Origin of the sequence: Rahnella ecdela (assembly GCF_019049625.1) — a bacterium.
GTDB lineage: Bacteria > Pseudomonadota > Gammaproteobacteria > Enterobacterales > Enterobacteriaceae > Rahnella > Rahnella ecdela.
This window is the reverse complement of record NZ_JAFMOY010000133.1, coordinates 171,600-229,270: the sequence shown is the minus strand read 5'-3', so window position 1 is coordinate 229,270 and position 57,671 is coordinate 171,600. Positions and strand designations below refer to the sequence as shown.

Sequence of the window (57,671 nt, the reverse complement as noted above, 5' to 3'; positions counted from 1 at the left end):
ACGGGAAGGCGTCAGGGAAATCAGCTGACCGTCACGGTTAACTTTCGCCAGTGCCTGATCCTGACGCTGGTCAGCACCGTTGATGCTGATGGTGATGCCCTGAAGGGTAGGATCCTGTGAAGGCAGAACAATTTTCGGAGAAACGTCCAGCGTGTTAGTGCTGGTGGCGCAACCGGCCAGCATCAGCATCGCTAGAACAGGGAAAATAATTTTCTTTAGCATGTGTATTTTCTCAATATTAATAAGGGAATAGTGCTCAAAATTTTGCCGACATCATAACATTGCCATTTTCCGGGGGAAGTCCCAAAAATCCGGAAAACGTGTTTTTTGCGCTTTTTTTAAGCAAAGTCGCAGTAAAGCCGCGGATGGGTGTTATCACCCGTGGCGAAGTACCACATTCTTTGACAGAATCAGCTTTGACAGGCTGAGCGGCGTTTTTATCAATTGCAGCAGAAATTTATTGTTCTTGCATGCATAGAGTCCTGAAAGCAGCCTATCATTATAGAGAGACCGATGTACCAGACAGACGCAGTTCTCAGCTGATGCGGTGTAAGGAGATTGCTATGATTCGTGAGCAAATAGAAGCAAAATTAGTTGAAGCATTCGAACCTGCGTTTCTGGAAGTGACTGACGAAAGTTATCGTCATAATGTCCCGGCAGGCTCCGAGAGCCATTTTAAAGTCGTGATGGTGTCCGATAAGTTTATCGGCGAGCGTTTCCTGGCGCGTCATCGTGCAATCTATGGAAGATTAACGGAAGAGCTGGCCGGCAGTGTTCATGCACTGGCACTCCATACCTACACCTTGAAAGAATGGGAAGGTTTGCAGGATACAGTTCCTGCTTCTCCACCTTGTCGCGGTGCGGGCACAATGGCGTGATCGTCACGATTTGATTCACAAAAGGCATAAATATCGGTGTTTGAGACGGTAAGACTGGAACTTTCCTTATCAGATGCGGTATTAGTAGATACGAATTTCAAGAAACGGCCCGCGGGCCGTTTTTGTTTTTCTTCTGACGGACAGACGGCAAGGCGAACTGCCTTTGCAAAGACCGCTTTTTTCGAAGGATCGATTCCCGTGTGAGTTTCCTCCCGCGTAACAGATACCGTCCTCGACTCAATGCGTCTGCGTCGCTATAATGTCGCGTCTAATTTTTCCGGAATGGTTTCGGACGCTCTCGAATACAGGGCTACGTTCTGATACAGAACTGTCCCGGTTCTTAGAAGTCGTTTTCAAGGTAAGTTCGCGCACTCGATGCTGCTTCTCATCTTGAGAACGACTTCTGGAGTTGACCGAGCACTGTGATTTTTTTTTGAGGTAACAAGATGCAAGTTTCTGTTGAAACCACTCAAGGCCTTGGGCGCCGCGTAACGATTACTGTTCCTGCTGAAAGCATTGAAAAAGCAGTGAGCAGTGAACTGATCAACGTCTCTAAAAAAGTACGAATTGACGGCTTCCGTAAAGGCAAAGTACCAAGCCACATCATCGAACAGCGTTACGGCGCATCAGTACGTCAGGACGTGCTGGGTGATCTGATGCAACGCAATTTCGTTGATGCGATCATCAAAGAAAAAATCAATCCGGCTGGCGCACCTAACTATATCCCAGGTGAGTACAAGCAAGGTGAAGACTTCAATTTCTCCGTAGAATTCGAAGTGTACCCGGAAGTTGAGCTGAAAGATCTGGAAAACATCGAAGTTGAAAAACCTGTTGTTGAAGTTAACGACGCTGATGTTGATACCATGCTGGAAACTCTGCGTAAGCAACAGGCTGACTGGAAAGAAACTGACGCTGCAGTCACTGCTGAAGATCGCGTAACTGTTGATTTCTCCGGTTCTATCGACGGTGAAGATTTCGAAGGCGGCAAAGCCTCTGATTTCGTACTGGCTATGGGCCAGGGCCGCATGATCCCAGGCTTCGAAGAAGGTCTGGTCGGTCACAAAGCCGGTGAAGAATTCACTATCGACGTGAACTTCCCGGAAGATTACCACGCTGAAAACCTGAAAGGTAAAGCAGCTAAGTTCGTGATCACTCTGAAGAAAGTTGAAGAGCGCGAACTGCCAGAACTGACGCCAGAATTCATCAAACGTTTCGGCGTGGCTGATGGTTCTGTTGAAGGTCTGCGTGCTGAAGTGCGTAAAAACATGGAACGCGAGCTGAAAGGTGCTGTTCGTAACCGCATCAAAACTCAGGCAATCGACGGTCTGGTCAGCGCTAACGAAATCGACGTGCCAGCTGCACTGATCGACGGCGAAGTAGACGTTCTGCGTCGTCAGGCTGCACAACGTTTCGGCGGCAACGAAAAACAAGCGCTGGAACTGCCACGTGAGTTGTTCGAAGAGCAAGCTAAACGTCGCGTAGTTGTCGGTCTGCTGCTGGGCGAAGTCATCAGCCAGCACGAACTGAAAGCTGACGAAGATCGCGTTAAAGCGCTGATCGAAGAAATGGCTTCTGCGTACGAAGATCCACAAGAAGTTGTTGAGTTCTACAGCAAAAACAAAGAGCTGATGAACAACATGCGTAACGTCGCGCTGGAAGAACAAGCGGTCGAAACTTTGTTGTCTAAAGCGAAAGTGACTGAAAAAGCCACTACCTTTACTGAGCTGATGAACCAGACTCAACCTGCATAAGTCTATTGCACGTTGCTGAACCTGTTAGCAGGTTCGCTTCTTAAGCCCGCAGTTTTTACTGCGGGCTTTTTATTTGTTTAAAATCGGATATTGTTGTTTTTGACTGTTGTTTTTGCACTATATTTATCACTATAAGGCACAGCCCACGTAGAAACCTCACTCAGACCTCATCCAGAATGGCTTTTGCAGGGTTTTGGACGGCGTGAGAAAAAGAAATATTCCTGCAGGCTTGAAAAAAGGGGCTAAATCCCCCAATTGATAAGAACGAACCCAGGTAAATTTGTAGTTAAAATCTGACTGATAACGACCGTCAGGCGTGTAAATGGCGACTTGTCCGCTTGAGCATAGTCATGTGTGCCTATCTCAAGTAGAATCGGTTTAAAGAGCGCCAAACAGAATCTATTAGGAGACGGTTATGTCATACAGTGGTGAAAGAGAGCAATTTGCACCAAACATGGCGTTGGTACCCATGGTGGTTGAGCAAACTTCACGGGGCGAACGTTCATACGACATCTTCTCCCGTCTGCTTAAGGAACGCATCATCTTCCTGACCGGTCAGGTGGAAGACCATATGGCTAACCTGATTGTTGCCCAGATGCTGTTCCTGGAAGCAGAAAGTCCGGAAAAGGACATCTACCTTTATATTAACTCGCCGGGTGGCGTGATCACTGCCGGTATGTCGATTTATGACACCATGCAGTTCATCAAACCGGACGTCAGCACCATTTGTATGGGGCAGGCGTGTTCAATGGGGGCATTCCTGTTGACCGCTGGCGCAGAAGGCAAACGCTTCTGTCTGCCAAACTCACGCGTAATGATCCACCAGCCACTGGGCGGTTTCCAGGGCCAGGCGACGGACATTGAGATCCACGCGAAAGAAATTCTGAAAGTAAAATCACGTATGAATGAGCTGATGGCGAAACATACGGGCAAAACTCTTGAAGAAATAGAGCGTGACACTGAGCGTGACCGTTTCCTGTCTGCTGATGAGGCTGTACAGTACGGATTAGTGGATTCCGTATTTACCCATCGCGCCTGACGGCTTATTTCTGCCGGGCTGATGGTCTATAGTTATACTCATACGGACGTCTCAAAGGCAGATTTTGTATCAAGCAAAATCTGCCTGTAATGAGTCATAACAGGAATGAACAGACATCAGCCAATCATGCGGCTGTTGTGTAATATGGTCGTGTCGTGGTGTTCTTGTTACGCTGCGGGACTGATACTAGAGAAGAGGTTTACTGATGACAGATAAGCGCAAAGACGGTTCAGGAAAGCTGCTGTACTGCTCTTTTTGCGGCAAAAGCCAGCATGAAGTGCGTAAGCTGATTGCCGGGCCGTCAGTGTATATCTGCGATGAATGTGTCGATTTATGTAATGACATTATTCGCGAAGAGATCAAAGAAGTCGCGCCACACCGTGAACGCAGTGCATTACCGACGCCGCATGAAATTCGTCAGCATCTTGATGATTATGTTATCGGTCAGGAACCTGCGAAAAAAGTGCTGGCTGTGGCTGTATACAACCACTACAAGCGCCTGCGTAATGGCGATACCAGCAACGGTATCGAATTAGGCAAGAGCAACATTCTGCTGATCGGGCCGACCGGTAGCGGTAAAACGCTGCTGGCTGAAACCCTGGCACGCTTCCTGGATGTGCCATTTACTATGGCCGATGCCACCACGCTGACCGAAGCCGGTTACGTAGGTGAAGACGTCGAAAATATTATCCAGAAATTGCTGCAGAAATGTGACTACGACGTACAGAAAGCGCAACGCGGTATTGTTTACATTGATGAAATCGATAAGATTTCCCGCAAATCTGATAACCCGTCCATCACGCGTGACGTGTCAGGCGAAGGTGTTCAGCAGGCGCTGCTGAAACTGATTGAAGGCACCGTGGCTGCCGTTCCACCGCAAGGCGGACGTAAGCATCCACAGCAGGAATTCCTGCAGGTTGATACCTCGAAAATCCTCTTTATCTGTGGCGGCGCCTTTGCCGGTCTGGATAAAGTGATTGGTCAGCGTATCAACACCAACACCGGTATCGGTTTTGGGGCAGAAGTGAAAGGCAAAGAACAGAAAGCAACCGAAGGTCAGTTGCTGGCACAGGCAGAACCAGAAGATTTGATCAAATTTGGTCTGATTCCTGAGTTCATTGGCCGTCTGCCAGTGGTAGCGACCCTGAGCGAGCTGAACGAAGAGGCCCTGATTCAGATTCTGAAAGAGCCGAAAAATGCCCTGACTAAGCAATACCAGGCATTGTTCAATCTGGAAGGCGTTGAACTGGAATTCCGTGATGAAGCGCTGGTTGCGATTGCGAAAAAAGCCATGGTCCGTAAAACCGGTGCCCGTGGTCTGCGTTCAATCGTAGAAGCCGCCTTGCTGGATACTATGTATGATCTGCCGTCTCTCGAAGATGTCGAGAAAGTGGTGATTGATGAGTCCGTGATTGCGGGCCAGTCAGAACCTCTGATGATTTATGGCAAACCAGAAGCGCAACAGGCATCTGGCGAATAATTAGCCAATCTATCCAGAGAGTTAGCCATGAAATGGGGGATTTTGTCCCCCATTTTTTTTTCGCACATTCTTATCGTTGAATGTCGGACATTCATCCCCATATACTCAGTTAACGACTTGCTGAAACCCGTCTGACTCGTGTTTCACGAGATTTCCTTAACCTGGCGGAAGCTAAACTAAGAGAGAGCTCTATGAACCCTGAGCGTTCTGAACGCATAGAAATCCCCGTATTGCCTTTGCGCGATGTGGTGGTTTATCCGCACATGGTGATCCCGTTGTTTGTTGGCAGGGAAAAATCGATTCGGTGCCTCGAAGCCGCGATGGATCACGACAAAAAAATCATGCTGGTGGCGCAGAAAGAAGCCTCAACAGATGAGCCGGGCGTTAATGATCTCTTCTCCGTGGGTACGGTTGCCTCAATATTACAAATGCTGAAGCTCCCGGACGGCACGGTTAAAGTGCTGGTGGAAGGGTTACAACGCGCGCGTATTACGACACTTTCTGACAGTGGCGAGCATTTTGCTGCCCAGGCGGAATATCTGGAATCTCCGGCCGTGGATGAACGCGAGCAGGAAGTTCTGGTGCGCACCGCGATCAATCAGTTTGAAGGTTACATCAAGCTGAACAAAAAGATCCCGCCGGAAGTGCTGACGTCATTGAACAGCATTGAAGATGCTGCACGTCTGGCTGACACCATCGCCGCACATATGCCATTGAAACTCGCTGACAAACAATCCGTGCTGGAAATGTTTGATATCACCGAGCGTCTGGAATATCTGATGGCGATGATGGAATCGGAAATCGACCTGTTACAGGTTGAGAAACGTATCCGTAATCGTGTCAAAAAACAGATGGAAAAAAGCCAGCGCGAGTACTATCTGAACGAGCAAATGAAAGCGATTCAGAAAGAACTTGGCGAAATGGACGACACGCCTGACGAGCATGAGGCGCTGAAACGCAAAATCGAAGCGGCCAAAATGCCGAAAGATGCGCGTGAAAAAACTGAAGCTGAGCTGCAAAAGCTGAAAATGATGTCACCGATGTCCGCCGAAGCCACGGTTGTCCGTGGATATATCGACTGGATGCTTCAGGTGCCGTGGAATGCCCGCAGCAAAGTGAAAAAAGACCTGCGCAAAGCACAGGAAGTTCTGGATACCGATCACTTTGGCCTCGAGCGGGTTAAAGATCGCATCCTTGAGTATCTTGCAGTGCAGACGCGCGTCAGCAAAATCAAAGGGCCAATCCTTTGCCTGGTCGGGCCTCCGGGTGTGGGTAAAACCTCACTGGGCCAGTCCATTGCGCGTGCTACAGGACGTGAGTATGTCCGTATGGCGCTGGGTGGGGTACGTGATGAAGCGGAAATCCGTGGTCACCGTCGTACCTATATCGGTTCTATGCCGGGTAAACTGATCCAGAAAATGGCGAAAGTCGGGGTAAAAAACCCGCTGTTCCTGCTCGATGAAATCGACAAGATGTCATCGGACATGCGCGGTGATCCGGCTTCTGCTCTGCTGGAAGTGTTGGATCCGGAACAGAACGTGGCGTTTAACGATCATTATCTGGAAGTCGATTACGACCTGTCAGATGTGATGTTCGTAGCGACCTCGAACTCGATGAACATCCCGGCTCCGCTGCTTGACCGTATGGAAGTGATCCGTCTTTCCGGTTATACCGAAGATGAAAAACTGAACATCGCCAAACAGCATTTACTGCCCAAGCAACTTGAACGTAACGCGCTTAAGAAGAACGAACTGACTGTTGATGACAGCGCGATTATCGGCATTATCCGTTTCTATACCCGTGAAGCGGGTGTGCGTAGTTTAGAACGTGAGTTGTCTAAACTTTGCCGAAAAGCGGTTAAACAATTGCTGATGGATAAATCCATCAAGCACATTGAGATCAACGGCGATAACCTGAAAGATTTCCTCGGCGTGCAGAAGGTCGATTATGGCCGTGCGGACACTGAAAACCGTGTGGGCCAGGTAACGGGTCTGGCGTGGACCGAAGTGGGCGGCGAACTGCTGACCATCGAAACGGCCTGCGTACCGGGCAAAGGTAAGCTGACTTACACCGGTTCTCTGGGTGAAGTGATGCAGGAATCCATTCAGGCGGCGCTGACCGTTGTCCGTGCGCGTGCTGACAAACTGGGTATCAACCCTGACTTCTACGAAAAACGTGATATTCACGTTCACGTCCCAGAAGGGGCTACGCCGAAAGATGGTCCGAGTGCCGGTATCGCAATGTGTACCGCGCTGGTGTCTTGTCTGACCGGTAACCCGGTTCGTGCGGATGTGGCGATGACAGGCGAAATCACTCTGCGTGGTCTGGTTCTGCCCATTGGTGGTCTGAAAGAAAAACTGCTGGCAGCCCATCGTGGTGGCATCAAAGTGGTTCTGATCCCGGACGACAACAAACGTGATCTGGAAGAAATTCCGGCAAACGTGCTGGCAGATCTTGAGATCCACCCGGTAAAACGCATTGATGATGTTCTGAACATTGCACTGCAAAATCCGGCTTACGGCGCATTGCCGGTGGCAGCAAAATAGTGACATCAGCTTACACAGTTGAATAAAACTCAGGCTGGCAGGTGAAATCTCACTTGCCAGCTTTTTTTTGTGCCGTTAAGTTAGTCAACGGTCAGAAGGATTCAGGCTGCTTTCAGTCGCTTGCATCGCTCTGACAAGATTGATATAACAGCAGCGCGGTCACGTCTGCAGGGAAAATGCGGCGTGATGAACGAAATTTAAGAGGGGATGATAAGAGTGAATAAGTCACAATTGATCGACAAAATTGCTGCCGGTGCTGATATTTCTAAAGCCGCAGCGGGACGTGTTTTAGATGCTGTTCTTGCATCTGTCACTGACACCCTGAAAGCTGGGGATGAAGTAGCTCTGGTAGGTTTCGGTACTTTCTCCGTGCGTGAACGTTCAGCACGTACTGGTCGTAACCCACAGACCGGTAAAGAAATCAGCATTGCAGCAGCTAAAGTACCTGGCTTCCGTGCAGGTAAAGCGCTGAAAGATGCCGTTAACGGCTAATTACCTGCAAGCTGACGTTACAACCGCGTGAGGCGCATCACTGATGCTTTTTCACACAGGTCTGGTTGTTAAACAATAACCTGACGTCATCGGGCTGGTAAGGTAAGATACAAGGCGCATCGAAAACGGTGCGCTTTTTTTATTACAGCGGAGTGTTGCCTCACTATGATGGACAATTTACGCGCGGCTTCTAATAACGTCGTGCTCAAAATCATTCTGGCCCTGATTATTCTGTCCTTTATTTTGACAGGGGTGGGCAACTACCTGGTCGGCGGTTCAGGCGACTATGCAGCGAAAGTGAATGGTCAGGAAATCGGTCGGGCTCAGTTAGAGCAGGCAGTGCAGAACCAGCGTAACAGGTTGCAGCAGCAACTTGGCGATCAGTTCTCTCAGCTGGCGGGCAGTGATGGTTACATGCAGCAACTGCGTCAGGAATCCCTGAGCAATCTCATTGACGTCACTTTACTGGATCAGTATTCCAAAAAATTGGGTATTACCGTCAGCGATCAGCAGATCAAAGACGCGATTTTTGCGACCCCACAATTCCAGACTGATGGCCGTTTCGATAACGCCAAATATCTGCAAAGCATCCAGAGCATGGGATACAGCGCGGATAACTTTGCGCAGCTGATGAAACAGCAGCTCATCAGTCAGCAGCTTGAGCAGGCTTACGGTCAATCTGATTTTGTTTTGCCGGTAGAAAGCAAATCAATGGCTGAACTGCTTCTGCAGGTTCGTGATGTACAAACCGCCACTCTGGATACTGATGCACTGGCTGCTAAACAGCAGATTACAGACGCAGAGTTGCAAGCCTTCTACGACCAGAATAAAAACAGCTTTATCTCCCCTGAGCAGGTAAAAGTCAGCTACATCGAGATGGATGCAGCGGCAATGCAGGGCAAAACTGACGTGACAGATGCTGATATCAGCGCCTATTACGACCAGCACAAAAGTGAGTTTGGTCAGCCTGAACGCCGCCGTTACAGCGTCATTGTCCTGAAATCACAGGCTGATGCCGATGCGGTTGCCGCAGAGCTTAAGAAAGGCACTGACTTTGCCGAACTGGCTAAGACTAAATCTACCGATGCCCTGAGCGCTAAACAGGGTGGTGATTTGGGCTGGATGGAACCAGAAACGACATTGCCAGAATTTAAGAACGCGAAACTAACGACCAAAGGTCAGGTGTCCGGCGTGATTAAATCTGACAGCGGTTTCTTCATCCTGCGTCTTGATGACGTAACGCCTGAACAGGTTAAACCGTTAGCGACTGTCCGCAACACCATCACTGACAAGCTTAAGCAGGAAAAATCACTGGATGCTTACTACGCGCTGCAACAGAAAGTCAGCGAAGCAGCAACCAATGACAATGAATCTCTGGCTTCAGCCGAAGAAGTTGCAGGGACTAAAGCGGTACATACCGACTGGTTTACCCAAAACCAAATCCCTGCTGGCATCAATTTCAAACCTGTCGTACAGGCGATTTTTGATGGCGGTCTGATTGGTCAGGACGGTTCTCCGGGCAGTAACTCCGATATCATTACTGTGGATGGTGATCGCGCCTTTGTAGTTCGTGTTGAAGCGCATAAAGCCGAAGGCGTAAAACCTTTTGCTGAAGTGAAAGATCAGGTGACGACGCTGGTTAAACGCCAGAAAGCACAAGATCAGGCACGGATGGATGGCGAGAAACTGCTGACCGCTCTGAAAGACGGCAAAGGCGATGACGCGATGAAAGCGGCAGGTCTGAGCTTTGGTGCTTCTCAGAAAGTCCAGCGCAGCCAGCAGCCTTCTGCGTTTGAATCTAACGTCTACGCATTGCCACAGCCTCAGAAAGGCCAGCCGGTTTATGGTCTGACTCAGGACAATAAGGGCAACAGCGTACTGGTTAAACTAAATTCTGTGACGCCGGGTGTCGTTCCTGAAACGGATACCGCACGTTTCAATCAGGAGATGCAACAAACCTCCTCGAACGTGACCTTTGATGCCTTGCTGACTAACCTGCGTCAGGAAGCGAAAATCAAATACGGTTCAGCTGCACAAAACCAGTAAACGCCGCAAAGATTTGCAACGCGTTGCAACAAACAAAGGCCGCTTTCGCGGCCTTTTCCATATTTGAAACTTGCCCGTTGTTCGCTTTTTCTTCCTGATGCAATCTCTCCGTGCTGTCAAACACATGGAGGATACAGCATGAAAAAATTAGGCACTACATCACTTTCCTTAGCTCTGGCACTGGGACTTTCTACTCTGCCCGTTATGCTACACGCGGCACCGAATGCCACCAGCCCTGTGGCAACCACCACGGCTGCACCGGTCACCGCTGCGGGTAAAGTCTCAGGCCCGCAAGTGAAAAAGGAGCAGGTTGCGGTTACAGATGAAAGTACCGTCAACATCAACACTGCGACAGCAGAGGAGTTTGCCAAAGTGATGAACGGGGTAGGGATGAAGAAGGCGCAGGCCATCATCAGCTATCGCGAAGAATTGGGGCAATTTACCGATGTGGAACAACTGCGCGAAGTACCGGGAATTGGTGCTGCATTGTTTGAACGTAACAAGGACCGTCTGAAATTGTGACGGATGTCTCGGCGGTAAACCCTTAACGGTTGCCGCCGTTTTCTTCTGCTAATCTCTAAAGACATCTGACCAGTTTGGTTGTATGCCTCAGACGATTATCAGGAGTTTTTTAACCACTATGCATACCTTTATTAAAGTTCGCGGTTTTCATATCGACGTCTATCAGCACGTCAACAATGCGCGCTATCTGGAATTCCTGGAGACTGCCCGCTGGGAATGGCTCGATAATCAGTCGGGTTTCCAGTGGATGAGCGAGAACAAAATTGCGTTCATCGTGGTGAATATCAATATCAATTATCGCAAACCGGCAGTGCTCGGCGATGTGTTGCGCATTGACAGCAGTTTGCAGCAATTAAACGGACGCAGCGGTGTGCTGGAACAGGTGGTGACCTGTGAGGGCGAAGTGGTTGCCGATGCGACGCTGACGTTTGTCTGTATCGATTTGCGAACGCAAAAAGCGTTGCCGCTGGAAGGTGAGTTACTGGAGCGATTGCGAGAGCTGGAACTGGAAAACGACTGATCTGGCTACGTACTGATATAAATGCTGATTATACATATTGATAAATCAGAAACGGGTGGTCTGATATCCACCCGCTTTGCCTCGGACTTCGCTGAATTAACGCAGACCGGTTTTCTGCTTCAGGCTGTTCATCACGCCCGCTTTATCCTGCTGGAATTGCTGCAAACCGTTGGCGCGCAAATGGCAGGCTGCACATTCGCCACAACCATCACCGGCAATGCCGTTGTAGCAGGTCAGCGTTTTATGGCGAACCAGATCCAGTTGCTGATAATAATCTGCCAGCGCCCAGGTTTCCGCTTTGTTCAGCCACATCAGCGGCGTTTCAAAACGGACATCCCGCGCAAGACCCAGTGAAACAGCCGTGTTCAGTGATTTCACAAACTCATCGCGGCAATCCGGATAACCGGAGAAGTCCGTTTCACAGACTCCGGTGATCACCGCTTCTGCCTGGATCTGATAAGCGTAAATCGCCGCCAGCGTCAGGAATAAGATATTACGACCGGGAACAAAAGTGCTTGGCAGTCCGCCGTCATTTTCATCACCGAAGTTAGGCACCGGAATGTTATCGCGGGTCAGGCTGCTGACGGCCAGTTCGTTTAACAAGCCAACGTCAAGAACCTTGTGCGCACGGGCACCCAGTTCTACGGATAATTTCTGCGCGATTTCAATTTCAGCACGATGGCGCTGACCATAATCGAATGTGACGCAGTGGACTTCGTCATATTGCTTCAGAGCCTGAATCAGACAGGTTGTTGAGTCTTGTCCGCCGCTAAAAACCACCACTGCTCTTTTCATTCTGATTACCTGTTGTTTGAAACCGTTAACTGAAATTCACTGCACCGGGCAGTAAAATTGCCCTAATGTTACTTTCCTTTAGTGTCAGAGTGTAGTGAAACAGCTCCATCAGGCATTTTCTGCAGGCAGTGGCGGAGGAACCCAGGCCTGACAAAAATCAAACCAGCCCCAGGCCGTAAGCTGAACTCCGCTGATACGCGGTGGCGCGCTAACCTGATATTGATAGTTAAACAGGGGCGTCACGATGCCAGATTGCATCCATTGAAAGAAATGCTCGCGCAATTCATCCGAACGGCGGTTTTCCTGAGGGATTTGCTGGATCTCTGTCAGGCGCCGTTGCTGACGTGTGTAATCTTCATCACGCAGGATCCCAGGCCACAGCGGATCCTGCTGTAACCAGTTCTCCAGCGATGCTTCGGGAGACTCGCCAATCAGGCGGTCACCGAGTAAAAGATCGGCTGAGCGGAGCAACGCATCGTCTTCCCAGAGCCTGCCAGCATGATAAGCAATCTCAAGTCCGCAACCTTCTTCTGCCAGCCTTTCCTTAAGTGCCTGCGCCACCAGTTCAAATTCAACCGGCGGGTGAAACAGCAATGTCAGCTTTTCCGGCAGCGAAACATCCGCATCGTCATGTAAAGGGATGGGCCAGCCCGGCAGCATTTCTTTGCTGGATTTCACCAGGTCATGATCGATAGGTAAATTATTCAGCATGCCGCTGCGCTGGATAAGACGGACAATTTTTCGCGCCTGCGCTTCATTTAACACGTTGCGCTTAAGATTAGCGGCGATATAGCAAAATCCCAGACTGGTACTGCGCCTGACCGGTTTTACTCGCGCTAATTCTTCCTGTTCGCCCAGAATGATCCTGACCGGATGCTGACAGCTGACATTGTTTTTCTGTGCAAACAGTTGCGGCGTGATCCAAAACTCAATTGCTGCCAGATAAGGATGCTGCAACGTATATAACGTGTGTTGCTCCAGCCTGACCAGCTCAGGGGAAAACGTGGTTAGCCGGAAAGGTCCGGCACCAATATGCGGATCTTCAGGGTGCGAGAGCAGACAATTGAGATCCGCAAAACGATGTGCCAGCCAGTAATCGGGTTTATCGAGATCAAATTGCAGGCATAACGCGTGTGGCTGAGAAAGTCTGGCCACTGACGCCAGATGATGTTTTCCGCGTGACGAATTCTTCAGTTGCTGAAACCGCGTCATAAGTTGTGCTGTTTTCAGCGGTTCGCCGTTATGCCAGAACAACTGGCTGCGCAGGAAAAACTGCCAGGTCTTGCCGTTATTACTGACTTGCCAGTGATGCGCCAGATCAGGCTGTGGCGCAGAGTTTCCCGGAATATAGCGCGTCAGTCCGGCATGAATGGTGTGGGCAAGATGCTGTTCCGCCCGACCGGTCAGGGTCAGCGGATCCAACGGCTGGAGAGGGCGGTAATAAGGAATACGCAGCGTAGGGGCATCTTCCTGCCATTGTCCGCCCAGATGGGGCGCCAGCAGTGCGTTGAGGTGAGTCGGATCCAGCTGGCTTAATTGCAGCGCCGCAGAATGTTCACCGTTGATCAGTAATTCCTGTAAATAGGTGCCGCGCAAATCTTCGGGTGTTCTCAGGCAGCAGAGCGAGGCGCGTTTTCCGCGGCCCGCCTGCGACTTCCACTCAATCCAGCCCGCATTCTGAAAATGAGCGAGTAAAGTCCGCGTGTGGCGTTCGCTACAGCAAAAGATTTCAGCCAGTTCTGCCACGGTAAGCTGAACGGGAAACGATCCGGTTTTGAGATGCAGACGCTGGAATTGATTAAGTCGGTTTTGCAGACGCATGATAAATACGGAACCTAATTTTTCAGGTTAACTTATCTGTTCAGCATATCGCACGCGCGACGCGCTGGCTTGCTGCTGAAAGGGAAAGTGTGAGCTAAAACCGGAACAGTATTCATAAACTGTTCACTATTAGTTCCGCAAATCCGGGTACATACTTTGAATGTAAAAATTATCCCCGCTCAGAGAGGAAACATGTTCCATTTAGCTGCTTTTGATATGGATGGCACGCTGCTTTTACCCGATCACACCCTGGGCGAAAACACGCTGGCAACGCTGCGTCAGCTGGCTGAAAAACCGGTAAAACTGACGTTTGCTACCGGACGTCATTATCTGGAAATGAAAGATATTCTGGCGAATATCGGGCTGGATGGTTTTCTCATCACCGGTAACGGCACGCGCATTCATGACTTAGCCGGGCACCGTTTGCACGCGAGCGATTTGACCGAAGATTGTGCGCATGAACTTCTGCACACGCAATGGGATACCCCGGCCAGTCTGCACGTATTCCGCGATGACGGCTGGTTTACGTCGCTCGATGACCCTGACCTGCTGATCCCGCACCAGTTCAGCGGTTTCCGCTATCAGTTGCAGGATTTGCGTCTGTTGCCTGATTCAGGAAACAGCAAAGTCTGTTTCTGCGCGCCTCACGAAACCCTGCTGGCGCTGGTTCCTCAGCTGAAAGCGCATTTCGGACCGCGTCTGGATTTGTGTTTCTCAGCGGCAGATTGTCTGGATGTGCAGCCTGCGGGCAGCAATAAAGGCAGCGCACTGGCGCTATTGACGGCAGGACTGGGGATTGAAATGTCTCAATGCATGGCCTTTGGCGATGCTATGAACGACAAAGAAATGCTGGAAAGCGTCGGGATGGGGCTGATTATGGGCAACGCATTACCGGTACTGAAAGAGCAATCACCTCACTTACAAATCATCGGGCATTGCCGCAATCAGGCTGTGTCTCACTTTTTGCAACACTGGCTGCACACTCCACACCTCACCTATTCCCCCGAATAAAAGGTATTGCAGCAAGCCGGGCTATTCTGTCCCGGCTTTTTTCCGTCATTTTTTGGAAAAATATCAGTTAAGTCCTTCTAACTGCGCCGCGTAAACGGAAATATCGCCGATATTTTTCGCCACCCAGTTGTCGTCAAAATAAGTATTCAGATAACGTTCGCCGCTGTCGCAAAGCAGGGTGACAATCGAGCCGGTTTCGTCTTTCTCACGCATTTGTTTTGCCAGCTGTAAAGCGCCCCACATATTGGTACCTGTTGAGCCACCGACTTTGCGTCCCAGAACCTGCTCAAGCCAGCGAACGGTCGCGACGCTTGCAGCATCGGGTACCTGCATCATGCTATCGATGACGTCCGGGATAAATGACGGTTCAGCACGCGGGCGGCCAATGCCTTCAATGCGGCTGCTGCACTGCGCGGTGACGCTGACGTCACGTTGCTGATAATAATCGTAAAATACTGAGTTTTCAGGATCTACAACCATCAATTCAGTGTCGTGCCCCTGATAGCGAATATAGCGGCCGAGCGTTGCGGATGTGCCGCCGGTACCGGCACTCATCACCAGATAGCGCGGCACCGGATGCGGTTCGCGGGACATCTGACGGAAAATACTGTCGGCAATATTGTTGTTACCGCGCCAGTCAGTCGCTCGCTCCGCATAGGTAAATTGATCCATATAATGGCCGTTCAGTTCTCTGGCGAGCTGCTCGGAAGCGGCATAAATCTGGCCGGAATTTTCGACGAAATGACAGCGACCGCCGTAAAATTCAATTTGCTGAATTTTACGCGGTGCGGTGCAGGAAGGCATGACGGCAATAAAAGGCAGCCCAAGCAGTCGTGCGAAATAGGCTTCGGAGATAGCGGTGCTCCCTGAGGAGGCTTCAATGATGGGCGTATTCTCGCGGATCCAGCCGTTGCACAGGCCATATAAAAATAGCGAGCGTGCCAGGCGATGTTTCAGGCTGCTGGAAGGATGCGTACTTTCATCTTTCAGATAGAGCGAAATTCCCGGGAAGTCGTTTAGTGCGAGACGAATTAAATGTGTGTCGGCAGAACGTTGAAAATCGGCGTCGATTTCTTTAATAGCGTGAGTGACCCAGGAATTACGCATGTTGCAGGCTCATGAAAGTGATTTGATGGAATAAGAATAACGTAATCATCAGAGAAATAAGTTACTCTTTGACCCATGAGTTGTCGTATTTGTAGAAAAATATTCTCCCGGAGCGTCTCATGGTAGATAAAATTGACCTCAAGCTGTTATCGCTGCTGCAAAAAGATTGCACCCTTTCTCTGAACCAACTGGCGGATGCCGTCAATCTCACTACCACACCCTGCTGGAAAAGAATCAAGCGCCTTGAAGATGACGGGATTATTTGCGGCAAAGTGGCGCTGCTTGATGGCGATAAGCTGGGGCTGAGCCTGACGGCATTTGTGCTGATCAAAACCCAGCATCACAACAGCGAGTGGTATCAGCGATTCGTGCAACAGGTTGAGGCTTTTCCGGAAGTACTGAGTTTCTACCGGATGGCCGGAGAATATGATTATTTGTTGCAGGTGCAGGTTTCCGATATGAAAAGCTACGACAACTTTTACAAGAGACTTGTGAATGGCATTCCAGGACTGAACGATGTGACCTCAAGTTTTGCGATGGAGCGCATAAAATCGACCACCGCATTGCCAATTTAATGCAAAAGTTGCAGTAAAAAGTTTCATCAGAAACGCCCGTTAACTCTGGTATCCTTGTCAGCCTGAAGAGCAAACAGGTATTGGGAATATCTGTTAACTCAATAAAATCATTATTATTTGTATGGAAAACTCTGCGTGAGACTGTTTGCACAATTAGGCTGGTATTTCCGTCGCGAATGGCGCCGGTATCTGGGTGCCGTTGCCTTGCTGATCATTATTGCTGTTCTGCAATTACTGCCACCAAAACTGGTCGGCGTAATTATTGATGGCGTAACGTCAAAACAGATGTCTTACAACGTGCTTTTCGCGTGGCTGGGTCTGATGCTCGGCACGGCGGTAGTCGTTTACCTGCTGCGCTACGTCTGGCGCGTGCTGTTATTCGGTGCTTCATATCAACTGGCAGTGGAGCTGCGACAAGATTATTTCCGCCAGCTTAGCCGCCAGCATCCGGCTTTCTATTTGCGTCACCGCACCGGCGACTTAATTGCCCGTGCGACCAACGACGTCGATCGCGTGGTCTTTGCCGCAGGCGAGGGCGTTTTGACGCTGGTGGATTCAATGGTCATGGGGCTTGCCGTACTGATCGTGATGGCAACACAGATCAGCTGGGAACTGACGCTACTTTCGCTGGTGCCGATGCCGGTAATGGCGATCATCATCAAACGCTACGGTGATCAGCTGCATTCCCGCTTTAAAACCGCACAGGCGGCGTTTTCCTCCCTTAACGATCAGGCGCAGGAAAGTCTGACCAGCATCCGTATGATCAAAGCTTTTGGTCTGGAAAATCATCAGTCATCGCAATTTGCTGACGTTGCGGCGGATACCGGTGCTAAAAACCTGCGCGTTGCCCGGGTCGATGCGCGTTTTGATCCGACAATTTACGTCTCCATTGGCATGGCAAATCTTCTGGCCATCGGTGGCGGCAGCTGGATGGTGGTTAACGGTCATCTTACACTCGGTGAACTGACCAGTTTCGTCATGTACCTTGGGCTGATGATCTGGCCAATGCTGGCGCTGGCGTGGATGTTCAATATTGTAGAACGCGGAAGTGCAGCTTACAGCCGCATCCGCAGCCTGTTGCAGGAAGCGCCGTCAGTGGCTGATGGTACAACCTCTTTACCGGCGGGGCGCGCGGTACTGGAAGCCCGGATCAACAATTTTCATTATCCCGAAAACCAATACGCCGCATTAACGTCCGTGGCGTTTTCCCTGCAACCGGGGCAAATGCTGGGTTTATGTGGTCCTACGGGATCGGGGAAAAGTACATTGCTCTGTCTGCTTCAGCGCCAGTTCGATGTGACGGACGGTGACGTGCGTTATCACGGCTTATCACTCAAAGAGATCCGCCTTGATGACTGGCGCGCACGGCTTGCCGTTGTCAGCCAGACACCTTTCCTGTTCTCAGATACCGTGGCACAAAATATTGCACTGGGTTGCCCGGACGCCACGCAGGAAGAAATTGAAGAAGCGGCACGACTTGCCAGCGTTCACGATGACATTCTGCGTTTGCCGCAGGGGTACGAAACAGAAGTCGGTGAGCGTGGCGTTATGCTTTCAGGCGGTCAGAAACAACGTATTTCAATTGCAAGAGCGCTGCTGCTGAAAGCCGAAATCCTGATCCTGGATGATGCCTTATCCGCTGTCGATGGCCGCACTGAGCATCAGATCCTGCAAAATCTGCGTCAGTGGGGAAGTGACAGAACGGTGATTATCAGTGCTCACAGGCTTTCTGCGCTGACCGAGGCCAGTGAGATTCTGGTATTCAGTCACGGAAGCATTTCCCAGCACGGCAGTCATGATGAACTGGCTACGAAGTCGGGCTGGTATCGCGATATGTTCCGCTATCAGCAGCTTGAAGCTGCCCTGGATGATGTGCCGGAAAAGGAGGCGGAATAACATGGCTGAGCAAAAAGTAAGTAAAATCCAGAAGCTATGGCCAACGCTCAAACGTCTTTTGGGTTACGGCAAACCGTACCGTAAGCCTCTGTCTTACGCTGTTCTGATGTTGTGGATTGCTGCCGCAGCAGAAGTCACCGGCCCGATCCTCATCAGTTTCTTTATCGATCACTATGTGGCGAAGGGCGAAATGCCGTGGGGAAAAGTCAGTTTGCTGGCGCTGAGTTTCATCTTCCTGCAATTTCTGGCTGCAAGCCTGCACTATTTTCAGGCACTCCTGTTTAACCGTGCCGCGGTCGGCGTCGTTCAGCGTTTGCGCACCGACGTCATGGATGCGGCACTGCGTCAGCCTTTGAGCGCCTTTGATACTCAGCCGGTAGGTCAGCTAATTTCGCGTGTTACTAATGACACAGAAGTGATCCGCGACCTTTATGTGACTGTCGTGTCGACAGTGTTGCGCAGCATTGCGCTGATCGGCGCGATGCTGGTGGCGATGTTCAGCCTCGACTGGCGGCTGGCCTCGGTGGCTATCTGCATCTTCCCGGCCGTTTTTGTGGTGATGGGGCTGTACCAGATTTACAGCACGCCGGTCGTTCGTAAAGTGCGTGCCTATCTGGCGGACATCAATGATGGCTTCAACGAAATCATCAACGGGATGAACGTCATTCAGCAATTCCGTCAGCAAAAACGCTTTGGTGAACGCCTGTCCCGCGCCAGTCAGTCGCATTATATGGCCCGTATGCAGACGCTGCGGCTGGAAGGATTTCTGCTTCGCCCGCTGCTGAGCTTATTTTCTTCACTGATTTTATGCGGCCTGTTAATCCTCTTCGGTTTCAGCGCAGAAGGTTCGATCGGGGTGGGGGTTTTGTATGCTTTCATCAACTACCTCGGGCGTCTCAACGAGCCTCTTATTGAGCTGACCTCGCAGCAATCCATTCTCCAGCAGGCTGTCGTGGCGGGTGAACGCATCTTTGATTTAATGGACCGTACTCAGCAGCAATACGGACCGGACGATAAATTGCTGACCAGCGGTGAGATTGATATTCGTGATGTCAGCTTTGCCTATCGCCCGGACAAGTGGGTGCTGGAAAATATTTCCCTACATGTTCCTTCGCGTGGATTTGTCGCACTGGTGGGGCACACCGGCAGTGGCAAAAGTACACTGGCGAATCTCCTGATGGGTTATTACCCGCTGAACAAAGGTGAAATTCGCGTCGATGGCCGTAACCTTGCTGACCTCTCGCACACCAGTCTGCGAAAGGGAATTGCCATGGTTCAGCAAGATCCGGTGGTGCTGGCTGAGTCGGTATTCGCTAACATCACATTAGGTCGCGATATTGATGAAGCGCAGGTCTGGCACGCCCTGGATATTGTGCAGCTTTCTCCGTTAGTGCGGGAAATGCCCGAAGGGCTGAACACGCGTCTGGGGGAGCAGGGCAATAACCTCTCTGTCGGACAGAAGCAATTGTTAGCGATGGCGCGTGTTTTGGTGCAGGCACCGGAAATTCTGATCCTTGACGAGGCAACGGCCAATATCGACTCCGGAACCGAGCAGGCAATTCAGCGCGCTTTACGTGCCATCCGTCAGCAAACGACTCTGGTTGTTATCGCACACCGTCTGTCGACGATTGTGGATGCGGATAATATTTTGGTATTGCATCGTGGGCAGTCCGTTGAGCAGGGTAACCACTTACAGCTGCTGGCAGAAAAAGGCCGGTATTATCAGATGTATCAGTTGCAACTTGCCGGACAGGAACTGGCATCGGCTGAACAGGTAATTCCTTCCCCAGAAAACGCATAATCTTTCAGCTGGCGTAACGAGTCCGCTACGCCAGCACCCTCCTGCGAACCTCTTGCCTTCCCGCTATCACAGCCTGCGCACTGTATTCAGGCACGCAAAAATACCTGTGGTTAAAACCTTGCACTAAAAAGTAGCGATGAGCACTTAAATGGTGCGCGGACTGCTGCGCGCTGTCGGGCGGAACAACTGTGCGCGCGGTCACGATTATTCTGAAAATGCCGTTTTGCGCGGGAATTGCAGGAATCTTTCGCCGCTTTCAACTCTGGCACACCCTTTGCTTTAACCATTGCGTATCGGGCGCGAATCCTCTCGCGGTAAGCCCTTAATTCGAGGAGTGGCACAATGAAGCTGGTTACTGTGGTGATCAAACCTTTTAAGCTGGAAGACGTGCGTGAAGCGCTGTCTGCTGTTGGAATTCAGGGGCTGACCGTAACGGAAGTTAAAGGTTTTGGCCGTCAGAAAGGTCATGCCGAACTTTACCGTGGCGCGGAGTACAGCGTGAACTTCCTTCCAAAAGTAAAAATCGACATTGCTATTGCAGACGATCAGCTTGATGAAGTGATCGACGTGATCAGCAAAGCGGCCTACACCGGCAAGATCGGTGATGGCAAAATTTTCGTTGCTGAATTGCAACGTGTTATCCGTATTCGTACTGGTGAAACCGACGAAGCAGCACTGTAATTTCAGGTTTTTATCTCTCATACCACTCGGTTTGAGATAAATCAGATTAGAAAAAACAGTTTTGAGAAACAGGGGTGGGTTAACAATGAAAAAACTTTTATCCATGATGGGGCTGGGCGCAGTGGCATTACTGCCTTCGCTTGCCATGGCCGCAGCACCAGCAGCCGCAAACGGTGCTGATAACGCCTTTATGATGATTTGTACCGCGCTGGTATTGTTCATGACCGTACCTGGTGTGGCGCTGTTCTACGGCGGTTTGCTGCGCTCTAAAAACGTTTTATCCATGCTGACTCAGGTCATCGTGACCTTCGCGCTGGTCTGCGTTCTGTGGATCCTTTACGGTTACAGCCTGGCATTCAGTGAAGGTAACGCCTTCTTCGGCGGTTTCGGCAACGTCATGATGAAAGGCATCGGCCTGGATTCTGTTACCGGCACCTTCTCTCAGATGATCCACGTTGCGTTCCAGTGTTCATTTGCCTGTATCACCGTGGCGCTTATCGTCGGTGGCATCGCTGAACGTGTGCGTTTCTCTGCGGTGCTGATCTTCACCGTGATCTGGCTGACTTTCTCCTACATTCCGATGGCACATATGGTGTGGGCGGGCGGTTTCCTGGCTGCTGATGGTGCGCTGGACTTTGCGGGCGGTACCGTTGTTCACATCAATGCTGCGATCGCAGGTCTGGTCGGTGCTTACCTGCTGGGCAAACGTGCCGGTTTTGGTAAAGAAGCCTTCAAACCTCACAATCTGCCAATGGTATTCACTGGTGCTGCAATCCTTTACGTTGGCTGGTTCGGCTTTAACGCAGGCTCTGCAAGTGCAGCAAGTTCCATTGCAGCGCTGGCGTTTCTGAACACTGTGATTGCAACTGCTGGCGCAATCCTGTCCTGGACTCTCGTTGAGTGGATGGTTCGCGGCAAGCCTTCTCTGCTGGGCGCAAGCTCCGGTGCTATCGCAGGTCTGGTTGCCATCACTCCGGCTTGTGGTACGGTCGGCGTGGGCGGTGCTTTGATTATCGGTCTGGTCGGCGGTGTGACTGGTCTGTGGGGTGTGGTTACCCTGAAAAAATGGCTGCGTGTTGATGATACCTGTGACGTGTTCGGTGTCCACGGCGTCTGCGGAATCGTGGGCTGCATCCTGACCGGCGTATTCACTTCCAGCTCTCTCGGCGGTGTGGGTTACGCAGAAGGCGTTACTATGGGCCATCAGGTCTGGGTTCAGTTCTTCAGCGTCTGCGTCACGCTGGTGTGGTCTGGTGTTGTGGCCTTTATCGGTTACAAAGTGGCGGACATGATTGTAGGTCTGCGTGTTCCTGAAGAGCAGGAACGTGAAGGTCTGGATGTGAACAGCCACGGCGAAAACGCCTACAACCAGTAATATTCCATTAATTCGAATGTAATACGATTTCAGAGAAAGTAGTGCGCTAACTCTCTTATCGGCAGTACCAAACAATAAAATAATGATGATATGCAAAAGGGGCGATAATGATATCGCCCCTTTTTAATACCAGTTTTTATCGACCAATTACCAGAACGTTTATTCAGGCATTCTCTGGCGGATCACCCCTTCCTGCACCGTTGAAGCAACCAGCACGCCATCACGGGTATAAAACTGTCCGCGTACAAAACCACGGGCGCCCGAAGCCGATGTGCTTTCTACAGCATATAACAGCCAGTCATCCATGCGGAAAGGGCGGTGGAACCACATTGAATGGTCGATGGTCGCGACCTGCATTCCCGGCTCAAGGAACCCGATACCGTGCGGTTGCAGCGCAGTGGGCAGGAAATTGAAATCGGATGCATAACCCAGCAGATATTGGTGAATGCGCAAATCGTCCGGCATTTCGCCATTCGCACGGAACCATACCGCGCGGTGAGGCTCTTCGACGCTTCCCTTCAGCGGGTTATGGAATTTCACCGGGCGCATTTCAATCGGCTTGTGGCCGATGAATTTTTCGCGGAATTTTTCCGGGATCAGGTGCGCCAGATTTTTGGCAATGTCGGATTCAGAAACCAGCGTTTCCGGTGCCGGGACATCTGGCATGGTGTTCTGATGTTCGAAGCCGTCCTCCTGGCTCTGGAACGACGCAGTCATATAAAAAATCGGTTTGCCATGCTGAACGGCTTTTACGCGTCGTGCGCTAAAACTGTTGCCGTCGCGCAGGATTTCCACGTCATAGATGATGGGTTTACTGCTGTCTCCGGGACGCAAAAAGTAGCTGTGAAAAGAGTGAATACCGCGATCGACAGGCACGGTTTGTTTGGCTGCATACAATGCCTGACCGACAACCTGACCACCAAAGACCTGACGTAAACCCAGATCTTCACTTTGACCACGAAACAGCCCTTCTTCAATTTTTTCCAGATCTAACAGATCCAGCAGATTTTTTAATGCCTGACTCATAGTGGCCTCATGAAAGTTACCGGTGATATTGACCCTAGTTGTTCGGGATACCGCAGGCAGGAATGTTCTGAAATACGCCTTCACTGACAGGTCTAACCTGTTAATCATAGTGGATCTTTTGATGGCTCAGAAGTCTTGTTTTACCATCGGGCGGCAAACCCTGGTTTTTTGTGCCATGATTAACGGGTAAGCTGGTTTAAGTCACTAAATTCATCGTCGGCGTTTATTACAGCTTGTCGACAAGCGAATAATAAAAGGGAGTACGATCAATGAAACTTTGGCAGATAGTAGGTGGAACCGCGCTGTCTCTGACTCTTGCCGGATGCGCTCAGCATCACGAGGCACCAGCGCAGCAACCCCCAGTGAATACCGCGGCCAGCCCGGTCACTGAACCTGCGATCACCGGCCCGAATGTATCGGGTAGTGTGTTCATCAATCAGCGTGTGGCGTTGCCGCCAGATGCGGTTCTGACTGTGACCTTGTCTGATGCTTCGGTTGCTGATGCACCATCGCGCGTGATTTCGCAAAAGGTCGCGAGAACTCAGGGTAAACAGGCACCGTTTACCTTTATCCTGCCGTACAACCCGCAGGAGATTGCGCCTAACGCGCGTGTTCTGTTGAGTGCGGCGGTGACCATTAATGGTCAGGTGACGTTTGTTACCGACAGCATCAAAGAAGTCATCAACAATGGTCAGGGCACACGTGCCGACCTGCAACTTGTCCCGGTCGTAGCAGTTCCTGTCGCGACCAAACCGAATGCATTAGGGCCAATGACTAACCCGTCCAATCCGGGTCTGGGCACGGCACCGGCACCGGTAAGTGCAGTTCCGACGCAGTCATCGACTTATTGATCCGTTCATGACGGGCATTGATTCAGGCACCGCTCCGGCGGTGCTTTTTATATGCGCCGGTTACCACTTCCAGCCGTACTTTTCTAAATCCACTTTACCTTTCTTAAAAATAATCCCTTCAGCCAGAAGCGCCTGACGCTGACGCTTAAAGTCCTCTCCTTGCAGGGAAATTTCACCGTGGCGGTTAATCACGCGATGCCAGGGAAGCGTACTGCCCTCAGGTAACTTTTTGAGCACGCCGCCTACCTGACGTGCCGCCCGCGGAGAACCGGCCAGCTGTGCAACGTTGCCATACGTCGTGACCTGACCCGGCGGAATGGCGGCGATTATCTGGAATACGCGCTGGCGAAAGTTATCGGGCTCTGACATGACATCCTCCTCAGTGTTTGGCGAACAGTATGACGCAAAAAATGTCCTTCTGTCCGCCCTGAATCAGGCGTATTGTTTAAGAAAACAACGGTTGTCGGTGGTTAACTTGCTTTTGCCTCGGGCATCACTGATAATGCCCACCGCTTCGATTCTCTCAGGAGAAATGAAGCCGACAACGTCAATGGGGGCCCTGTTGGTTCTCCCGCAACGCTAACTTGTTAACTCGGTCAGGTCCGGAAGGAAGCAGCCATAGCAGGTGTCGTGTGTGCCGGGATGTAGCTGGCAGGGCCTCCACCAATTTCAGACCCTCCCGTTTTACCCATCCCCTTATTTTCGCTGATTTATCGCTCTCTTTTAGCCAAACTGCGCCTATAAAAAAGGGCACGTTCTCCGCGCCCTTTGTTTACTGACCGTTTACCGACTTCCTTTAATGATGAACCAGCGTCGCAAAGTAATACACCAGCGGTATGGCGAGTATATAAAGGCCTAAAGGCACTTCGCGGACCTTTCCTGCCACCACTTTAATGATGATGTAAAACAGCAGTCCCCCGGCGATACCGGTACCGAAACTGTTGGAAATCAGCGTAATCATCACCATCATCAACACCGGCAATGCATCGGTGAAATTCGCCAAATCAACTTTGCGAAGATTACTGAACATATTCAGGCCAATCAGAATAAGCGCAGGTGCCGTCGCTTCTTTCGGGATCATCAGCGCAACCGGCGTGAACAATAACATCAGCAGGAACATCACCGCGGCAGACAGCGCCGTCAGGCCCGTTTTCCCACCCGCTTCTGCGGCTGCTGATGATTCTATCAATGCGGTTGCAGCCGGGATCCCGACAATCGGGCCAAGCGCCGCAGCAATAGAATCCACCATGAACGGGCGGTTAATGTTTTTCATATTGCCTTGTTCGTCAAGCAATCCGGCTTCTCCGCCGACTGCCAGAGTGGTTCCCATCGTCGAGAAGAATTCTGATGCGAAGAAAATGAACAGGAACGGAAGGAAAGCGATATTAATCGCGCCGATCAAATCGACTTTACCAAGCAGTGGTGCCACCGAGTGGGGCAGAGAAATCCATTGGTCAGGCAAATGGGTCACGCCAAACGGAATACCGGCGACGGTCGCCAGTAAAATTGCCCAGAGGATCGCTCCCGGAACTTTGCGGGCCTGTAATCCCACGGCAATGAGTAACCCCAGCAGAGCAATCAGCGCGCCCGGCGCGGTAAAGTCGCCTAACGCCAATGCATGTGTTTTGGCATTGGCCATCACCAGTCCTGCGTTACGAAAACCGAGCAGGGCGGCGAAAATACCAATCGATGCCGTCAGTCCGAGTTTGATGGACTGGGGAACTGAACGGGTGACGACTTCCCGCAGACCAAAAACGGTCATCACGAAGAATAAAATCCCCGACCAGCAGGCAATACCTAATGCGATAGGCCAGGTGATGCCGTCGCCCGCCAGTGTGATGCCGACCAGTACGGAGCCGCCGATGCCGGGGCCGACCATAAACGGCAGATTAGCGTAGAACGCCATCAGCAGTGAGCCCAGTACAAACACCAGAATGACACCGGTTGTCGCCGCGCCTTTATCCATCCCGCTGACGGCCAGCAAACCGGGAATCACCACCAGTAAATACGCGGCGGCGAGGAATCCGGTGATCCCTGCCAGACATTCGGTTTTCACCCGCGTCTGACGCTGGTGCAAATGAAAGCGTCGCTGCAACCAGCTTTCCTGCGTTGAGTTGTTTACGTTTTTCACAGAACTTTCAGACATGCTTAAATTCCCCTGACAATAATTTTTATAATGTTGTGTTTGCTATCATTTTTATTCCGGCATGGCGCCGGGCGTTTCAAATTTCTTCCGGCCAGATTTCCAGAACCGGATCGACAATTTCACGCAATCCGCCGTCAGTAAGGCCTAAATCAGTCAGATGCGGTCCGGCATTACAAGCCAGACACGTGCCCTCAATGGCTTTGAACACGCGGTAAGGCGGTTCCCAGTCGGCTATTTGTGCGCTGAGTTCACGCAGATTTTTAAACTGTGCAGCCAGTTGTTCGGCGGGTAATTCAGAAAGCATTCCAGCAATCGGCATATCGACTTTTGCCAGCAACGTGCCGTTCTGGCTGAGTGCCATTCCTCCGCCGCTGGAAATGAGCTGGTTCGCCGCTACAACCATATCTGCGGGTGAGCGTCCCAGTACCACCAGATTATGGGAATCGTGCGAATAGGATGTGGCTATCGCGCCGCGCAGTTCACCCCAGCCTTCCAGTAAGGCCATTTTAGGCGTGGCATCGTGCCGCCCATGGCGGTGCTGTACCCAAATCAGGCTGAAGCCTTCCGGCAGTTGTACGACGCCGTCTCTGACATCAACGGTCACTTCGCTCCACTGTGTAAAGCGCGCGCCTTTGATATTACGCAGGCGCGCTCTGCCGTTTTTCAGTCCGGCAATTTTCATGCAGAAATCATCCGCAGTCAGGAGGCTGAGGCGCATCGTGTCACGTACCGGTGTCACACCGCTGGCAGCCTCCGGCGTAAAGAGAAGTTTGTTCTCTTTGGCCACGCAGTGTCCGTCTACGTAAACTGCATGCGGACGCAGATTTTCCAGCGAATCAAACGCGATGATATCTGCCGTACGACCCGCCGCAATCAGTCCTAAATCTGAACGTTGCATACGTATGGCGGCGTTGAAAGTCGCCATGCGCAATACATCTTCCGCTCGTAATCCGTATGAAATCAGCAGCTTGACTAACGCAATCAAACCACCTTTTTCCAGCAGGTGATCGGGCGGAACATCATCAGTACACAGTGTAATTTGTGAGGAAAGGTGTGGCAGCGCCTGCAACGCAGCCGCGATATCCGGCAAAAGATAAGGATGAGAGCCGCGGATTTGCAGTGTCAAACCGGCGCGCAGTTTTTCCAGCGCATCTTCAGCAGAAGTCAGTTCGTGATCGGAGGTAACACCAGCCGCCAGATAGGCCTGAAGTTGCTCACCCTTCAGTCCGCGCGCATGGCCTTCGATCAGCTTTCCACTGTTTAAACCGGCCTCAAGAATTTCCAGCATCCGTCCGCTGCCATTAATGACACCGTGCATATCCATAACTTCCGCCACACCAGCAACTTCCGGCCAGCTCAGCATGGTTTGCATTTCCTGACCGCCAAAATCAGCCCCTGACATTTCCAGTCCGGGTGTGGAAGGCACGCTGGAAGGCGCAGCACAAATGACGCGCAGAGGCAGATTACGGCTCGACTGCACCGCATACTGCACGCCGGCGACGCCAAGCACGTTTGCCAGTTCATGCGGGTCCCAGAATACGGTTGTCGTGCCCTGAGCGACGACTATTTCGGCGTATTTTTCCGGTGAAAGGTGTGAACTTTCAATATGCACATGAGTGTCGATAAGTCCCGGTGAAAGAAAGTGACCGGTTAAGTCATCAACATTTTCTGCCTGACGGAATTTTCCATGAGGATGGACGCTGGCAATCATGTTGCCGGTGATCCCGACATCGGCTTCGCGGATCTCCCCCGTCACCATATCGATAACGTTTGCGTTGGTAAGCAGACGGTCGAAGGGAATTTTCCCCAGAGCAGCCTGAACTGCGCGCTGGCGCAGGGGTAACGGAGCAATGTTTTCGGTCATGTCAGTATCCGGATTTACAGAGTGATTGGGCTAATGTAGGGAGAGGGAGTGCCTTTGCACAGATGAATTATTTTATCCGTTTATAAGATGCGGTTATGCTGAGCAAACGTTTTCTATTTTTTGTGGGATCACTGAACATCATGTCTGAACCCTGGCGCCGGTTGCCTGCGCTCTCCCTTAAGCAGATTCAATACTTTGTGACCCTGGCGCAGCTACGCAGTTTCACCGAAACGGCGAACCGTCTGGCGATCAGTCAGCCAGCGTTGAGCAGTGCGCTGCGCCAAATTGAATTAGTGCTGGGAGGAAAATTATTAAACCGAACAGCGCAGGGAGTGAGTCTGACCGAACAGGGGGAAGCGGTCCTGCCTTATGCAGAACGGCTACTGAATACAGCGCATAGCGCCTTCGATGATATGCAGCAAATCATGCAGCAGGGCGGCGATGGAACTTTGCGTATCGGATTAGTCCCTTCAGTCAGTACTTTGTTATTCCCGGCCGTTCCAGAGTTATTATCGGAATATTTCCCTGATATGCGTGTGGAATTCCATGATCTGACCAATGACGCATTATTACTGGAACTTGAGAACGGATCTGTGGATTTTGGTATCGGTGCAACGGACAGTACGGTGCCCGATTCTGTCGCGATATATCCGCTGCTTGAAGACCCTTTCGTCGCGGTAGTTCGCCGTGATGACCCGTTATCAGAAGGGCATAATATTCCGTGGAGACAACTGGTTAAAAGGGATATTGCGTTGTTTTCAAAAGGGAATGTCAGCAGGCTCGTGACTTCATTGATTGAAAGTCACCGACTGAATTTGCGGGTGAGTTATCGCGTAGATTTTCAGGAAACGTTATACGGGTTAGTTCGTTCACGTCTGGCGGTCGCGATATTACCAGAGTTATATACTGCAACACTTAATGATAATGAATTAACGGTGATTCATTTACAGCAACCTACATTAAGCCGTACGGTCGCGATGATGCGTAAGCCAGCGCCATTGCGTTCGCCTAAAACAGAACAATGTTTCCAGTTTCTTTTACAAACATTTCACCGGCAAATCAAAGAGAAAGCAGAAAGAAATATCTGAAGAAATAGTTAAAAATTGCTTAAGTTATTTTGTACGAAATATGAGCGTCAGGCCGAAAGGTATTTCGACCTGACTCTGTCTGTCAGCGTACAAATTTCCAGACTGCTACCGGGATTTTATCGTACAACTTGTTCATCGTCAGCTCTGCTAAACGATGGTCGGCCGCCGAGTAAAACAATTCCAGCTCGTCGTCGGAAAGTTCATACTTATTTTTTTCAATGACACGTTCAAGTGTATCAATAGTGGTGCATTTTCTTAAACGCATCAAATAGTCGATTTTGTTCATCTTAGCCTTTTCATTTTTATCTGATGACTGCATATAAATTATTACTCAAGTCTTCATTAGGGTACAGATGTAGTCCCCTGAGAACATTCTGAATAATCGCTTCTTGGTCTTTTGCCATTGGCGTAAATCAGAATCGTTAATTCCATAATTGCTGAACAGGGTGTAGGTATCATCCAGATACTCTTCAACCAGATCACTTAAATGGGTGTCGTCCGGATACTTAATTTTAAAGCTCATCACAAAGGATGCAATGTGCTCAATCAGTTCGTTGAGCTGCAGGTTAACAGCAGAAGTAGGGTCGTTGACCCAACCGTGGTGACTGTCACCCAGTGTCGCGATGCCTTCATCGTACAGCATTTCATTCAGGTAGCGTAACTGAGCGATATCGTGCCGCTTAGGCGAGTACTCATCCATATCATCCCCTCCGTAATGGTTTATTCGGTGTTGATAACACTCTGTGAGTAAACAACAAAACATGATGGCTTACAGAAAACGGCTCTCACTACTAACGCTAAGAACTGGTAACGCTATGAACTGACTTATACATCATAGACAATCAGTGTCTTTGAGATGAACTTTTTAGGACTTATTTGGAACATATAATTTAAATATAATTCATTTTTTGAAAGCTGCGCAAACGTATTACTCAAACTTACAATTCTTCAGCAGTTGAACCTTTGAACAAATCAATAATATCAAACTCCAGGCCTTCAGGTTTAACATGGAATGTGACACTTTGCGTCGAAAACTCATTGGCATTAATGTCCAGACAACCATTGAAAATCGTCAATCTGTACTGGTAGTCCATCGAATAACAATTTTCGCCGATTGCAGCGATTGACACGATTTGCAAAGAGTTCGGTTCATAACGTGCATTTTCTGAGAAATAAGTTAAATCGCCAATTAATGGTTCTTCAATTTCAGATAAATAACGTTCAATAATCTGCAGCAAATCTGAAGGAGTCAGATTTTCCCCATTAATAGGGTAGGGGATAAATTTTTTCACCGATTTTCGCCTTTTGACTCCATACCTTTCTATTATTGCATACTTTTATCATGATGTGTTTTGAGCAGAGAAAAAAAGTTGCAATGCGAAAAATCATAACTTTCTGATTGTAATGATAATTAGTTTCTATTCATCAAATTTTACCCTTTTCTGACAATTTTGCTTGGCCTGAAGTGTGCATTTGCGACCCGAAAAGGTCATCCGGTAAAAAATCGAAACAGTTCACGTATTGATACCCGTCGCATCATGTGATGTTATATTGTAACGAAACGGAGGGTCTATGACCAAAACGCTCTTTACACTATCTTCGCCAGTGCGCTGTCTCGTCGTGCTGGCTGTGCTCGCTGTCCTATGGGCCGCAATTTACTGGGCAATATCACTACCATGATTTTTGTTAATAATGTTGAAGTGGGTTATGACCGCCGGGCGATAGCTATGCCGATCCGCGGGCAATTTCTTGCCGGTTCACTGACGGCGGTTATCGGGGCTAACGGAGCGGGTAAATCTACTTTCCTTAAAACGCTGGCAGGTCTTCAGCAGTCGGTCACAGGTAATATTACCTTCACCGGAAACAAACGCCCGCGCCTGGCCTATTTGCCGCAACAGGCTGAACTGGATCGCGGTTTTCCGATCAGTGTATTTGATCTGGTTGCGATGGGGTGCTGGCCGCAAAGCGGACTTTTTGGCGGCATAAACCAGCGGTCCGCTACCGCGGTGGCCAAGGCGCTGGAGACGGTAGGGATGACGGAAATGTCGCAATTGCCTGTAGGCTCGCTTTCCGGTGGCCAGCTGCAACGCACTTTATTCGCTCGCTTACTGGTGCAACAGGCGCCTCTGATCATGCTGGATGAACCCTTCACCGGGATTGATACCCAGACAACGGACCTGCTGCTCAAGGTTATTGCGCAGTGGCATCAGGAAGGAAAAACCGTCATTGCGGTTTTGCATGATATCTCAATGGTTGCCCGGCATTTTCCTCATGTGCTGTATCTCAGCGCGCAGCAGAATTTGTGGGGAACGGCGCACGACGTGCTGGGACACTTCCCGCATCAGGCACATGCCTGCATTTCGTCTGAACCTTTTTCTCTCGTGGCGGGAGTCGCCAATTCATGATGCTTTTTCATTTGCTGGCCGATCCCTTTATTGAGTTTGGTTTCATGCGCCGGGCGTTAATTGCCTGCATTGCATTATCCATCAGCGCCACACCTCTTGGCGTTTTCCTGCTATTACGCCGGATGAGTCTGGTAGGCGATGCGCTTTCTCACGCCGTATTACCAGGCGCGGCGATTGGCTATTTGATTTCGGGAATGTCGCTGGTTGCTATGGGGATCGGCGGTTTCATCGCCGGGCTGGCGGTTGCGATGCTTTCCGGGCTGGTGAGCCGCCGGACGCAATTAAAAGAAGATGCCAGTTTCGCCGGTTTCTATCTCGGATCGCTCGCGCTGGGTGTCACGCTGGTTTCACTGCGCGGCTCCAGTGTTGACCTTTTGCATGTGCTGTTCGGCTCTATTCTCGCCATTGATTCCTCCGCCATGATTATGGTCGGCATTATTACCAGCGTGTCATTGCTGGTGCTCGCCTGCATTTATCGCGCTCTGGTCATTGAATCTTTCGATTCACTGTTTTTACGCGTCAGCGCGGGAAAATGGCTGGCGGCGATCCACGGGATTTTTCTGGCGCTGGTGGTTGTGAACCTTGTCGCCGGTTTCCAGATCCTCGGCACGCTGATGTCAGTCGGTTTGATGATGTTACCTGCGGCCAGCGCACGTTTCTGGGCGCGGGATTTACCGCATACCCTGCTCAGCGCCATGATTATTGGTGTGATTTCCAGCGTCGTCGGACTTATCTGGTCTTATTACGCTTCGCTGCCTGCGGGCCCGGCCATCGTACTCAGTGCCACGGTGATCTTCTTTATTTCAGTTTTATTTGGGAAGCGTGGCGGGATGTTAACTGCCTCGCGAACGTAAGCAGTACTTTAATAAGCAGTACAACAATTAAGGGGACATGATGAAAGTATTACCTGTATCACTCGCAGTAGCTGCCCTGCTGTCGAGTCCGCTGGCCATGGCGAAAACCGTGGAAGCGGTAGCCAGTTTTTCCATTCTCGGGGATATCGTTCAGGAAGTGGGTGGCGAACACGTGAAAGTCACGACGTTAGTCGGACCGGACGGTGATCCGCACAGCTTTGAGCCTTCGCCGAAAGACAGCAAAGCGATTAATGCGTCTGATGTCGTATTCGTCAGCGGCTTAGGGCTGGAAGGTTGGATCGATCGTCTGGTGACAGCATCCGGATATAAAGGCCATTTAGTGACCGCATCCGAGGGGGTTAATTCCCGTAAAATGGAAGAAGACGGCAAACAAATCACGGACCCTCACGCCTGGAACAGCATGGCGAACGGCGTTATCTATGCGACCAATGTGATGAATGCGTTGATCAAAGCCGATCCGCAAGATGCTGACTATTTCCGTCAGCGCGGCACGGCCTATATTGAGCAACTGCAAAAACTGGATGCGTGGGCAAAAACGCAATTCACCGGCATTCCTCAGTCAAAACGCAAAGTACTGACCAGTCATGATGCTTTTGGTTATTTTGGTCAGGAATATCACGTCAGCTTTATGGCGCCGGTCGGTTTTTCTACCGAAGCTGAGGCAAGTGCCAGCGGTGTGGCTTCGCTGATTAAGCAGATCAAAGAGGAGAAAGTGAAAACTTACTTCATCGAGAACCAGACTGATCCACGTCTGGTGAAACAGATTGCTGCGGCAAGCGGCGCACAACCTGGCGGTGAGCTGTATCCTGAAGCACTGTCAGGTCCACAGGGTCCGGCCACAACCTATATCAAAGCCTTCAAACATAACGTTGAAACGATTGTTGCCAGTATGAAATAAGATTTACCCTCCTCATGGTTGAGCTGTGGGGAGGGTTTACATCATGTCTTAACATAAGAAAAAGCCCCGTCGGGCAAGCGGCGGGGCTTTTGTTTTTTTAGACAGGCGTAATGGAAAGGCGCGGTTTTAACGTTTCTTCTTTTTGCCCTGGACTGCTTTAAAACGCGGATTACTTTTGCAGATAACATAGATGCGACCTTTACGGCGCACTACGCGACAATCCGGATGACGATTTTTAGCTGAACGTAATGAACTCAGAACCTGCATAACATTTTCCTGATGTTGTTTACTTCTTACCGAGGAAGCTGCCGAAGCGTTGATTGAATCGCGCGGTGCTGCCTTCTTTTGAATACTCTTTTTGCTTACCGGTGTAATACGGATGGGAAGCCGAAGAAACTTCAATCGTGATGTAAGGGTAGGTGGCCCCTTCCAGTTCAATGGTACGGTCTGTCGAGATAGTGGAACCGACCTTGAAGTATTCATCAGCGCTGGTGTCGTGGAAAACCACGGTGCGATATGCAGGATGGATAGTGGGTTTCATAATGCCTCAATTTGTTATGTTATACCATAACAATAATTATGCACCCATCTGTTTTCCGGTTCAAGACTCAGACAAAAAAAAAGGCCGCATAAGCGGCCTTTCGTCAGGGTGAGGATCCGTTACAGCGTCGGATGCTCTGGTTTGTGCGTATGTTCTATATCCTCGTTCTTTTTACCGAAGCGGCGACGAACCACCACGAAGAAGACCGGAACAAAGAAGATCGCCAGCAGTGTCGCCGTGATCATCCCGCCCATTACGCCGGTACCTACGGCGTTCTGAGAACCAGAACCTGCACCGGTGCTGATTACCAGCGGCATTACACCGAGAATAAACGCCAGTGAGGTCATCAGAATCGGACGCAGACGCATACGAACCGCTTCAAGCGTGGATTCGATAAGACCTTTACCTTCTTTGTCCATCAGGTCTTTGGCGAACTCAACAATCAATATGGCGTTCTTCGCGGACAACCCGATGGTGGTCAGCAGGCCTACCTGGAAGTAGACGTCGTTACTGAGGCCGCGCATCGTTGCTGCCAGAAGCGCACCCACAACACCGAGCGGAACCACCAGCATGACCGAGAACGGTATTGACCAGCTTTCATACAATGCTGCCAGACACAGGAATACGACAATCAGGGAGATGGCATACAAGGCCGGAGCCTGGTTCCCTGACAAACGTTCCTGATAGGACAGACCGGTCCAGTCATAGCCGATACCGCTTGGAAGTTTGGAAGCCAGAGATTCCATCATTTCCATAGCAGCACCCGAACTTTTACCCGGAGCTGGCTGACCCAGAATTTCCATTGATGGCAGACCGTTATAACGTTCCAGACGCGGTGAACCGTATTCCCATTTCGCACTGGAGAATGCGGAGAACGGCACCATCTGGCCTGCGCTGCCACGGACATACAAGTTGTTGATGTCTGAAGGCAACATACGGTATTTATTTTCAGCCTGAACGTACACTTTCTTCACGCGACCACGGTCGATGAAGTCGTTGACGTAACTACCACCGATCGAAGCACCCAGAGTGGTGTTGATGTCGGAAATTGAAACGCCAAGTGCCGTTGCTTTTTCCTGATCAATTTCGATTTTGAACTGTGGCGTATCTTCCAGACCGTTTGGACGAACCTGAGTCAGCAAGTCCGGATGTTGAGCGACCATGCCCAGCAACTGGTTACGTGCTTGTGTCAGTTTGTCATGCCCAAGGTTAGCCTGGTCAATCAGCTGGAAGTCGAAGCCTGTCGCCGTACCCAACTCTACAATCGCGGGTAAGTTGAACGGGAACACCAACGCATCTTTAATGGTACTGAATGCGCCCATTGCACGGCCTGCAATCGCAGGAACCTTGTTTTCGGATCCGCTACGTTCAGACCAGTCTTTCAGACTGACGAATGCAATACCGGTGTTCTGACCACGACCAGCGAAGCCAAAGCCGTTAACCGTAAACACGGAGTTCACGTTAGCTTTTTCTTTATTCAGATAGTAATCGGTCACTTCATCGAGCACTTTCTGCGTACGTTCCTGGGTTGCACCTGCTGGCAACTGCGCCATGGTCAGGAATACACCCTGGTCTTCTTCCGGCAGGAAGGAGGTTGGCAGGCGGATAAACAGGAATGCCATGCCGACAACGATCAGCAGATAAATCACCAGATAACGACCGGTGCTGCGCAGAATATTGCCTACGCTGTCGGTGTAGTGGTGTGTGCTTTGGTCGAATTTTTTGTTAAACCAGCCGAAGAAACCTTTCTTCTCGTGATGCTCACCTTTGGCAACCGGCTTAAGCATGGTCGCACAAAGCGCAGGCGTCAGGATCATCGCTACCAGAACCGACAGCACCATGGCAGAAACGATGGTGATGGAGAACTGGCGGTAGATAACACCGGTAGAACCGCCGAAGAAGGCCATCGGGATGAATACTGCGGACAGCACCATCGCGATACCGACCAATGCACCCTGGATCTGCTCCATGGATTTTTTGGTGGCTTCTTTTGGAGGCAGGCCGTCTTCGACCATGACACGTTCAACGTTCTCGACGACGACGATGGCGTCATCGACGAGCAAGCCTATTGCGAGCACCATCCCGAACATCGTCAGGGTGTTTATCGAATAGCCAAACGCTGCCAGGATTGCAAAGGTACCGAGCAAGACCACCGGAACCGCAATGGTCGGGATAAGCGTTGCACGGAAGTTTTGCAGGAACAAGAACATGACCAGGAATACCAGGACGATGGCCTCGAACAGCGTTTTACCTACTTCTTTAATCGAGATTTTTACGAACGGCGTGGTGTCGTATGGGTAAACAACTTCTAAGCCTGCCGGGAAGAATGGCTCAAGTTTAGCCAGCGTAGCTTTTACAGACGCCGCGGTGTTCAGGGCGTTCGCACCGGTTGCCAGTTTGATACCCAAACCTGACGCGGGTTGTCCGTTGAAACGGGCAATAACGTCGTAGTTTTCACCACCCAGTTCGATTTTAGCCACATCTTTCAGGCGAACCTGAGAACCATCCTGATTCACTTTCAGAATGATTTTACCGAATTCATCCGGTGACTTCAGACGAGTCTGCGCCACGATAGAGGAGTTCAGCTGCTGGCCCGGAACCGGTGGAGTACCACCAAGCTGACCGGCTGCAATCTGGTTGTTCTGAACTTTGATGGCATTAATCACATCAACCGGCGTCAGCTGGTAGTTATTCAGTTTGCTCGGGTCCATCCAGATACGCATCGCGTACTGAGCACCGAACAGCTGAACGTCACCAACACCCGCGGTACGACTGATAGGATCCTTAATGTTGGAACCTACGTAGTCGGCGATGTCATCCTGTGTCATTGAACCGTTATTGGAAATAAAGCCCGCGACCATCAGGAAGCTGCTGCTCGATTTCTCAACCGAAATACCCTGTTGCTGAACTTCCTGCGGCAGCAATGGTGTCGCCAGCTGCAGTTTGTTCTGAACCTGTACCTGCGCGATATCCGCGTCAGTACCGGAAGCAAAGGTCAGGGTTATCTGAACAGTACCTGATGAATCACTGGTCGACGACATGTACATCATGTTGTCGATACCGTTCATGTTCTGTTCGATAACCTGGGTGACGGTATCCTGTACGGTCTGCGCATCCGCGCCCGGATAGGTTGCTGTCAGCTGAATCGCTGGCGGTGCAACGGTTGGATACTGTGCGATTGGCAATTTAAGTATCGCCAATCCCCCTGCCAACATGATGATGATCGCAATTACCCATGCAAAAATGGGACGATCTATAAAAAACTTAGCCATGAATTACCGGCTCCTATTAAGACTTCGTCGCTGTAGCGGGTGCTGCTGCGTTTTGATCGACTTCCTGTGCAGTAACCTGTACGCCTGGCTTAATTTTTTGCAGACCTGTTACGATAACTTTATCGCCACTTTTCAGGCCGTCTGTCACAACCCATTTGTCGCCAATCGCCTGCGTGGTGGTCACAGTACGAAGTTCAACTTTGTTGTCTGCACCAATCACCATCGCTGTCGCATCACCACGTGGGTTACGCGTAATACCTTGCTGAGGAACCAGCAGAGCGTTGTCGTTTACACCTTCATCCAGACGCGCGCGCACAAACATGCCTGGCAACAAAGCGTCATTCGGGTTAGGGAAGATGGCACGCAAAGTAATGGAACCGGTAGTTTCATCAACAGTCACATCAGAGAATTCTAATGTACCCGGCTGGGAATATTCTTTACCGTTATCCATCAGCAACTTGACCTGTGCTTTTCCGTCAACTTGTTTCATGGAGCCGTCAGCCAGTTCCTGCTTCAGACGCAGGAAATCGTTGCTCGACTGAGTGACATCAACATAGATAGGATCGAGTTGTTGCACAGTCGCCAGCGCAGTGGTCTGACCGTTAGAAACCAGTGCACCTTCAGTCACAGAAGATTTACCGATACGTCCGCTGATAGGGGAGGTGACTTTGGTATAAGCGAGATTGATACGTGCGGTTTCAACTGCGGCTTTCGCACTCACAACGGCTGCATCAGCCTGAGCTGCCGTGGCTACAGCGGTATCGTAATCTTGCTTACTGATGTAGTTAGTGCCGAGCAATGGCTTGTAACGGGTGACGGTGAGGCGTGAAATTTGTGCGTTAGCCTGAGCTTTTACCAGGTCGCCTTTAGCGCTGTCATACGCGGCCTGATAAGTGGCTGGATCAATCTGATATAAAGAGGTCCCGGCTTTAATGTCGCTGCCTTCAACGAAATTGCGTTTTAAAATGATACCGCCAACCTGAGGACGTACTTCAGCAATGCGAAAAGCAGCAGTACGACCAGGAAGTTCGGTAGTCACATTTAACGGTGCAGTTTTGAGAGTAACGACGCCAACCTGCGGAGCATGAGGTGCACCTTGTTGAGCTTCTTTATCGTTACATCCTGTAAGTGCTAAGCTTCCGGATAGCATCAGAACTACCGCCAGAGGCGTTAACCCTCTGTTTTTGTTCATAAATAAACCTCAAGTGTCCGATTTCAAATTGTCCAATGGATCACAACATTCCAAATCCATTGCTGCGCTTTTAGTATGTGCGTGCTATGTTACATACATTCAAGAATGTATGTAAATCAAACTCCCCTTAAAGATAAACCTATGGCACGAAAAACCAAATCACAGGCGCTGGAAACCAGACAACAGATTCTGGATGCTGCTGTGCGTGAGTTTTCTGCCCGTGGGGTATCGTCGACATCACTGACTGATATTGCGAATGCAGCCGGTGTGACTCGGGGCGCAATTTATTGGCATTTCAGGAACAAAGTGGAACTGTTTAACGCGATCTGGGAAGCCTATGAATCCCGGATAAAAGTGCTCGAAGTAGAGTATCAGACAAAGTTTCCGAATAATCCACTGCGTATTTTACGCGAAATCCTTATTTACATACTGGTCGCCACCGTGACTGATACCCAGCGTAAGGCATTGATGGAAATTATATTCCATAAATGTGAATTTGTTGGGGAGATGACATCAGTTCATGAAGCCCGCAAAGCGCTCTATATGGAAGGGTACGGTAAAATCGAGCGTATTCTTGTTCGCTGTATAGAAGAAAAGCAGCTCCCGGTTGATCTTGATACCCGCCAGGCGGCCATTGTTCTTCGTGCTTATCTTACCGGACTGATGGAAAACTGGCTGTTTATCCCTGAAAGCTTTGATTTAGAAGGAAATGCTGGCAGGTTTGTGGATACGTATATTGATATGCTGCGTCATTCCGCGTATCTCGCCACTGTAAAATAACGCCTTAATACTTTCCCGCTAATTAATAAGCCTGCAAATATTTACCGCTGCCTGATGATTTAATCAACATCGGATGTTGTATTCAGATACGCTTTTCTCCTTCCTTTCACCGGGAACGCTGCTATTGTCATCTTCATATTATTCATTTAGTAAATGAGCTGAAGCTGACGTATGTTTATCCGGTATTTTGCCGCCTCTTCTGACGTAATTCCAACCATGAAAAGAAATGGGATTTCGCATTTTTTTACGTTTTTGGTGTGTCTCGCACTGTTCGTTTTTTCCGTTCCCGGACATGCGGCTTCCAGTGACGTACCTACCCGTAATGAAGTTCAGAACCAGCTCGATGCGCTGAATCGCCAGAAAAACCTGACGCCGGTCGATAAGCTGTCCCAGCAGGATTTGATCCACACGCTGGAGTATCTTGATGCGCTGGACAGGGTGAAGCAAGACGCCAGCCAGTTGCAAAAACAAGTGGCTGAAGCGCCGCAAAAATTACGGGTGGCGATTGACGGTCTGGATCAGCTCAAAAACAATCCCAAAGATGATGCCGACAAAGCGCAACTCTCGGCACTTTCTTTGCGTCAGCTGGAAAACCGTCTTAACGATACCCTCGACGATTTGCAGTCTTCGCAGGAAGATTTATCGACTTTCAACACTCAGCTGATTTCGTTGCAAACCCAGCCTGAGCGCGTGCAGAACGCAATGTACACCTATTCGCTGGCGATTCAGAAGATCCGAAATCAGCTTAACGGCATGTCGCCCGGTCAGCAGGATTTACGTAACACGCAACAGAACATGCTGGTTACGCAGCAAGCTTTGCTGAATGCGCAAATCGACCTGCAACGTAAAAGCCTTGAAGCCAATACGAATTTGCAGGATTTACTGCAAAAACAACGCGATTACACCAACGCCCATATCAGTCAGCTTGAACACACCGCGCAATTATTGCAGGAAGTGGTCAACGGAAAACGACTGATTTTGTCCGAGAGGACAGCGAAAGAAGCACAAACGCCGGACGACACCTCGAATATCCAAAATGACCCGCTGGTGGCTCAGGAACTGGGGATTAACCGTAAACTCAGCGAACGCCTGATTGCTGCAACTGAAGAAGGTAACCAGCTGGTTCAGAAAAACATCACAGTCAAAAACTGGCTGGATCGCTCTGCGCAGGCGGAACATGACCTGAAAGAGCAAATCACTGTGCTAAAAGGCAGTTTATTACTGTCACGTATTCTGTATCAGCAACAGCAAAACACCACGCCGCCTTCAGGTCTGGTCACGGACATGAGTACGCGCATTGCGGATTTACGCCTTGAACAATTCACCATCAACCAGCAGCGCGATGCGCTGTTCCAGGGCGACAGTTACATTCAGGGCGTGGTGGGGAACAGCAAAGAAACGATTAATGCGGATATCAGTGATGCGCTGGATCAGATTGTTGATATGCGCCGCGAACTGCTTGATCAGCTGAATAAACAGCTGGGCAATCAGCTGTCACTGGCCATCAATTTGCAGATTAACCAGCAGCAATTGCTGAGCATCAACCAGTCGCTGACAGAAACGCTGACTCAGCAAATTTTCTGGGTCAGCAGTAACAAACCGATGAACTGGGAATTCATTAAGTCATTGCCGGATGATGTAAAAAATCAGCTCAGCAGTCTGAGCCTGAATATTCCGCCAGGTGAATTAATGATGGGCGCAATACATTCATTGCCGGTCACCATTCCTTTGCTTGTCGCGATTTTGCTGCTGCTTTGGCGGCGGAAATACATTAATCAGCGCATTGAAAAACTCACCAGTGATGTCGGGCAGCTCAAGCGTGATAGCCAGCTGCACACGCCGCAGGCACTGTTATTAATGGCTCTGAACGTTTTACCGGGTGTGTTGCTCATGCTGGGTGTCGGCTACTGGCTCTCGCAGTGTGATATCGAACCGAGTGACTTTTTATGGACGCTGGCGCAGCGGCTGGCCGTTTTCCAGCTGGTCATGGGCTTCTGTTATCGCATTCTTAAACCGGGCGGGATAAATGAGCGGCACTTCAATACGCCTGCGGCTACCTGTGCGCATTATCGTCGTTCCGTTATCCGCCTGAGTCTGGTGATGTTGCCGCTGATTTTCTGGTCGGTGCGTGGTGAAAAAGCCCCGCTTGGCTTAGTCGATGACATCATAGGGCAGGTGGTGATTTTCCTGACGCTGCTGGCGCTGACGGTTCTGGTCTTCCCGATTGCCCGGGATGGCTGGCGTGAAAAAGATTCTCACAGCATTCGCCTGGTGGTGGTCACTGCGATTGCGCTGGCGCCTGCTTTTTTGGTCGGACTGGTGGTCACCGGCTATTTTTACACCACGTTGCGTCTTGCGGGGCGCTGGATTGACAGCCTTTATCTGCTGATTTTCTGGAACATTATTTATCTCACGGCGCTGCGGGGATTAAGCGTTGCAGCACGGCGTCTGGCTTATCGTCGTGCGCTGGCTCGCCGTCAGACAAATGCGGCAAAAGAGGGCGCAGAGGGCAATGAGCCAGTTGAAGAGCCGCAAATCGGATTAGATCAGATTAACCAGCAGTCGCTGCGTCTGACCACCATGGGGCTGTTCTTTATCTTCGCGACGGTGTTTTACTGGATTTGGTCGGACTTGCTGACGGTGATTTCTTATCTCGACAGCATTTCACTCTGGCATTATTCCAACACCGTGGCGGGTGCGGTCACTCAGCAAACCGTGACGCTGGGCAATATGCTGCTCGGTTTCCTGGCGGTGATTGTCGCGTATGTTCTGACACGAAACCTGCCGGGCCTGCTTGAAGTGGTTGTGCTCTCACGGCTGCAATTGCGGCAGGGGACGTCCTACGCCATTACTACCATCCTGACGTATTCGATTACGGTGATAGGCGCCATCACGGCGCTCGGTTCGCTAGGGGTTTCTTGGGATAAATTGCAATGGCTGGTGGCGGCGCTGTCGGTCGGGCTGGGCTTTGGTTTGCAGGAGATCTTTGCGAACTTTGTTTCGGGTCTGATTATCCTTTTCGAACGTCCGGTACGTATTGGCGACACCGTAACCATCGGCACGTTTTCAGGCACGGTCAGTCGTATTCGTATCCGTGCGACGACCATTATCGATTTTGACCGCAAAGAAGTGATCATCCCGAACAAAGCCTTTGTGACGGAGCGTCTGATCAACTGGTCGCTGAGCGATACCGTGACGCGTGTTCTGATCAAAATTGGCGTGGCGTACGGTTCAGATTTAGAGAAAGTGAAAGAGATCTTGTTGCAGGCGGCGCATGAAAACGCCCGCGTGATGAGTGACCCCGCACCGCTGGTCTTCTTCCTGAATTTCGGCGCCAGCACGCTGGATCACGAACTGCGGGTCTATGTGCGTGAGCTCGGTGACCGCAGTTATACCGTCGATGAACTGAACCGCAGTATTGAAAAACTCTGCCGTGAAAACGACATCAATATCGCCTTCAATCAGCTGGAAGTGTATCTGCATAATCAGGATGGCAGCGAGGTTCAGGAAGTTAAGCGCGTGATGAGACAACCGGGTGATGATCCGGATGCCTTGCCTCAGGGCTGAAGATCATCTGGCAATTCAGGGGAATGCGAAAGCTCCCCTGATACAGTCAGCCGGACGGCTTAAAGGTAGCTGATGGACAGCGTGCTTTTGCTGTTTTTCAGCTTTTCCTGGTAATCGCGTTGTACGATTTCCAGAGCTGCAAGGGCAGTTTCCGGTGCAATTTCGTTGCACTCAAGCAGATAGATCAGATCAACAGCAAGCTGAAGTTCGGGAGGCGCATTTTCTACGGACATATTGGCCAACATTATAATTAGCAGGTTTTGGACTTACCATTATAGATAAGAAAATGCCGGGCCTGAACGCCGGATTAAAAAAATGTGATAAAGATTCAAAAACCTTTTTCCTGCCGCTCGATTTGCCTCTCAATTTTGGCCAGCGCCTGCCGACAACGCATCAGGCGTCCTTCCAGTGCGGCCAGTTCCTTCTGCACACGCTGCTGATCACTGAACGTGGCCAGTTGCCCCAATGTCGTTTCCCGATCCTCAATCATCGCAATCAGGCGACGCTCGAACTGCTGAGTTTCCGCCAGTTTGGTATAATTATCATGACTTTTGCGTTCCGGTGTCTGGTGCGTTTTACGCAGGGTTTGCGTGGCCAGTTCACGCTGCATAGCGGTGATTTGTGCCACCAGTCGCTCGGCAATAAATGCCACCTGCGCAGAACGTTTCTCAACCACTTCCTGATTCAGTTGCTGTAAATTCATCTTAATTTCTGCCAGATAATCGCGCAGACGGGTGCCTTTGGTTGAGAAAAGGGCGATATCAAACCGGGCCTGCGAAGCGGAAACATGGCCAATCGGTTCAATTTCCCGCGCCAGAGTTTCTATCTGCTGATCAAGGACATGTAAAATTCGTTCAGTGCTCACAGGTTATCTCCATTAATGACATTCATAGCTTACCTGCAACTGGCGGTTATGACACCTGCGCTGCACTTGTATAAACTCTCGTATAAACTGTGGGGCTGAATTTTCTGGCAATTTGTGCGAATCAAAAGGAACTGCATGAAGCGCATATTACTGATGAGTGTTGGCTGGCTGTGCGTGATACTGGCAACGCTGGGCGTTGTTCTGCCGCTGCTGCCCACCACGCCGTTTTTACTGCTGGCTGCCTGGTGTTTTGCCCGTTCATCGCCACGTTTTCATCACTGGCTTTTGCATCGTTCATGGTTTGGCAGCTATTTACGTCACTGGCATGCGCATCGAGCGTTGCCGAAAGGTGCGAAACCCAAAGCCGTTGCGCTGATTGTGACCACATTCGCGATTTCGATCTATTTTGTCCCGCTATTATGGGTACGCATTTTATTGGTTTGCATGATGTTTGCGTTATTGATCATGATGTGGCGATTACCAGTGGTTGACCTTGAGCAATAAAACAGGCGATCATGTCCGGCTGCGGGTTGCTTTTTAAAGCAGCTTTGCATAGATTTGGGCATCTCGTACGTCGGTGCGCTCCCAATTTCCTTCCTTGAACGACATGCTTTTAAAAGCATGACGGGGGACATTTGACCGCCCGCGTTTAAGTATGAACAGCAGCTTTATCAGGCAATTAACATTATGACCGCTACCGCACAGCAGCTACAGTTTATTAAAGACAGTATCAAGACCATCCCTGACTATCCGAAGCCAGGCATACTGTTCCGTGACGTCACCAGCTTGCTGGAAGACCCAAAAGCTTACGCTGCAAGCATTCAGTTACTGGCCGATCGTTACCGCGATGCCGGTGTCACCAAAGTGGTGGGCACCGAAGCACGTGGTTTCCTGTTCGGTGCGCCGGTTGCGCTGGCTCTGGGCGTGGGCTTTGTTCCCGTGCGTAAACCGGGCAAATTACCGCGTGAAACCATCAGCGAAACTTACGATCTGGAATACGGCACTGACAGCCTTGAAATTCACACTGATGCCATTCAGCCAGGTGAGAAGATCCTGGTGATTGACGACTTGCTGGCAACGGGTGGCACTATCGAAGCCACCGCAAAACTGATCCGCCGTCTGGGGGGAGAAGTGACCGATGCGGCATTCATCATCAATCTGCCGGAACTGGGCGGTGAAAAACGCCTGAACGATGCCAATATCAACTGCTACAGCCTGGTATGTTTCGACGGGCACTGATTTACGTTTTGCAGTGTGATGTTTGCAGTGTGATGTAAGAAGGCCCCGCCGTTAACGCGAGGCCTTTTTGTTTTCAGCGCAAATCTTTCCCGCTTTCTCCCGTCCAGACCACCATCACTTTATCGTCCCCGTGCTGACGGCTGAAGGCGTAATATTGCGCTGTCTGCTGTGATTTTTGCACACCCGCACCGATTGCCGGATGTTGTTCCCTGAATTTCCCCAGTTTCTGCCAGTGCTTCAGCAATGCCTGTTTTGCGCCGCCCGGCTCATTCCAGTTCATATCCGAACGCGTTCCCTGCAAAGGATCTGAACCTGTCGGGCCGGACTGACGCCCGCTTTCATCACCGTAATAGATCTGCACCGCGCCCGGTGCGAGCAGTAAAAGATCTGCCGCACGCTGTTGCAGGGGAATTGACCCTTTGGCGTCATCAGCAAAAAACAGCCGTGTATCGTGCGATGAGAGATAACTCAGTACATTGAAATCCTGCATTTTCTCCGCCATCTGCTGATACGTTGCATCTATATTTGCAAAGCAGCTCAGCGCTGCCGCAGCCTGATCCTGAAAGTCAAAGTTGATCATCGCGTCAAAGCCATTAACGTAATAATCACTCTTCATCACACCGTGGCCCCAGGCTTCACCGGTCATCCAGAACGGCGCGTCGTCCAGCGCCTTTGAAGGATTGGCGGCTTTCCACTGTTTCAGCGCTTCGGCTGAACGCGCTTTCAGCAAAGCCAGTGTCGGTTTTTCCACATGCTTGGCAGTATCGACGCGGAAACCGTCAATACCGTAATCCCGCACCCACTGACTGAGCCAGGTCACCAGATAATCGCGTGGTGCTGCCCCCGGAATTTCTCGGGCGGCAGTGTCAGATTTGTTGCGATAAAAAACGGGCAGGCCGCTGGCTTGTGTGGACTCGGTTTTGATATCCGGCAGGAACGCCAGCGACATGGTCAGATCGTCATAACCGGGTGCGTCATAATCGCCGATGTCAGTGCGGATCCATTTCTTGCCCCACCAGGTGCTCCAGCCGTCTTTGTCGCTGAAATTGATGTAATCATTAAAACTGTGCCAGTTTTGGCCGGGGCCTGGTTTCCAGTCCGTCCAGTTTTTACCCAGCGTTTTTTCGATTTCATCGCCTTTGAGATACAAAGAACCGAAATGGAAAGTTTGCATATCCGCCAGCGTGGCGTAACCGGTGTGATTGACTACTACGTCAAACAGAATACGGATCCCGCGTTTGTGCGCTTCGCTGACCAGCTTTTGTAAATCTTCGCCGGTGCCCATATTGGCGTCGAGTTTTGTCCAGTCGAGGGTGTAATAGCCGTGATAGGCATAATGCGGGAAATCGCCCTTGGTACCGCCGCCGACCCAGCCGTGGATTTGCTCCAGTGGTGAACTGATCCACAATGCGTTCACGCCCAGTTGTTGAAGATAATCCAGCCTGCTGGTCAGCCCGGCCAGATCGCCGCCGTGGAAAGTGCCGATTTCCTGCATTCCGTCACTGTGGCGGCCATAGCTGTGATCGTTATCCGGATTACCGTTTTCGAACCTGTCGGTCAGAACGAAATACACCGTGGCATTCTGCCAGCTGAAGGTGGCGGGCGTTTTACGTGCTTCGGATTCAAGCAACAGCAATCCGCCGCTGGCCGGATCGGGCGTCATCGTGATGTGGCCGTCAGCGACCATTACGCGCTGTCCGGAATAAAAATCACGCACTGTTTCGCCTTCGCTAAAAGTACCGGAGACATCCACCGTCAGTGGTTTACCGTCCCAGCGCGGACACGTTTTGTCTACTGCCGCGACCACTTCTTGCGTCGTTTTCAGGCTCAACTGAAGTGTGGGTGTGCCGCTGCGGGTATCAATCCGCACCTGATAATCGCCCGCGCGAAACTGTTTCCAGTTCACCGGCGGATGACTTTCACAAGGTTGCAGCGACAACATCTCGTTGAGTTTTACCGCGCCGGAAGGTTGCCAGCACTGATTATCCTGATGCAATTCCAGCGTGCGCTGTCCTTTGGATAAACTGGCATTACTGGTGAATATTCCGCTGACCGGTTCGGCAAATGCCGGAAAGCCATCCAGCGCCCAGCCAGCCTGTACGACGGGGGAAACGAGCAATAATAAAGGCAGTGAAAGGTATTTCATGGCTCTCCTTACGCGGGGCAGGAAGCATTATCAGAACAGAGGTGAATTGAGTGTAATCACTGCGCAAAATTTGCCCTCATCCCTGCACGCGAATTGTCAGGAGGAGGACGAAGGGGGAGAAACCGCGGCGCAGTACGCAAAAAGTAAAGTAATAGGAATGAAGGCGACCCTGCTGGTACACTAAGAAGTAGCAGTCTGGCGCGGGCATCATTATGCTTAGCCTTCAGTCGCCGGTTCGCCGACCCGCGCAGAAAGTCGGGTTAAGCGATGTTTTTTCGTGTATTGTCAAATTATTCATTATAAATCAACGATGAAGTGTTAATGAGCTATCAGGTTCTTGCCCGTAAGTGGCGCCCCCAAACTTTTGCCGACGTTGTCGGACAGGAACATGTGCTGACCGCGCTGGCCAATGGCCTGTCGCTCGGGCGCATCCATCACGCTTACCTGTTTTCCGGAACCCGTGGCGTGGGGAAAACCACCATTGCCCGTCTGCTGGCCAAAGGGCTTAACTGCGAAACCGGTATTACCTCCACGCCTTGTGGCGTGTGCGATAACTGCCGTGAAATCGAGCAGGGACGTTTTGTCGATCTGATTGAAATCGATGCCGCCTCTCGTACCAAAGTCGAAGATACCCGCGAACTGCTTGATAATGTGCAATACGCACCGGCGCGCGGTCGCTTCAAAGTTTACCTGATTGACGAAGTGCACATGCTCTCGCGTCACAGCTTCAATGCGCTGTTGAAAACGCTGGAAGAGCCGCCTTCGCACGTCAAATTCCTGCTGGCGACGACGGATCCGCAAAAATTGCCCGTGACTATTTTGTCGCGTTGCTTGCAGTTCCATCTGAAAGCGCTGGACGCTGAACAGATCCGTAAACAGCTTGAACATGTCTTAACCGAAGAAACTATCACTACTGAACCGCGTGCGTTGCAACTGCTTTCCCGCGCTGCCGACGGCAGTATGCGTGATGCGCTGAGTCTCACCGATCAGGCGATTGCAATGGGACAGGGCGCCGTCACCACCGAAACCGTGGCACAAATGCTCGGCACGCTGGACGACGAACAGCCGCTGGCGATGCTGGAAGCACTCGTCAGCGCCGATGGCGGTCAGATGATGGCTCAGGTCGAACAGGCTGCGTCGCGAGGCGTGGACTGGGAAAACCTGCTGGTAGAAACGCTGGCACTGCTGCACCGCATTGCGATGGTTCAGCTGTTACCGTCGGTACTCGATAATCATTACGCGGCGATTGAACAACGTTTGCGTGAGCTGGCGCGTGTTATTCCGCCAGCCGACGTTCAGCTTTATTACCAGACTTTACTGATTGGCCGAAAAGAGCTGGCATATGCGCCGGACAAACGCATGGGCGTTGAAATGACGCTGCTGCGTGCGCTGGCCTTCCATCCGAAAGTGATCATTGCCGAACCGGCTCCGCAGCCCGTTGCTGCTCCGGCGTATGTCGCGCCACAGGCGCCGTCGCAACCGGCAGTGCCGCGCAATGCACCACAGCAGCAAAACTATAATGCTCCTGCGCCACAGACCAATGCAGAACCGGCCGCGATGCCGGATTCCACCGCGCAACTTCTTCAGGCGCGAACACAATTGCTCAGGCAGGGGAGTACCACCCCAAAAAAAGCTGAGCCGGCAGCGCCAGGAAAAGCGCGGCCGGCAACCTCAGCACTGGAGCGCCTCGCTTCGGTGACTGAACGTGCGCAGACTCTGGCGGTGAAGAAAGAACCTGCCGCGCCGGTAAAAGAAGAGGCGTATCGCTGGAAAGCGATGATGGAACCGGAGGCCGCACCGGAACCGGTAGCGACACCGAAAGCGCTGCGCACCGCGCTGGAACATGAAAAATCGCCGGAACTGGCTTCACGTCTGGCGGAAGAAGCGATTGAACGCGACGAATGGGCGGCTGAAATTAACCGGATGACCATTCCTAAACTGGTGCAGCAACTGGCGCTGAATGCGTACCGTGAGCAACCGGAGCCGGGTAAAATATGCCTGCATCTGCGTTCATCGCAAAAACACCTGAATTCGCCGTCCGCGCAGAAAGTGCTGACGGATGCCTTATCGGCATTGCATCAGACGCCGGTTGAACTGACCGTGCTGGAAGATGATAATCTGGCGGTGAAGACGCCGCTGGAATGGCGACAGGCCATCTATGAAGAAAAACTGGCGCAGGCGCGTCAGTCTATTATTGCGGATAACAACATCCAGACGCTGCGCCGTTTCTTCGACGCGGATCTGGATGAAGAAAGTATTCGCCCAATTTAAACGCCGCGATTGTGACGCGGCCATTGCTGAGAGAGAAGACTATGTTTGGAAAAGGCGGCATTGGTAACCTGATGAAACAGGCCCAGCAAATGCAGGAAAAAATGCAACAGGCTCAGGCAGAAATCGCTCTGCTGGAAGTGACCGGTGAGTCAGGCGCTGGCATGGTGAAAATCACCATCAACGGTGCACACAACGTGCGTCGCGTTGAAATCGATCCAAGCCTGCTGGAAGACGATAAAGACATGCTGGAAGACCTGATCGCTGCGGCGTTCAACGATGCAGCACGTCGTATCGAAGAAACTCAGAAAGAAAAAATGGCAGCCGTTTCTGGCGGCATGCAGTTGCCACCAGGCTTTAAGATGCCGTTCTGATGCAAACCAGCCCACTCCTTGAATCTTTAATGGAGGCGTTGCGTTGCCTGCCGGGCGTTGGCCCGAAGTCCGCGCAACGTATGGCATTCCAGCTGCTGCAACGTGATCGCAGTGGCGGAATGCGGCTGGCGCAGTCTTTAACGCGTGCTATGTCTGAAATCGGCCACTGCGCCGATTGCCGTACTTTTACCGAACAGGAAATCTGTACCATTTGCGCCAATCCACGGCGTAAAGAAAACGGCCAGATTTGCGTGGTGGAAAGCCCGGCGGATATCCATGCGATAGAACAAACCGGTCAGTTTTCTGGTCGCTATTTTGTGCTGATGGGTCACCTGTCACCGCTGGATGGTATCGGGCCAGACGATATTGGTTTGGGCCGTCTGGAAGAACGTCTTGAAAGTGAAAGCATTCAGGAAGTGATTCTGGCCACCAATCCGACGGTCGAAGGTGAAGCGACCGCCAACTACATTGCTGAAATGTGCGGCCAGTTTGGCGTGCTGGCGAGCCGTATCGCGCACGGTGTGCCGGTCGGTGGCGAACTGGATATGGTTGATGGCACCACGCTGTCACATTCCCTCGCCGGGCGTAATCCCTTCCGGTTCTGACTGTCATACGGGCGCAGTCTTCTGCGCCCGTATTATTCTATCCCTCTGCATTTCTTCTTAAATATTTCTTCCTGCGCTTGAAAAGCCTGACATATAACCCCACTTATTCCTCAACGTCTGATTTGGTCAATAACAGTATCTGGATTGAGGTAATTTGATGAGTATGAAAGGACAAGAGACACGTGGCTTCCAGTCTGAAGTAAAACAACTGCTTCATCTGATGATCCATTCTCTGTATTCAAACAAAGAAATTTTCCTGCGCGAGTTAATCTCTAACGCCTCGGATGCCGCTGATAAACTGCGTTTCCGCGCGTTGTCTGCGCCTGAGCTTTATGAGGGTGACGGCGAGCTGCACGTACGTCTGGCGTTTGATAAAGAAAAACGCACCCTGACGCTTAGCGATAACGGCATCGGTATGAGCCGCGATGAAGTCATCGATAACCTCGGGACTATCGCGAAATCCGGCACCAAAGCATTCCTGCAATCTGTGGGTTCTGAGCAGGCAAAAGACAGCCAGCTGATTGGTCAGTTCGGCGTCGGGTTCTATTCGGCGTTCATCGTGGCCGATAAAGTCACCGTGCGTACCCGTGCAGCCGGTGCCAGCGCGGAAGAAGGTGTGTTCTGGGAATCTGCCGGTGAAGGCGAATACACCCTTGCGGACATCGAAAAAGCCGACCGCGGTACTGAAATTACCCTGCATCTGCGTGACGATCAGGACGAATTCCTGGATGACTGGCGCGTGCGCTCCATCATCAGCAAATACTCTGACCACATTGCGCTGCCTGTTGAAGTCGAAACCCGCAATGAAGAAGACGGCACCGTTACCTGGGAGCAAATCAACAAGGCGCAGGCCCTGTGGACCCGCGGTAAATCTGAAGTCACCGACGAAGAATACGTTGAATTCTACAAACATATTTCCCATGATTTCAGCGATCCGCTGAGCTGGAGCCACAACCGCGTTGAAGGTAAGCAGGAATACACCAGCCTGCTGTATATCCCTTCACAGGCGCCGTGGGATATGTGGAACCGCGACCATAAACATGGCCTGAAACTCTATGTTCAGCGCGTATTTATCATGGACGAGGCCGAGCAGTTCATGCCGAACTACCTGCGCTTTGTTCGTGGTCTGATAGATTCCAACGATCTGCCGCTGAACGTGTCCCGTGAAATTCTGCAGGACAGCCGCATTACCCAGAACCTGCGCAGTGCGCTGACCAAACGTGTTCTGCAAATGCTGGAAAAACTGGCGAAAGATGACAACGAAAAATACCTGCAATTCTGGAAACAGTTTGGTCTGGTATTGAAAGAAGGTCCGGCAGAAGACGGCGCGAACAAAGAAGCGATCGCCAAACTGCTGCGTTTCGCCAGCACCCGCAACGACAGCAGCGAGCAGACACTTTCGCTGGAAGAGTATGTGGCAGGCATGGTGGAAGGTCAGGACAAGATTTATTACATCACTGCCGACAGCTACGCCGCCGCGAAGAGCAGCCCGCATCTGGAACTCTTCCGCAAGAAAGGCATTGAAGTCCTGTTGCTGTCTGACCGTATCGACGAATGGATGATGAGCTATCTGACCGAATTCGATGGCAAAGTGTTCCAGTCTGTCAGCAAGGCTGACGACACACTGGATAAACTGGCTGACGAAAGCGAAGAGCAGAAAGAAGCTGAAAAAGCACTGGAGCCGTTCGTTGAACGCGTGAAAACGCTGCTGGGTGAGCGTGTGAAAGAAGTGCGTCTGACGCACCGTCTGACTGACACGCCAGCTATCGTCACCACCGGTGCTGACGAAATGACGACACAGATGGCAAAACTGTTTGCTGCTGCCGGTCAGGAAGCGCCAGAAGTGAAATACATCTTCGAGCTGAACCCGGAACACGCGCTGGTGAAACGTGCATCTGATGTGGCTGACGAAGACCAGTTCAGCGAGTGGATTGAGCTGCTGCTGGATCAGGCGCTGTTCGCGGAACGCGGCACGCTGGAAGATCCAAACCTGTTTATCCGTCGTATGAACACGCTGTTACAGGCGTAATCTGCTGAAATAAAAGTGAAAAGGGCGTCGTGAAAACGAGGCCCTTTTTTATGGTCGCATCCTAATCTGCCGCGTTAACCCCAGTGCCCGTAGGGGTTGTTCCTTGAGCAAAAGTGCTCAGAATGGTATGGTTGACCGGTTTTCGAGATTCATAATAATTACATGCAAGGGGATTTACGCAATGCGTATCATTCTGCTGGGCGCTCCGGGCGCAGGTAAGGGTACTCAGGCTCAATTCATCATGGAGAAATTTGGTATTCCGCAAATTTCTACCGGTGATATGTTGCGCGCCGCTGTTAAGGCCGGAAGTGAGCTCGGCAAGAAAGCAAAAGAGATTATGGATGCCGGTAAACTGGTAACCGATGAGCTGGTTATCGCACTGGTGAAAGAGCGTATTCAGCAGGAAGATTGCCGTAATGGTTTCCTGTTAGACGGTTTCCCTCGCACTATTCCGCAGGCTGATGCTATGAAAGACGCGGGCATCAAAGTGGATTATGTGCTGGAATTTGATGTGCCTGATGAACTGATCGTAGATCGCATCGTCGGCCGTCGCGTACACCCTGGCTCAGGCCGTGTGTACCACATCCAATACAATCCGCCGAAAGTGGAAGGTAAAGACGATGTGACTGGCGAAGAACTGATCACCCGTAAAGATGATCAGGAAGAAACCGTGCGTAAACGTCTGGTGGAATACCATGAGCTGACTGAGCCGCTGGTGTCCTACTACAGCAAAGAAGCAGAAGCGGGTAACACAAAATACGTCAAAATTGACGGCACACAGCAAGTTACAGCTGTGCGTGACGAACTGGCTGCAATCCTGAGCTGATCGTCTGTTTTGCGCGCTATCACGGGGTGACTTCGGTCGCCCCGTTTGTTTTTGCGCGCCAGCGCATCTGGCGCTTGAAGTATGAAAGGTATTAATAACAATTCGCATTGATAGCTACTGTCGTTGTTCCGATCCTCTTTGATTTCGTTACAATGAGCTGCGCCTCTTTTCCGCATCACAAATTGCAGCATCACAAAACGGTGGCGCCCATCATTTTTCATCCGGCTTCAATGCCTTCAATTTAGGATATTCAGCATGACGCAGACCAAATTCGGTGTTCTCCTGGTCAATCTCGGAACACCGGAAGCACCGACTCCGCAGGCCGTTAAAAAATATCTCGCTGAGTTTTTGAGTGATATCCGCGTCGTGGATACGCCGCGTCTGCTGTGGTGGCCTATCCTGAATTTTGTCATTCTGCCGCTGCGTTCTCCGCGGGTTTCCAAACTTTATAAAGCCGTCTGGATGGAAGAGGGTTCGCCGCTGATGGTTTACAGCCGCCGTCAGCAGAAAGCGCTGGCAGAACGTCTGCCGGGCACGCCGGTTGAGCTGGCAATGAGCTACGGCAAACCGGGCATGAAAGAACCGATTGAAAAACTACTGGCGCAGGGCGTGACCAAAATGGTGGTGCTGCCGCTGTATCCGCAATATTCCTGTTCGACCAGCGCTGCCGTATTTGACGGCGTGGCGCGCGTGCTGAAATCTCAGCGCCGCCTGCCTTCACTGAGCTTTATCCGTGATTACGCCACGCATCCGGCCTATATTTCCGCGCTTAAAGCCAGCATCGAACGTTCCTTTGCACAGCATGGCGAGCCGGATCGCCTGGTGCTGTCTTTCCACGGTATTCCGAAGCGCTTTGTCGCTGAGGGCGATGACTATGAACAGCGTTGCCGCGATACTGTGCAGGCGCTGACCGATGCGCTGCAACTGCCGTCGGGAAAAATAATGCTGACCTTCCAGTCGCGCTTTGGCCGCGAGCCGTGGCTGACACCTTATACCGATGAAACGCTGAAAGGCCTTCCGGCTCAGGGAGTTAAACATATTCAGATCCTGTGCCCTGGCTTTGCGGCAGACTGCCTGGAGACGCTGGAAGAGATCAAAGGCGAGAACCGTGAGATTTTTATTCATGCAGGCGGCGAGCGCTTCGAATATATTGACGCCTTAAACGACCAGCCGGAGCATATCGACTTGCTGCAACAACTGGTCACTCAGCACTTCTGAATGAAGCCTGAGCTTTTTGAATTTCCCGAGAATAATGAATGAAATTTCCTGGTAAACGTAAGTCAAAACACTATTTTCCGGTCAGCGCGCGTGACCCTTTATTGCGTGATTCTATGTTGCAGGAAATGCAGCCGGAATCTGAAGCAGGAACGTCTTACATCGTCGGCATCGACCAGACCCTGGTGGATATCGAAGCGCGCGTGGATGAAAATTTTGTGGCCCGTTACGGCCTGACGCCGGGTGAATCCAATATTCTTGACGATGAAATGTCAGAAGCGCTGTACCAGGAACTGATGAGCCAGCAGCTGATCACTCATCAGTTTGCAGGCGGCACCGTCGGTAACACGCTGCACAACTATTCCGTACTGGCCGATGACCGTTCTGTGCTGCTGGGTGTGATGTGCAACAACGTCAAAATCGGTGATTACGCTTACCGCTATTTGTGCAACACCTCCAGCCGCGTGGATCTTAACTTCCTGCAGGGCGTCGACGGCGCGATTGGCCGCTGTTTCACACTGATCAGCGACACCGGCGAGCGCACGTTTGCTATCAGTCCGGGTAAAATGAATGAGCTGCATTCTTATAGTGTGCCGGAAGATGTGATTGCCGGGGCGTCCGCGCTGCTGCTGACGTCGTATCTGCTGCGCAGTAAACCGGGCGAACCGATGCCCGAAGCCACCATGAAGGCCATTGAGTACGCGAAAAAATACCATGTGCCGGTCGTGTTAACGCTGGGGACGCAATATGTCATCGCGGATGATCCGCAGGCATGGCGCGATTTCCTGCGGGATCACGTTTCGATTCTGGCGATGAATGAAGATGAAGGTTTTGCGCTGACCGGCCTGAAGGATCCGCTGATGGCGGCAGATAAAGCGCTGGACTGGGTGGATCTGGTGTTGTGTACCGCCGGGCCGAACGGCCTGTTTATGGCGAGTTATACCGAAGAAGCCTTTAAGCGCACGACTCAGCATCCGTTGCTGCCGGGCGCGATTGCCGAATTTAATCAGTACGAATTCAGCCGTGCTATGCGTCGTGAATGCTGCCAGGATCCGCTGAAGATTTATTCCCACATCGCGCCGTACATGGGCGGGCCGGAAAAAATTATGAATACCAATGGCGCAGGGGATGGTGCGCTGTCAGCACTGCTGCATGACATTGCGGCCAACGGTTTTCACCGTAATTCCGTGCCGAATTCCAGCAAACATTCCCGCGAGTATCTGACCTATTCCTCACTGGCGCAGGTGTGTAAATACGCCAACCGCGTGAGTTATCAGGTGCTGAACCAGCATTCTCCGCGCCTGACACGTGGTTTGCCGGAGCGTGAAGACAGTCTGGAAGAGAGTTACTGGGAAAGATAAACGTTGCCGGAAGTGAAGAGGGCGGGGATTAAATCTCCCGCCCTTTTTTTCAGCCTGACTGCACCTGATTTCTTCCCGATGTTTTCGCCCGATACAACGCGTCATCTACCCGTTTAAACAGGCTGGTAAAGTCTTCGCCGGTTTGGTACTGCACCACGCCGACGCTCACCGTCATTGATGGCAGATCCGGTTGGGCAAATCGTTCTACGGCTGAGCGCAGCGCTTCTGCCACATGCAATGCGCCTTCCAGACTGGTCAGCGGCAGCAAAATCAGAAACTCTTCACCACCCCAGCGGAACACGGTATCGCTTTCGCGGATCCCCGTTTCCAGCGTTCGCGCCAGCATCACCAGCGCATCATCGCCTTTGTTGTGACCATACTGATCGTTAATCGCTTTGAAGTGATCGGCATCGACCAGCATCAGACTGAAATTATGTGTCCGCTGCGGGTTTTGCGTCCGTGCATTCTCCACCAGTTGCATAAACTGCCGTCGGTTACCTAATCCGGTGAGCGGATCGCGCAGCGCGGCGTGTTCAAGTTCCTGCTCAAGGCGTTTCTGCTCGGTAATATCGTGAATAATGCACAGCATCAGCCGGACGCCATCCACGTCAACGGGACCGGCGTAGGTTTGCACATGTCGCAGATTGCCGTCTGCCAGTTTATGCACAAACGACAGCGGCTTATGTCCGCCGGGCAGACGGGCGATTTCATGCATCACCGGCAACACGTCCTGGCCCATCGCATTGATTTCCCAGGTATGCCTCATGCACATTTCATCGCGCGAATAACCATAGAATCGCGTCGCGGCCAGATTCGCATCCACAATCTGCCCGTTATTTTCAGGGTCGATCAGCAGCATCGGCGCGGTGTTAGTCTGGAAAAATCGCTCATAGAAACCGCCCTGGTCACGGCGGTAAGGTCTGGCCTCGCTCAGGAAAGAGCCGGGCACCGGAACGTTGGCCGCTGAGGTATGCGTTCCTTCAAACACGATAGCCGGTTCCTGGAAGCCGAACTGCGCTAACGACAGGCGACAACTGAGCGGAAATGCGCGGCCCTCTTTGTGGATGGTCCAGATTTCAATGACCTGATCGCCTTTCTTCAGATGCGGCAGATAGGACTCGAGGGATTGCAGGGAATGAACGGAGAACTGACCGTTGCGCAGGGGGCCAAGCAAGCTGTTTCCCGCAAGCTTTCTGGCCGCGGTATTGGCGAAAATAATTTGCTGGTTATGGACTGAGACAACCCAGACCGGCGTGCTCAAAATGTTCAACGTTTCCAGATGGGATAGCAACATCGCAGTACCGGTCAATTTTTGGCATAAAAAGAGAATACCGCGAAATGATCTGATTTGGTGTTTTTTATGTCGAGCAAGTTAAAGGGAAATTTGCGCAGGGAAGGGGCGGACGCAGCAAAAGTACTGCGCCCGGATTTCAGAATAAAATCAGATTGGGCAAAATGGTCGCTTTTCGTCTTCGGTCATGGTGTCTATATGCAGCATATCCACCATGCTGTTGGCAATTTCCCGCTCGCCCATCACCACGCGATTGGCGCCGCGCTCCATAATATAGGTGACTTCATCGTCATAATGCGCACGGGCGATAATCTCGATATTAGGCCGTTTGGTGCGGGCTGATGCCACAATTTCCCCGGCTTCGTAACCATTTGGAATCGTCACCAGCAGCCAGCGGGCGCAATCAAGTCGTGCCAGATCCATCACTTCCTGATTGGCGGCATTGCCCAGCACCGTACTGATTCCCTGATCGCGCAGTGCTTCAACACGCGGACGCGAATTCTCAATCACCACCAGCGGAATTCCGGCGGCCTGAAGCTTCTCCCCGAGCAGGCTGCCGACGCGACCATAACCGACCAGCAGCGCGTGATTACACAAATCGAACGGGATTT

Annotated in this window: 51 protein-coding genes, 1 other RNA gene and 1 other annotated feature (2 of these 53 cut by a window edge); of the genes, 32 read left to right on the top strand and 20 right to left on the bottom strand. The window is 51.1% G+C overall.

Features of this window, described 5'->3' with window-relative positions; all coding sequences use genetic code 11:
- Nucleotides 1–222: the beginning of a lipoprotein gene (locus tag J1784_RS24390; protein WP_113876144.1), read on the bottom strand. The gene continues 357 nt to the left of window position 1, outside the view; the window shows 222 of its 579 coding nt (coding positions 1–222); the start codon lies at nt 220–222; its stop codon lies beyond the left edge, outside the window.
- 341 nt (nt 223–563) lie between these two features.
- On the opposite strand from J1784_RS24390, the gene bolA reads away from it, so the two are divergent.
- The 9 genes from bolA to J1784_RS24345 all read left to right on the top strand — a co-directional run bounded on the left by bolA (nt 564) and on the right by J1784_RS24345 (nt 11,274).
- Nucleotides 564–878, top strand: coding sequence for a transcriptional regulator BolA (bolA, locus tag J1784_RS24385; RefSeq protein ID WP_013576642.1), 315 nt, complete (start codon nt 564–566; stop codon nt 876–878).
- Between the two features lie 446 nt (nt 879–1,324).
- Nucleotides 1,325–2,629 carry a trigger factor gene (gene tig / locus J1784_RS24380; RefSeq protein WP_217151326.1) on the top strand — a complete coding sequence of 435 codons (1,305 nt, stop codon included), beginning with the start codon at nt 1,325–1,327 and terminating at the stop codon, nt 2,627–2,629.
- A 415-nt stretch (nt 2,630–3,044) separates the two neighbouring features.
- Entirely contained in the window at nt 3,045–3,668 is a 624-nt protein-coding gene (gene clpP / locus J1784_RS24375) for an ATP-dependent Clp endopeptidase proteolytic subunit ClpP (protein WP_056771081.1), read from the top strand.
- Between the two features lie 205 nt (nt 3,669–3,873).
- Nucleotides 3,874–5,148, top strand: coding sequence for an ATP-dependent protease ATP-binding subunit ClpX (clpX, locus tag J1784_RS24370; RefSeq protein ID WP_112287508.1), 1,275 nt, complete (start codon nt 3,874–3,876; stop codon nt 5,146–5,148).
- 191 nt (nt 5,149–5,339) lie between these two features.
- Nucleotides 5,340–7,694: an endopeptidase La gene (gene lon / locus J1784_RS24365; RefSeq protein ID WP_120506425.1), complete on the top strand. Its 2,355-nt coding sequence runs from the start codon at nt 5,340–5,342 to the stop codon at nt 7,692–7,694.
- A 216-nt stretch (nt 7,695–7,910) separates the two neighbouring features.
- A complete protein-coding gene (gene hupB, locus J1784_RS24360; RefSeq protein ID WP_013576637.1) occupies nt 7,911–8,186 on the top strand; it encodes a nucleoid-associated protein HU-beta in 276 nt (91 codons plus the stop codon).
- A gap of 165 nt (nt 8,187–8,351) precedes the next feature.
- Nucleotides 8,352–10,232 carry a peptidylprolyl isomerase gene (gene ppiD, locus J1784_RS24355; protein ID WP_217151325.1) on the top strand — a complete coding sequence of 627 codons (1,881 nt, stop codon included), beginning with the start codon at nt 8,352–8,354 and terminating at the stop codon, nt 10,230–10,232.
- A gap of 138 nt (nt 10,233–10,370) precedes the next feature.
- Nucleotides 10,371–10,754 (top strand): ComEA family DNA-binding protein, encoded by a 384-nt coding sequence (locus tag J1784_RS24350; RefSeq protein WP_217151324.1) that lies wholly within the window; start codon nt 10,371–10,373, stop codon nt 10,752–10,754.
- 118 nt (nt 10,755–10,872) lie between these two features.
- Nucleotides 10,873–11,274: a YbgC/FadM family acyl-CoA thioesterase gene (locus J1784_RS24345; RefSeq protein WP_195823647.1), complete on the top strand. Its 402-nt coding sequence runs from the start codon at nt 10,873–10,875 to the stop codon at nt 11,272–11,274.
- Between the two features lie 96 nt (nt 11,275–11,370).
- Here the strand turns inward: J1784_RS24345 and queC are convergent, their stop codons facing one another.
- Nucleotides 11,371–12,069 (bottom strand): 7-cyano-7-deazaguanine synthase QueC, encoded by a 699-nt coding sequence (queC, locus tag J1784_RS24340; protein ID WP_217151323.1) that lies wholly within the window; start codon nt 12,067–12,069, stop codon nt 11,371–11,373.
- Between the two features lie 108 nt (nt 12,070–12,177).
- Nucleotides 12,178–13,890, bottom strand: a complete 1,713-nt coding sequence (locus J1784_RS24335; protein ID WP_217151322.1) for an SgrR family transcriptional regulator — start codon at nt 13,888–13,890, stop codon at nt 12,178–12,180.
- Between the two features lie 192 nt (nt 13,891–14,082).
- Between J1784_RS24335 and cof the strand changes: the two genes are divergently transcribed.
- Nucleotides 14,083–14,901 (top strand): HMP-PP phosphatase, encoded by an 819-nt coding sequence (gene cof / locus J1784_RS24330; RefSeq protein ID WP_217151321.1) that lies wholly within the window; start codon nt 14,083–14,085, stop codon nt 14,899–14,901.
- 63 nt (nt 14,902–14,964) lie between these two features.
- On the opposite strand, the gene J1784_RS24325 is transcribed toward cof, so the two are convergent.
- Nucleotides 14,965–16,008, bottom strand: coding sequence for a PLP-dependent cysteine synthase family protein (locus J1784_RS24325; protein ID WP_217151320.1), 1,044 nt, complete (start codon nt 16,006–16,008; stop codon nt 14,965–14,967).
- A gap of 119 nt (nt 16,009–16,127) precedes the next feature.
- On the opposite strand from J1784_RS24325, the gene J1784_RS24320 reads away from it, so the two are divergent.
- The 5 genes from J1784_RS24320 to amtB all read left to right on the top strand — a co-directional run bounded on the left by J1784_RS24320 (nt 16,128) and on the right by amtB (nt 22,336).
- Nucleotides 16,128–16,583 carry an Lrp/AsnC family transcriptional regulator gene (locus tag J1784_RS24320; RefSeq protein WP_217151319.1) on the top strand — a complete coding sequence of 152 codons (456 nt, stop codon included), beginning with the start codon at nt 16,128–16,130 and terminating at the stop codon, nt 16,581–16,583.
- A 135-nt stretch (nt 16,584–16,718) separates the two neighbouring features.
- Complete coding sequence (locus tag J1784_RS24315; RefSeq protein WP_217151318.1) at nt 16,719–18,479, top strand: SmdA family multidrug ABC transporter permease/ATP-binding protein; 1,761 nt, start codon at nt 16,719–16,721, stop codon at nt 18,477–18,479.
- A 1-nt stretch (nt 18,480) separates the two neighbouring features.
- Nucleotides 18,481–20,280 (top strand): SmdB family multidrug efflux ABC transporter permease/ATP-binding protein, encoded by a 1,800-nt coding sequence (locus J1784_RS24310; protein WP_217151317.1) that lies wholly within the window; start codon nt 18,481–18,483, stop codon nt 20,278–20,280.
- A 342-nt stretch (nt 20,281–20,622) separates the two neighbouring features.
- On the top strand, nt 20,623–20,961 hold the full coding sequence (gene glnK, locus J1784_RS24305) for a P-II family nitrogen regulator (RefSeq protein ID WP_009639071.1): 339 nt from the start codon (nt 20,623–20,625) through the stop codon (nt 20,959–20,961).
- 85 nt (nt 20,962–21,046) lie between these two features.
- Nucleotides 21,047–22,336, top strand: a complete 1,290-nt coding sequence (amtB, locus tag J1784_RS24300) for an ammonium transporter AmtB (RefSeq protein ID WP_120506414.1) — start codon at nt 21,047–21,049, stop codon at nt 22,334–22,336.
- A gap of 159 nt (nt 22,337–22,495) precedes the next feature.
- On the opposite strand, the gene tesB is transcribed toward amtB, so the two are convergent.
- A complete protein-coding gene (gene tesB, locus J1784_RS24295) occupies nt 22,496–23,362 on the bottom strand; it encodes an acyl-CoA thioesterase II (RefSeq protein WP_217151316.1) in 867 nt (288 codons plus the stop codon).
- 269 nt (nt 23,363–23,631) lie between these two features.
- On the opposite strand from tesB, the gene J1784_RS24290 reads away from it, so the two are divergent.
- Nucleotides 23,632–24,213 (top strand): YbaY family lipoprotein, encoded by a 582-nt coding sequence (locus J1784_RS24290; protein ID WP_217151315.1) that lies wholly within the window; start codon nt 23,632–23,634, stop codon nt 24,211–24,213.
- A gap of 60 nt (nt 24,214–24,273) precedes the next feature.
- Here the strand turns inward: J1784_RS24290 and J1784_RS24285 are convergent, their stop codons facing one another.
- On the bottom strand, nt 24,274–24,582 hold the full coding sequence (locus J1784_RS24285; protein WP_112287521.1) for an MGMT family protein: 309 nt from the start codon (nt 24,580–24,582) through the stop codon (nt 24,274–24,276).
- Between the two features lie 191 nt (nt 24,583–24,773).
- On the opposite strand from J1784_RS24285, the gene ffs reads away from it, so the two are divergent.
- Nucleotides 24,774–24,870, top strand: an RNA gene (gene ffs / locus J1784_RS24280) — signal recognition particle sRNA small type.
- Nucleotides 24,871–25,009: 139 nt separating this feature from the next.
- On the opposite strand, the gene J1784_RS24275 is transcribed toward ffs, so the two are convergent.
- Both J1784_RS24275 and J1784_RS24270 read right to left on the bottom strand, forming a co-directional pair.
- Nucleotides 25,010–26,359: an NCS2 family permease gene (locus J1784_RS24275; RefSeq protein WP_217151314.1), complete on the bottom strand. Its 1,350-nt coding sequence runs from the start codon at nt 26,357–26,359 to the stop codon at nt 25,010–25,012.
- A 76-nt stretch (nt 26,360–26,435) separates the two neighbouring features.
- Nucleotides 26,436–28,223, bottom strand: a complete 1,788-nt coding sequence (locus J1784_RS24270) for an adenine deaminase (protein ID WP_217151313.1) — start codon at nt 28,221–28,223, stop codon at nt 26,436–26,438.
- A gap of 137 nt (nt 28,224–28,360) precedes the next feature.
- Between J1784_RS24270 and J1784_RS24265 the strand changes: the two genes are divergently transcribed.
- Entirely contained in the window at nt 28,361–29,311 is a 951-nt protein-coding gene (locus J1784_RS24265; protein WP_338019946.1) for a LysR family transcriptional regulator, read from the top strand.
- 82 nt (nt 29,312–29,393) lie between these two features.
- Here the strand turns inward: J1784_RS24265 and J1784_RS24260 are convergent, their stop codons facing one another.
- The 3 genes from J1784_RS24260 to J1784_RS24250 all read right to left on the bottom strand — a co-directional run bounded on the left by J1784_RS24260 (nt 29,394) and on the right by J1784_RS24250 (nt 30,603).
- Nucleotides 29,394–29,597, bottom strand: a complete 204-nt coding sequence (locus J1784_RS24260) for an HHA domain-containing protein (protein WP_056771138.1) — start codon at nt 29,595–29,597, stop codon at nt 29,394–29,396.
- A gap of 45 nt (nt 29,598–29,642) precedes the next feature.
- Nucleotides 29,643–30,011, bottom strand: a complete 369-nt coding sequence (tomB, locus tag J1784_RS24255; RefSeq protein ID WP_104923047.1) for an Hha toxicity modulator TomB — start codon at nt 30,009–30,011, stop codon at nt 29,643–29,645.
- Between the two features lie 238 nt (nt 30,012–30,249).
- Nucleotides 30,250–30,603 carry a hypothetical protein gene (locus J1784_RS24250; protein WP_217151312.1) on the bottom strand — a complete coding sequence of 118 codons (354 nt, stop codon included), beginning with the start codon at nt 30,601–30,603 and terminating at the stop codon, nt 30,250–30,252.
- A gap of 351 nt (nt 30,604–30,954) precedes the next feature.
- Here J1784_RS24250 and J1784_RS24245 point away from each other — a divergent pair, with 351 nt between their 5' ends.
- Genes J1784_RS24245 through J1784_RS24235 form a run of 3 tightly spaced genes read left to right on the top strand, consistent with a single transcriptional unit; the run spans nt 30,955 to nt 33,489 of the window.
- Complete coding sequence (locus tag J1784_RS24245) at nt 30,955–31,716, top strand: metal ABC transporter ATP-binding protein (RefSeq protein ID WP_217151311.1); 762 nt, start codon at nt 30,955–30,957, stop codon at nt 31,714–31,716.
- Nucleotides 31,713–32,570, top strand: coding sequence for a metal ABC transporter permease (locus J1784_RS24240; protein ID WP_217151310.1), 858 nt, complete (start codon nt 31,713–31,715; stop codon nt 32,568–32,570). The genes J1784_RS24245 and J1784_RS24240 overlap by 4 nt, the downstream gene beginning before the upstream one ends.
- 40 nt (nt 32,571–32,610) lie before the next feature.
- Nucleotides 32,611–33,489: a metal ABC transporter substrate-binding protein gene (locus J1784_RS24235; RefSeq protein WP_217151309.1), complete on the top strand. Its 879-nt coding sequence runs from the start codon at nt 32,611–32,613 to the stop codon at nt 33,487–33,489.
- 126 nt (nt 33,490–33,615) lie between these two features.
- Here J1784_RS24235 and ykgO read toward each other — a convergent pair whose 3' ends face one another.
- From ykgO to J1784_RS24215, 4 genes are all read right to left on the bottom strand, one after another.
- Entirely contained in the window at nt 33,616–33,756 is a 141-nt protein-coding gene (ykgO, locus tag J1784_RS24230) for a type B 50S ribosomal protein L36 (protein ID WP_095924976.1), read from the bottom strand.
- A gap of 19 nt (nt 33,757–33,775) precedes the next feature.
- The gene (locus J1784_RS24225) at nt 33,776–34,030 is read right to left on the bottom strand and encodes a type B 50S ribosomal protein L31 (protein WP_120506405.1); all 255 of its coding nucleotides are present in this window, start codon (nt 34,028–34,030) and stop codon (nt 33,776–33,778) included.
- A gap of 119 nt (nt 34,031–34,149) precedes the next feature.
- Complete coding sequence (gene acrB / locus J1784_RS24220) at nt 34,150–37,302, bottom strand: multidrug efflux RND transporter permease subunit AcrB (protein WP_217151308.1); 3,153 nt, start codon at nt 37,300–37,302, stop codon at nt 34,150–34,152.
- Nucleotides 37,303–37,318: 16 nt separating this feature from the next.
- Nucleotides 37,319–38,494 carry an efflux RND transporter periplasmic adaptor subunit gene (locus tag J1784_RS24215; protein ID WP_217151307.1) on the bottom strand — a complete coding sequence of 392 codons (1,176 nt, stop codon included), beginning with the start codon at nt 38,492–38,494 and terminating at the stop codon, nt 37,319–37,321.
- A gap of 141 nt (nt 38,495–38,635) precedes the next feature.
- Here J1784_RS24215 and acrR point away from each other — a divergent pair, with 141 nt between their 5' ends.
- Together acrR and mscK are read left to right on the top strand one after the other, a co-directional pair.
- The gene (gene acrR / locus J1784_RS24210; RefSeq protein ID WP_217151306.1) at nt 38,636–39,274 is read left to right on the top strand and encodes a multidrug efflux transporter transcriptional repressor AcrR; all 639 of its coding nucleotides are present in this window, start codon (nt 38,636–38,638) and stop codon (nt 39,272–39,274) included.
- Nucleotides 39,275–39,490: 216 nt separating this feature from the next.
- Entirely contained in the window at nt 39,491–42,841 is a 3,351-nt protein-coding gene (mscK, locus tag J1784_RS24205; RefSeq protein WP_420804001.1) for a mechanosensitive channel MscK, read from the top strand.
- Nucleotides 42,842–42,900: 59 nt separating this feature from the next.
- Here the strand turns inward: mscK and rsmS are convergent, their stop codons facing one another.
- Both rsmS and priC read right to left on the bottom strand, forming a co-directional pair.
- Nucleotides 42,901–43,074, bottom strand: a complete 174-nt coding sequence (gene rsmS, locus J1784_RS24200) for a pleiotropic regulatory protein RsmS (RefSeq protein WP_015690305.1) — start codon at nt 43,072–43,074, stop codon at nt 42,901–42,903.
- A gap of 95 nt (nt 43,075–43,169) precedes the next feature.
- Entirely contained in the window at nt 43,170–43,706 is a 537-nt protein-coding gene (gene priC, locus J1784_RS24195; protein WP_112287533.1) for a primosomal replication protein PriC, read from the bottom strand.
- A 135-nt stretch (nt 43,707–43,841) separates the two neighbouring features.
- Here priC and J1784_RS24190 point away from each other — a divergent pair, with 135 nt between their 5' ends.
- On the top strand, nt 43,842–44,210 hold the full coding sequence (locus tag J1784_RS24190) for a DUF454 family protein (protein ID WP_217151304.1): 369 nt from the start codon (nt 43,842–43,844) through the stop codon (nt 44,208–44,210).
- 183 nt (nt 44,211–44,393) lie between these two features.
- A complete protein-coding gene (gene apt, locus J1784_RS24185) occupies nt 44,394–44,945 on the top strand; it encodes an adenine phosphoribosyltransferase (RefSeq protein WP_217151303.1) in 552 nt (183 codons plus the stop codon).
- A 73-nt stretch (nt 44,946–45,018) separates the two neighbouring features.
- Here apt and J1784_RS24180 read toward each other — a convergent pair whose 3' ends face one another.
- Nucleotides 45,019–47,091 carry an alpha-amylase gene (locus J1784_RS24180; protein WP_217151302.1) on the bottom strand — a complete coding sequence of 691 codons (2,073 nt, stop codon included), beginning with the start codon at nt 47,089–47,091 and terminating at the stop codon, nt 45,019–45,021.
- Between the two features lie 321 nt (nt 47,092–47,412).
- Here J1784_RS24180 and dnaX point away from each other — a divergent pair, with 321 nt between their 5' ends.
- The 7 genes from dnaX to J1784_RS24145 all read left to right on the top strand — a co-directional run bounded on the left by dnaX (nt 47,413) and on the right by J1784_RS24145 (nt 55,769).
- Nucleotides 47,413–49,362: a DNA polymerase III subunit gamma/tau gene (gene dnaX / locus J1784_RS24175; RefSeq protein WP_217151301.1), complete on the top strand. Its 1,950-nt coding sequence runs from the start codon at nt 47,413–47,415 to the stop codon at nt 49,360–49,362.
- Nucleotides 48,698–48,762: a sequence feature (DnaX frameshifting element), on the top strand. It overlaps the preceding gene by 65 nt.
- 41 nt (nt 49,363–49,403) lie before the next feature.
- On the top strand, nt 49,404–49,733 hold the full coding sequence (locus J1784_RS24170; RefSeq protein WP_120506395.1) for a YbaB/EbfC family nucleoid-associated protein: 330 nt from the start codon (nt 49,404–49,406) through the stop codon (nt 49,731–49,733).
- Nucleotides 49,733–50,338, top strand: coding sequence for a recombination mediator RecR (gene recR, locus J1784_RS24165; RefSeq protein ID WP_120132727.1), 606 nt, complete (start codon nt 49,733–49,735; stop codon nt 50,336–50,338). The genes J1784_RS24170 and recR overlap by 1 nt, the downstream gene beginning before the upstream one ends.
- A 163-nt stretch (nt 50,339–50,501) precedes the next feature.
- Nucleotides 50,502–52,367 carry a molecular chaperone HtpG gene (htpG, locus tag J1784_RS24160; RefSeq protein ID WP_217151629.1) on the top strand — a complete coding sequence of 622 codons (1,866 nt, stop codon included), beginning with the start codon at nt 50,502–50,504 and terminating at the stop codon, nt 52,365–52,367.
- A gap of 181 nt (nt 52,368–52,548) precedes the next feature.
- Nucleotides 52,549–53,193, top strand: coding sequence for an adenylate kinase (adk, locus tag J1784_RS24155; protein WP_217151300.1), 645 nt, complete (start codon nt 52,549–52,551; stop codon nt 53,191–53,193).
- 255 nt (nt 53,194–53,448) lie between these two features.
- Nucleotides 53,449–54,411 (top strand): ferrochelatase, encoded by a 963-nt coding sequence (gene hemH / locus J1784_RS24150; RefSeq protein WP_217151299.1) that lies wholly within the window; start codon nt 53,449–53,451, stop codon nt 54,409–54,411.
- Between the two features lie 38 nt (nt 54,412–54,449).
- On the top strand, nt 54,450–55,769 hold the full coding sequence (locus J1784_RS24145) for an inosine/guanosine kinase (protein ID WP_217151298.1): 1,320 nt from the start codon (nt 54,450–54,452) through the stop codon (nt 55,767–55,769).
- A gap of 49 nt (nt 55,770–55,818) precedes the next feature.
- On the opposite strand, the gene J1784_RS24140 is transcribed toward J1784_RS24145, so the two are convergent.
- A complete protein-coding gene (locus J1784_RS24140) occupies nt 55,819–57,063 on the bottom strand; it encodes a sensor domain-containing diguanylate cyclase (protein ID WP_217151297.1) in 1,245 nt (414 codons plus the stop codon).
- A gap of 147 nt (nt 57,064–57,210) precedes the next feature.
- A protein-coding gene (ybaL, locus tag J1784_RS24135) for a YbaL family putative K(+) efflux transporter (RefSeq protein ID WP_217151296.1) crosses the window boundary here: on the bottom strand, nt 57,211–57,671 show its 3' end. 1,231 nt of this gene lie beyond the right edge of the window; only the last 461 of its 1,692 coding nucleotides appear in the window; its start codon lies off the right edge, out of view; its stop codon occupies nt 57,211–57,213.

Coding starts and splice junctions, on each gene's coding strand:
- bolA (WP_013576642.1), top strand. CDS start 564: ATGATTCGTGAGCAAATAGAAGCAAAATTAGTTGAAGCATTCGAACCT.
- tig (WP_217151326.1), top strand. CDS start 1,325: ATGCAAGTTTCTGTTGAAACCACTCAAGGCCTTGGGCGCCGCGTAACG.
- clpP (WP_056771081.1), top strand. CDS start 3,045: ATGTCATACAGTGGTGAAAGAGAGCAATTTGCACCAAACATGGCGTTG.
- clpX (WP_112287508.1), top strand. CDS start 3,874: ATGACAGATAAGCGCAAAGACGGTTCAGGAAAGCTGCTGTACTGCTCT.
- lon (WP_120506425.1), top strand. CDS start 5,340: ATGAACCCTGAGCGTTCTGAACGCATAGAAATCCCCGTATTGCCTTTG.
- ppiD (WP_217151325.1), top strand. CDS start 8,352: ATGATGGACAATTTACGCGCGGCTTCTAATAACGTCGTGCTCAAAATC.
- J1784_RS24350 (WP_217151324.1), top strand. CDS start 10,371: ATGAAAAAATTAGGCACTACATCACTTTCCTTAGCTCTGGCACTGGGA.
- J1784_RS24345 (WP_195823647.1), top strand. CDS start 10,873: ATGCATACCTTTATTAAAGTTCGCGGTTTTCATATCGACGTCTATCAG.
- queC (WP_217151323.1), bottom strand. CDS start 12,069: ATGAAAAGAGCAGTGGTGGTTTTTAGCGGCGGACAAGACTCAACAACC.
- J1784_RS24335 (WP_217151322.1), bottom strand. CDS start 13,890: ATGCGTCTGCAAAACCGACTTAATCAATTCCAGCGTCTGCATCTCAAA.
- cof (WP_217151321.1), top strand. CDS start 14,083: ATGTTCCATTTAGCTGCTTTTGATATGGATGGCACGCTGCTTTTACCC.
- J1784_RS24325 (WP_217151320.1), bottom strand. CDS start 16,008: ATGCGTAATTCCTGGGTCACTCACGCTATTAAAGAAATCGACGCCGAT.
- J1784_RS24320 (WP_217151319.1), top strand. CDS start 16,128: ATGGTAGATAAAATTGACCTCAAGCTGTTATCGCTGCTGCAAAAAGAT.
- J1784_RS24310 (WP_217151317.1), top strand. CDS start 18,481: ATGGCTGAGCAAAAAGTAAGTAAAATCCAGAAGCTATGGCCAACGCTC.
- glnK (WP_009639071.1), top strand. CDS start 20,623: ATGAAGCTGGTTACTGTGGTGATCAAACCTTTTAAGCTGGAAGACGTG.
- amtB (WP_120506414.1), top strand. CDS start 21,047: ATGAAAAAACTTTTATCCATGATGGGGCTGGGCGCAGTGGCATTACTG.
- tesB (WP_217151316.1), bottom strand. CDS start 23,362: ATGAGTCAGGCATTAAAAAATCTGCTGGATCTGTTAGATCTGGAAAAA.
- J1784_RS24290 (WP_217151315.1), top strand. CDS start 23,632: ATGAAACTTTGGCAGATAGTAGGTGGAACCGCGCTGTCTCTGACTCTT.
- J1784_RS24285 (WP_112287521.1), bottom strand. CDS start 24,582: ATGTCAGAGCCCGATAACTTTCGCCAGCGCGTATTCCAGATAATCGCC.
- J1784_RS24275 (WP_217151314.1), bottom strand. CDS start 26,359: ATGTCTGAAAGTTCTGTGAAAAACGTAAACAACTCAACGCAGGAAAGC.
- J1784_RS24270 (WP_217151313.1), bottom strand. CDS start 28,223: ATGACCGAAAACATTGCTCCGTTACCCCTGCGCCAGCGCGCAGTTCAG.
- J1784_RS24260 (WP_056771138.1), bottom strand. CDS start 29,597: ATGAACAAAATCGACTATTTGATGCGTTTAAGAAAATGCACCACTATT.
- tomB (WP_104923047.1), bottom strand. CDS start 30,011: ATGGATGAGTACTCGCCTAAGCGGCACGATATCGCTCAGTTACGCTAC.
- J1784_RS24245 (WP_217151311.1), top strand. CDS start 30,955: ATGGGCCGCAATTTACTGGGCAATATCACTACCATGATTTTTGTTAAT.
- J1784_RS24240 (WP_217151310.1), top strand. CDS start 31,713: ATGATGCTTTTTCATTTGCTGGCCGATCCCTTTATTGAGTTTGGTTTC.
- J1784_RS24235 (WP_217151309.1), top strand. CDS start 32,611: ATGAAAGTATTACCTGTATCACTCGCAGTAGCTGCCCTGCTGTCGAGT.
- ykgO (WP_095924976.1), bottom strand. CDS start 33,756: ATGCAGGTTCTGAGTTCATTACGTTCAGCTAAAAATCGTCATCCGGAT.
- J1784_RS24225 (WP_120506405.1), bottom strand. CDS start 34,030: ATGAAACCCACTATCCATCCTGCATATCGCACCGTGGTTTTCCACGAC.
- acrB (WP_217151308.1), bottom strand. CDS start 37,302: ATGGCTAAGTTTTTTATAGATCGTCCCATTTTTGCATGGGTAATTGCG.
- J1784_RS24215 (WP_217151307.1), bottom strand. CDS start 38,494: ATGAACAAAAACAGAGGGTTAACGCCTCTGGCGGTAGTTCTGATGCTA.
- acrR (WP_217151306.1), top strand. CDS start 38,636: ATGGCACGAAAAACCAAATCACAGGCGCTGGAAACCAGACAACAGATT.
- mscK (WP_420804001.1), top strand. CDS start 39,491: ATGAAAAGAAATGGGATTTCGCATTTTTTTACGTTTTTGGTGTGTCTC.
- rsmS (WP_015690305.1), bottom strand. CDS start 43,074: ATGTCCGTAGAAAATGCGCCTCCCGAACTTCAGCTTGCTGTTGATCTG.
- J1784_RS24190 (WP_217151304.1), top strand. CDS start 43,842: ATGAAGCGCATATTACTGATGAGTGTTGGCTGGCTGTGCGTGATACTG.
- apt (WP_217151303.1), top strand. CDS start 44,394: ATGACCGCTACCGCACAGCAGCTACAGTTTATTAAAGACAGTATCAAG.
- J1784_RS24180 (WP_217151302.1), bottom strand. CDS start 47,091: ATGAAATACCTTTCACTGCCTTTATTATTGCTCGTTTCCCCCGTCGTA.
- dnaX (WP_217151301.1), top strand. CDS start 47,413: ATGAGCTATCAGGTTCTTGCCCGTAAGTGGCGCCCCCAAACTTTTGCC.
- J1784_RS24170 (WP_120506395.1), top strand. CDS start 49,404: ATGTTTGGAAAAGGCGGCATTGGTAACCTGATGAAACAGGCCCAGCAA.
- recR (WP_120132727.1), top strand. CDS start 49,733: ATGCAAACCAGCCCACTCCTTGAATCTTTAATGGAGGCGTTGCGTTGC.
- htpG (WP_217151629.1), top strand. CDS start 50,502: ATGAAAGGACAAGAGACACGTGGCTTCCAGTCTGAAGTAAAACAACTG.
- adk (WP_217151300.1), top strand. CDS start 52,549: ATGCGTATCATTCTGCTGGGCGCTCCGGGCGCAGGTAAGGGTACTCAG.
- hemH (WP_217151299.1), top strand. CDS start 53,449: ATGACGCAGACCAAATTCGGTGTTCTCCTGGTCAATCTCGGAACACCG.
- J1784_RS24145 (WP_217151298.1), top strand. CDS start 54,450: ATGAAATTTCCTGGTAAACGTAAGTCAAAACACTATTTTCCGGTCAGC.
- J1784_RS24140 (WP_217151297.1), bottom strand. CDS start 57,063: ATGTTGCTATCCCATCTGGAAACGTTGAACATTTTGAGCACGCCGGTC.